Genomic DNA, 57,671 nt, shown 5'->3' with positions numbered 1-57,671 from the left:
AGGAAGGCGGCTCGCTGACCATCATCGCCACCGCGCTGATCGACACCGGCTCGAAGATGGACGAGGTGATCTACGAAGAGTTCAAGGGCACCGGCAACTCGGAAGTCCACCTCAACCGCCGTATCGCCGAGAAGCGCGTGTACCCGGCCATCGACATCAACCGCTCGGGCACCCGCCGCGAGGACCTGCTGATCGAGCCGGAGTTGCTGCAGAAGATCTGGATCCTGCGCAAGCTGCTGCACGGCATGGACGAGATCGGCGCGATGGAGTTCCTGCTCGACAAGATGAAGACCACCAAGTCGAACGACGAGTTCTTCAGTTCGATGAAGCGCTGAGCCGCCCCGCGCGGTTCCGCCACCGACGACGCCGGCTTCGCGCCGGCGTCGTCGTTTTTGCCACCCCCCCATCGCGGCTTGCGGTGATCTGCCGCTTTCCGACTACACTCGGCGCGTTTCCGACGCTTCCCGGTCCGCATGCGCAGCAAGAAGTCCCGCGCCACTTCCGTCGACATCGCCCATCGCGCCGGCGTTTCCCAGGCCACCGTATCGCGCGTCCTCCGCGGCAGCCCGCTGGTGAATCCGGAAACGCGCGAGCGCGTGCTCGAAGCAGTGCGCGAACTCAACTACAAGGTCGACCATCGCGCCTCGAGCCTGCGCACGCAGCGTTCGGGCACGCTGGCCCTGTTGCTGTTCGAGGACCCGACCCCGGACGAGTCGCACATCAACCCGTTCTTCCTGTCGATGCTCGGTTCGATCACGCGCGCCTGCGCGCGCCACCGCCATGACCTGCTGGTGTCGTTCCAGCAGCTCTCCGACGACTGGCACGCCGATTACGAAGACAGCATGAAGGCCGACGGCCTGATCCTGCTCGGCTACGGCGACTACATGGCCTATCGCAGCAAGCTCGAGCAGCTGGTCGAACACGGCACGCACTTCGTGCGCTGGGGCGCGGTGCTGCCCGACCAGCCGGGCATCTCGATCGGTTGCGACAACTTCCAGGGCGGCCAGCTCGTGGGCGAACACCTGCTGGGCCTGGGACGCAAGCGCGTCGCCTTCCTCGGCCACGCCTCCAACCACTATCCCGAATTCTTCGACCGCTATCGCGGTTGCGACGCGGCGCTGCAGAAGGGCGGCGCATCGATGCACGTCGACCTGCAGGTCGACGCCGAGAGTTCGGAGGAAGCCGGCTATGCCGCGGCGCTGGCGCTGATGGAACGCGGACGCCCGTTCGATGCACTGTTCGCCGCCAGCGACCTCATCGCGATCGGTGCGATGCGCGCCCTGGTCGAGCACGGCCGCCACGTGCCGTGGGACGTCGCGGTGGTCGGCTTCGACGACATCCCGATGGCGCGCGTCGCCAGCCCGCCGCTGACTTCGGTGATCCAGGACACCTCGCGCGCCGGCGAACTGCTGGTGGAGACGCTGCTCAAGCGGGTGCGTGCCGAACCCGTCGACAGCGTGATGCTGCCGCCGTCGCTGGTGGTCCGAAGGTCGAGCACCGTCGGTTGACCGCCGGCTCCCTCCGCGACGCGAAGGGAGCAGCCATGCCTCAATCGCGCGGGTGTGCGCCGCCGCGGGCGCGCGCCAGTGCCGCACGCAACGCCGGCTGGGTCACCGCCGCATCGAGGACGTAGACCTCGACGCCGTGCGCCGGCACGGTCGCCTGCAGCGCGCCGCCCTCGGCGACATCGACGTCGCCCCCGCCTAGTGCCGCGCGCCAACGTCCCGCCTGCAGCATGTCCGTGACCGCGAACGCCGCCGGCGTCGCGCCCTTGTTGAGCAGCACCAGGGCGATCTGGTGCGTACCGCCCTGCTGCAGCACGCGATAGAACACGGCGCGTTCGCCCTGCATCAGCACGTTGACCTGCAGTCCGCGCTGCAATGCCGGCGTGGCCGCGCGCAGGGAGCCGATGCGCTTGAGCGACTGGTAGATCGCGCTGCGCGGTGCGGCGTCGATACGTTCCTGGCCGAAGTAGTTGCGGTTGCCCATGTGCTCGGCGGTGCCACGCTCGAAGCCGGTCTCCGAACCGTAGTAGATGACCGGGATGCCGCGCGTGGTGAACAGGAAGTTGTTGGCGTCGATGAAGCCGTCATCGCTGGCGTCGAGCCGCGCCATGTCGTGGTTGTCGTAGAAGGTCATCAGCTCGTACGGGTTCTGGTACGGGCCGTCCTCCAGGTACAGGCGCTCGGCGATGCGTTCGAACCCACCACCCTTGCGTCCGAAGACTTCCGCCACGCGCTCCTTCAGCGGGAAGTCGAGCACGCTCACGCCGGCGTTGCGCGGCAGCGTGTGCGCGGCGATGGTCGCGGCGTCGTAGTCGAAGGCCTCGCCGAACATGAAGAAGCCCGGGTGCTTCGCGCGGATCCGCGTGGTGAAGGCATGCCAGTACGCATGCGGCATCCACGGGATCGTGTCGATGCGGAACGCGTCCGCGCCCTGGTCGATCCATTGCGAGTACGCGCCGACGAAGTACTCCAGCACCTGCGGGTTGTTCTCGTTGATGTCCGACAGCTGCGCCAGCCCGGGATGCGTGTTGTAGAACGCATGCAGCGGGTTGTGCGCGGGATCGAGCTTGTCCGGCGCCAGGTTCTGGTGGTCGGCGAGCAGCTTGCCGTCCTTGTCGTAGATCTCGCCGAACTTCGGCTGGTCCGCCGGCATCGTGTAGGACGGCGAGCCGTGGTTGCAGACGATGTCGAGCACCGTCTTCAGGCCGTTCCGCTTCAGGCCCCTGGTGAGGCCGGCGAAATCGAGGTTGGCGCTGGGCAGGTGTTCGTCGAGCTTGTAGAAATTCACCCCCCAGTAGCCATGGAAACCGGTCTTGCCGCGATCGGTGAACATGCTGCCCCATGCCACCGGATCGCCGCCGGTAAAGGCCTCGTCAGGTTGGTCCACGATCGGCGTTACCCACACCGCTCCAAAACCCATGCCGCGGATGTAGTCGGCGTTGTCGAGCAGGCCTTTGAAGTCGCCGCCGAGGTAGCCGATGTTGTCGCTGTGCCCCGCCGGTGCGCCGGGCACCGGACGGTCGAACGTGTGGTTGGGACCTGCCGCCTGCTCGCGCTGGTCGTTGGCGGGATCGCCATTGACGAAGCGGTCGGTGAGGACGAAGTACACCGCGTTGGCCGCCAATGGTTCGGCGGTGCCGATGTAGTCGTTCGCGCTCGCCGCCTGGTTCGCCCGCGGCTTCGGCGCATCCATGGCGGGCGACGGCGCAGCGGCTTCACGCGCGCATCCGGCCAGCAGCAGGGCGCAGGCCACCGTGAGCAGGCGACGTTCCATGTGCGGATTCCTCACGGATTGGCCGCCGCGACGGCCGCATTGGGCGCGGGCTCGCGCACGCGCAGCACGCACAACCCGGCCACCAGCAGACTGATGCCGCCGATCACCAGCGCGTAGATCGGCTGGCTGCCGAAGAACACCTTCAGCAGCACGCCGAGCAGGCTCGCCGCGACCAGCTGCGGGATGACGATGAAGAAATTGAAGATGCCCATGTACACGCCCATCTTCTGCGCCGGCACGCTGTCGGACAGCAACGCATACGGCAACGACAGGATCGAGGCCCAGGCAAAGCCGACGCCGACCATCGACAGCAGCAGCCACTGCGGATCGCGGATGACCGCGAACGACAGCAGGCCCAGGCCGCCGAGCGTGGCGTTGATCAGGTGGCTGATGCGCAGGCCCCAGCGCTTCACCATCCACGGAATCAGTACCGCCGCCAGCGCGGCGAAGCCGTTGTAGGCGGCAAACAGCACGCCGACCCAGTTCGCGCCTTCGTTGTACGCGGCCGTGGTCGTGTCGGTGCTGCCGTAATGCACGCTTGTCACCGCGCCGGTGGTGTAGATCCACATCGCGAACAGCGCGAACCAGGAGAAGAACTGGACGACGGCGAGCTGCCGCATCGTCGGCGGCATGTCGTAGAGGTCGTCCATGATGTGGCTGAAGGCGCCTTCGCCCTGCCGCAGCGAACGCAGCAGCAAGGCGACTCCGTAGGCCGTGAGCAGGCCGGCGAAGATGTACAGCTGCCGGTCCCAACCGCCCAGCGCCACGGCGATGACGCCGATGCTGCCGGCCAGGAGCCAGGCCAGGGCATTGCGGCGCACGCGTGCGGCATCGCGCGGCCGGCGCGCCAGCGGTGGCGCCTCGTCCCACGCGTGCAGTTTCTCGGGCGGATATTCGCGGGTGCGCAGCACCGTCCAGGCGATCGCGAGCAGCAGCACGGCGCCGCCGGCATAGAAGGCATAACGCACGGTATCGGGCACTTCGCCCGGGCCTGCGGTATTCGACACGCCGTACTTCGCCAGCAACCACGGCAGCAGGCTCGCCACCACCGCGCCCACGCCGATGAAGAAGCTCTGCATCGCATAGCCGCTGGCGCGCTGCCGTACCGGCAACTGGTCGCCGACGAAGGCGCGGAACGGCTCCATCGAGATGTTGATCGACGCGTCCAGCATCCACAGCAGGCCCGCCGCCATCCACAACGCCGACACGTTCGGGAACAGCAGCAGCGCGATCGACGCGAGCACCGCGCCAACCATGAAATACGGTCGCCGGCGTCCCAGTCCCGTCCACGTCCGGTCGGACAGATAGCCCACGATCGGCTGCACGATCAGTCCGGTCAGTGGCGCGGCGATCCACAGGCCCGGCAGGGTGTCCATGTCGGCGCCGAGCGTCTGGAAGATGCGGCTGACGTTCGCGTTCTGCAGCGCAAACCCGAACTGGATGCCGAGGAAGCCGAAACACATGTTCCAGATCTGCCAGAACGACAACTGCGGCTTCCCGTGGGCGATGCCCCCACCCTGCTGCGCGGCGCTTTGCTTCATCTGGTTTCCTTGAACTTTGGAAGGCACGCATCGTAGTCAGTGCCCGCACTGCACAATGAAATGTAATCGTATTCAAGCGTCACCGTGACCATGCGCCCGCTCGCCGGGTACCGCGGCGTGGAATAGTCGCGGCTGTGACGGAATTGGGGCCGAGGGCCGATGGCGACGAACCGCTGGTGGCGTGGCGCGGTGATCTACCAGATCTACCCGCGCAGCTTCCTGGACACCAACGGTGACGGCGTCGGCGACCTGCCCGGGATCGTCGACAGGCTCGACCATGTCGCCAGCCTCGGCGTGGACGCGATCTGGATCTCGCCTTTCTTCAAGTCGCCGATGGCCGACTTCGGCTACGACATCGCCGACTACCGCGATGTCGACCCGCTGTTCGGCACCCTGGCCGACTTCGAACGCCTGCTGGCGAAGGCGCACGCGCTGGGCCTGCGAGTGATGATCGACCAGGTGCTCAGCCACACGTCGATGGAACATGAGTGGTTCAGGCAGAGCCGCGAAAGCCGCGACAACGCGCGTGCCGACTGGTACGTGTGGGCGGACGCGAAGCCCGACGGCACGCCGCCCAACAACTGGCTGTCGCTGTTCGGTGGGATGGCGTGGACGTGGGAACCGCGGCGCGGCCAGTACTACCTGCACAACTTCCTGTCCTCGCAGCCCGACCTGAACTTCCATAACCCGTACGTGCGCGCCGCCACGCTCGACAACGTGCGCTTCTGGCTCGACAAGGGCGTCGACGGCCTGCGCCTGGACGCGATCAACTTCTGCTTCCACGACGCGCAGCTGCGCGACAACCCGCCCAAGCCGGCGGAACTGCGCACCGGGCGCGGCTTCAGCCCCGACAACCCGTACGCGTTCCAGTACCACCACCACAACAACACGCAGCCGGAAAACCTGCAGTTCCTCGGCGAGCTGCGCGCGCTGCTGGACCGCTATCCCGACGCGACCACGCTAGGCGAGATCTCCTCGGAGGACTCGCTGGCGACGATGACCGAGTACTGCAACGACCAGCGCCTGCACATGGGCTACAGCTTCGAGCTGCTGACCGACGACTTCAGCGTCGCCTACATCCGCGGCACGGTCGAACGGCTCGAAGCGACGATGACGGAAGGCTGGCCGTGCTGGGCGATCTCCAACCACGACGTGCGGCGCGCGGTGACGCGCTGGGGCGGCGCCGGCGCCAGCGGGACGTTCGCCGCCCAACTGGTGGCGATGGTGTGCTCGCTGCGCGGCTCGGTGTGCCTGTACCAGGGCGAGGAACTCGGCCTGCCCGAGGCCGACGTGCCGTACGAGGCGCTGCAGGATCCCTACGGCAAGACCTTCTGGCCCAACTTCAAGGGCCGCGACGGCTGCCGCACGCCGATGCCGTGGGACGACACGGCACAGGCCGGCTTCAGCGACGGCAAGCCGTGGCTGCCGATTCCCGCCGACCACATCGCGCGCAACGTTTCCGCACAGGATGCCGATCCGCACTCGGTGCTCAACGCTGCACGCGCCTTCCTGCGTTGGCGCCGGACGCAACCGGCGCTGCGCGAGGGCGCGATCCATTTCCTCGATACATCCGAGCCCGTGCTGGCCTTCGTGCGCGAATGCGAGTCGCAGCGGCTGCTGGTGGCCTTCAACCTGTCGGGCACCGCGATCGACGTGCCGTTGCCGCTCGACGTGCCCGTGCAGGCGATCACCGCGCCAGGCGTCGCCAACGGCCGTGTCGACGGCGGCGTGCTGCAGCTACCCGCGCATGGCGCGTTCTACGCCACGCTCGATTGAGAAGGCCCGCCCGCGGCCCCCTTTCCTGTCATCGGGAAAGGGCGCGTGGCTACCTGATCGCCATGGCCTCATGCCGGGATTGGTGTCGCTCCTGCTGCTTGGCCTGGCCGCATCCGGCCGGGCCGACGCGCGCGCACCAGCGCACGCCGATTGCGACGCGGCCGCATATGCGAAGGTGCTGGCACCGATCGCACGCAGCGAAGCCGACGCGCGCGCGTACTGGCTCGATGCGCAGTTCCTGAAGTGGCCGGGGTCGAACGGCCCGGGGAGCTATCGGATCTACCACTCCGCGCAGGCGCGGTTGCGCGCGGAACGCGGCCAGCCGGTGCGCGGCGCAGACGGCAGCATCGAGGTCGGTGTTCCCGATACCTTGCCGGCATCGTTGTTCGAGCGCTTTGGTTTCGTTGCGGACGGCGTGGAACTGGCGGTCACCCGCAAGGACCTCGCCAAGGTTCCGCAGTTCCTGACGGGTCAGATGCTGCTGGTGCAGGAAGACGAAGCCGGCCGCGTACTGGACGCGACCCATGTGCAGGCGCCGGGCGCACTCGACAGCCTGTACGCCCGCGCAGCCGGGGACACCACGCTCGGATTGTCGGCGGGTGCAGCCCGCACCGGCTTCCGGTTGTGGGCACCGACGGCGCAGGCCGTGGCGCTGTGCCTCTACGGCGACGGCACGGGCCCGGCTACCCGCACCGCGCCATTGCAGCGCGATGCCACGACGGGCATATGGTCCGCGACCATCGCGGCCGACTTGCGGACGCAGTACTACACCTACCTGGTCGACGTGTTCGTGCCGGGCCTGGGCTTGGTGCGCAACCGCGTCACCGATCCGTATTCGATCGGCCTCACCACCAATTCGAAGCGCAGCTACATCGCCGACCTCGATGATGCCGCATTGAAGCCGCCGGGTTGGGACGACGCGCCGCGCCCCGCGCCGCTGGCAGCGCAGACCGACATGTCGATCTACGAGTTGCACGTGCGGGACTTCTCCATCGGCGATGCCAGCGTTTCGCAGCAGCATCGCGGCAAGTACCTCGCCTTCACCGATACCGCCTCCAACGGCATGCGCCATTTGCGCGCGTTGCGCGAAGCCGGGCTCAGCGATATCCACCTGCTGCCGGTGTTCGACATCGCGACCATTCCCGAGTCCGGCTGCGTCACGCCCACGGTGCCCGCGGCGGCGCCGGACAGCGAGGCGCAGCAGGCGGCGGCGATGGCGCAGGCCGCGCGCGACTGCTTCAACTGGGGCTACGACCCGTACCACTACAGCGTGCCCGAGGGCAGCTACGCGAGTGATGCCGGCGACGCCGCGGTGCGCATCCGCGAGTTCCGCGCGATGGTGATGGCGTTGCATGCGGCGGGGCTGCGCGTGGGCATGGACGTGGTCTACAACCACACCACCGTGGCGGGGCAGCAGGAGCGTTCGGTACTCGATCGCATCGTGCCCGGCTACTACCAGCGCCTGGATGCCGACGGCAAGGTGGAGCGCTCGACCTGCTGCGCCAACACCGCCACCGAGCATCTGATGATGGCCAGGCTGATGGCCGATTCTGTGGCGCTGTGGGCCCGGCAGTACCGCATCGACTCGTTCCGTTTCGACCTGATGGGCCACCAGCCGCGCGCGGCGATGGAACAGGTGCAGCAACGCGCCGATGCCGCCGCCGGCCGCCACATCAACCTGATCGGCGAAGGCTGGAACTTCGGCGAGATCGCCGACGGCAAGCGCTTCGTCCAAGCCTCGCAGTTGTCGCTGCAGGACTCGGGCATCGGCACCTTCAGCGACCGCGCCCGCGATGCGCTGCGCGGTGGCGGTTGCTGCGACAGCGGCACCGAGGTCGTCACCACGCAGGGCTATCTCAATGGCCTGTTCTACGCGCCCAACGCGCTGAGCGCCGGCCTACACACGCGCGCGGACCTGCTGCGCGCCGCCGATCTCGCCCGCGTCGGCCTCGCCGGCACGCTGCGCGACTACCGCCTGCAAACCGCCGACGGCCACGAGCAGCCGCTGCGCGAGATCGACTACAAGGGCCAGCCCGCCGGCTACGCGGCGCAGCCCGCGGAAGTGGTCAATTACGTGGAGAACCACGACAACCAGACCCTGTTCGACATCGACGCGATGAAACTGCCGCGCGATACGTCCCCGGCGGATCGGGCCCGCGTGCAGCTGCTCGGCGCGGCCTTCGTCGCCTTCAGCCAGGGCGTGGCGTACTTCCATGCCGGCATGGACGTGCTGCGTTCCAAGTCGCTGGACCGCAACAGCTTCGATTCGGGCGACTGGTTCAACCGGCTCGACTGGAGCTACCGCGACAACTTCTTCGGTAGTGGCTTGCCCCCAGCCAGCGACAACGGCAAGGACTGGGACCTGCTGCGGCCGCTGCTGGCCGAAGCGGCCATCAAGCCGACGCCCGGCGACATCGCGTTCATGCGCGACGGCTTCCGAGACCTGCTGCGCATCCGCGCCAGCTCGACCCTGTTCCGCCTGCGCACCGCCGCCGAGGTCCAGCAGCGGCTGCGCTTCCGCAACACCGGCCGCGACCAGAATCCGCTGGTGATCGCGGCGCACCTGGACGGCGGTGACTACGACGGCGCGAACTTCCGCGATGTTTTGTACCTCATCAACGTGTCACCGCAGGCACAGGCCCTTGTGCTGCCGGAAGAAGCCGGCAAGCGCTACGTACTGCATCCGGTGCAGCGCGCCGCCAGTGCAGCCGACGGGCGCGCTGCGGAAGCGCGCTTCGATGCGCCCCAGGGCCGCTTCGTGGTGCCGCCGCGGACGGCCGTGGTGTTCGTGGTCGAGTGAAGCGTTTCAACCCCGATAAATCTGCAAAGGAATTCCGATGCGTGTTGTGTTGCCCGCTCTCCTGCTGATGGCGCTGGTCGTTCCGGCCCATTCCGAAACCGTCGCCACGGTCGCATCGCCCGACGGCGCGTTGAAGGTGGAATTGGACCTCAACGGCGAAGGCCGGCTCGCCTATCGCGTGGCGCGCAAGGGTACGCCGCTGATCAGCGACTCCCGGCTCGGCTTCCTCCTGCGCAACGGTCGCGAACTGCTGCGCAACCTCAAGCTCGAACAGCAATCGGCACGCGCCTTCGACGAGACCTGGGAGCAGCCGTGGGGCGAACGCCGTTTCGTCCGCAACCACTACAACGAACTGCGCGCCAGCTTCGTCGAGAGCGATCGCGACCACCGCCACTTCGACGTGGTGTTCCGTGTGTTCGACGACGGCGTCGGCTTCCGCTATGAGCTGCCCAAACAGCCGGCGCTGGACGAGGTCCAGATCCAGGACGAGCTGACCGAGTTCGCCATCGCGCAGCCGGCGACCGCGTGGTGGCTGCCCGCGTTCGAATGGAACCGCGAGGAATACCTGTACAACCGCACGCCGCTGGCGGAAGTGGGCGTGGCGCAGACCCCGATCACCCTGCGCACCGCCGACGGCACCCACCTCACCGTGCACGAGGCCGCGCTGGTGGACTACGCCGGCATGAACCTGGCGAAGGGCGAAGGCGGCCGGCTGCGCGCGATGCTGACGCCCGGAACCGACGGGGCCAAGGTCGTGCGCCACACGCCGTTCGCGACGCCATGGCGCACCATCCAGATCGCCGACCGCGCCGGCGGGCTGGTCGAGTCGAACCTGATCCTCAACCTCAACGAACCCAACAAGCTCGGCGACGTCAGCTGGTTCAAGCCGTCCAAGTACGTCGGTGTGTGGTGGTCGCTACACCTGGATGAGCAGACCTGGGGTACCGGACCCAGGCACGGCGCCACCACCCAGAACACGAAGCGCTACATCGACTTCGCCGCCAGATACGGTTTCCGCGGCGTGCTGGTGGAAGGCTGGAACGTGGGCTGGGACGGCGACTGGTTCGCCAACGGCTGGAACTTCGACTTCAGCAAACCGACGCCGGATTACGACATCGCAGCGCTCGCGGCGTATGCGAAGGCGAAAGGCGTGCACCTGATCGGCCACCACGAGACCGCCTGCGCGGTCAGTCATTACGAGCGGCAGATGGGCGCGGCGTTCGCGCTGTTCCAGCGCCTGGGCATCGACGCGGTGAAGACCGGGTACGTCTGCGACGCCGGCCAGATCGAGCGGCAGGACGCCGACGGCGGCCCGGTGGTGCGCGAATGGCACGAGGGCCAGTGGATGAGCAACCACCACCTGCGCGTGGTGCAGGAGGCGGCGAAGCACCACATCGCCATCGACACGCACGAGCCGATCAAGGACACCGGCCTGCGCCGCACGTATCCGAACTGGGTCTCGCGCGAAGGCGCGCGCGGCCAGGAATTCAACGCCTGGGGCACTCCGCCCAATCCGCCCGAGCACGAGCCCAACCTGATCTTCACCCGAATGCTCGCCGGCCCGATGGATTTCACTCCGGGCGTGCTCAGCCTCAAGGGCCGCAATGGCCAGGCGATCCAGAACACCATGGCGCGCCAGCTCGCCGACTACGTGGTGCTGTACAGCCCGATCCACATGGCTGCGGACCTGCCCGAGCACTACGAACAGCACATGGACGCGTTCCAGTTCATCCGCGACGTGCCCGTGGACTGGCAGGAGACGCACGTGCTCAACGGCGAAGTCGGCGACTGCGCGACCATCGTGCGCAAGGATCGCAACAGCGCCGACTGGTACTTGGGCAGCGTGACCGACGAGAACGCGCGCACGCTGCAGGTGTCGCTGGACTTCCTCGATGCAGGGCGCACCTACGTCGCGCAGATCTACCGCGATGGCGACGGCGCGGACTGGAAGACCAACCCCTTCGCCTTCGTGCGCGAGACGCGCAAGGTCACGCGCGGCGACACGCTGACGCTGAAGCTCGGCGCGGGCGGTGGCGCGGCGATCCGTTTCCTGCCCGGGAAGAAGTGACGGCGCGAGCGATGTTCAACCCTGACCTGTACTGCTTCACTTGTCGAAGGAAACCCGCGTGAACCCTGCCCGCGTCGGCTCCGCCGTTCTTCTCCTTGCCGCATTGCTGGGCGGCGGCTGTGCCCATGTCGCGCCGGCGGCCACGGTGGCGCCAGAAGACATCGCGCAACGCTCGAAGGTCGACACGTTGCAGCTTGATGCCCCGGGCGTCGCGCCTGCGCCATTGCGCGTGCGCGTGTACCTGCCGCCGGATTACGACCCCCACGCCGCGATCGGTTATCCCGTGCTCTACGCGAACGACGGCCAGGACATGGAAGCGGTCGGCCTGCAGGCCACGCTCGCCGCGCTGTATGCGCAGAAGGAGATCCGTCCGCTCATCGTCGTTGCCATCGACATGCCGCCCGACCGCATGGGCGCCTACGGCCTGTCCGACCGCGCGCAGGCGCGCAGCCTGCCCGCGGTGACGAAGTACGGACCGGTGGGCACGCAGGCGCACGCGTACTCGGAATGGCTGGCGAAGACGGTGGTGCCGACGATCGACGCACGCTACCGCACGCGCACCACCCCGGACGCGCGCGCGGTACTGGGCTGGTCGCTGGGCGCGCTCAATGCGTTCAACCTGGGCTGGCAGTATCCGGAGCTGTTCGCGCGCGTGGGCGCTTTTTCGCCCTCGTTCTGGCTCTCGGCCGAGCGTGGCGACGCCCAGGCCGTACAGCGCACGCGGGTGGCGCAGCAGATGGTCGCAAGCAGCGCACCTCATTGGGGACTGCAGCAGTATTTCGCCGTCGGCACCAACGAGGAAACCGACGACCGCGATGGCGACGGCATCAACGACGCGCTCGACGACACCCGCGACCTGATCGACGGCTGGCGCGTCGGCGACGAGGTGAAAGCCAAGGGCCTGCGCCAGCTCGGCCATAGCGTGAACCTCGACTACACCGCGCATCCCGCGCGCAGCGAGGTCGCCCTCGCCGTGCTCGACGGCGGCCAGCACAACCAGGCGTCGTGGGCCAGGATGCTGCCCGGCTTCCTGCGCTGGGCCTACGCGGTGCGGGCGCCAGGCATCACGGCCACCGGCACGGTCGAGGGTTACCAGGACTTCCCGTCCGCGCATGTCGCCGCCCGCATTGTCGACGTGTGGCTGCCACCGGGTTACGCCGCGCATCCGCACAAGCGCTATCCGGTGCTGTACATGCACGACGGCCAGAACCTGTTCGATCCCGCGTTTTCGTTCTACTCGCACACCGACTGGGGCGTGGACGAGGCGATGACGAAGCTGATCGCCGAGGGCCGCGTGCGCGAGGCGATAGTCATAGGCGTCTGGAGCACGCCGCTGCGCCTGCAGGAGTACATGCCGCGCAAGCCGGTGACCGGCACGTCACTCGCCATCGGCGTCGAAGGCATGGGCGACCTGCCCGCTTCCAGCATCGTGTCCGACCAGTACCTCGACTTCGTCGTCCACGAGCTCAAGCCTTTCATCGATGCCACTTACCGCACGCGCCGTGGCCGCGACGACACCTTCGTCATGGGCTCGAGCATGGGCGGCCTCATCTCGCTGTATGCCGCCGCGGAATATCCGGACGTATTCGGCGGCGTCGGCGCGGTGTCGACGCACTGGCCGATCGGCAACGGCGTGATGATCGACTGGCTGGGCACCCACCTGCCCGATCCGCGCACGCACCGGCTGTATTTCGACCACGGCACCGCCACGCTCGACGCGCAGTACGCGCCCTTCCAGCAACGCGTCGACGCGATCGTGCGCACGCACGGCTATGTCGAAGGCCGCAACTTCAGCACGCGCGTGTTCGAAGGCGCGGAGCACTCCGAGCGGGCATGGAGCGCCCGCGTCGAGGTGCCTCTGGAATTCCTGCTCGGCAAGTGAATGATCCCCGGGCAGGCGTGCCTGCCCGGGCGATGGCACACCTTCAGTCGCGCATCGCTTCCAGTTCCATGCCCTTGGTCTCGCGCACGGCGCGGAGCACGAACACCAGCGACAGCACCGCGAAGGTGGCGTACAGGCCGTAGGCGAAGGTCAGGCCGATTTCGGCCAGCGAGGGGAAAGTCGCAGTGATCAGGAAGTTGGCCAGCCACTGCGCCGATGCGGCCACCGCCAGCGCGATCGCGCGGATGCGGTTGGGGAACATCTCGCCCAGCAGCACCCACACCATCGGTCCCCAGCTCAGGCCGAAGAACACGACGTAGGCGTTCGCCGCGACCAGGGCAGTCATGCCCCACGCGCCCGGCAGGATCAACTGCGCGCCGGTACCTGTCGCGTGGGCGAAGCACACGGCCATCAGTGCGAGGGTCAGCGCCATGCCGGCCGAGCCGACCACCAGCAACGGCTTGCGCCCGAGCCTGTCGACCAGCGCGATCGCGACCAGCGTGACTAGCACGTTGACGATCGAGGTGGCGACGGTGATGGAGAACGAATCCGCTTCGCTGAAGCCCACCGAGTGCCACAGCGTCGAGGAGTAATAGAAGATGACGTTGATGCCGACGAATTGCTGGAACACCGACAGCAGGATGCCGATCCACACCACCGGCAGCAGGCCGGCGCGCGGACCGCGCAGGTCGCGCAGCGTTGGCCGGTATTCCCGGCGCAGGCTGTGCTCGATGTCATGGAGCTTGCTGTCCAGGCTGGCCGGATCGCGCAAGCCGAGCACCTGCTGCAGCACGCCGCGCGCTTCGGCCAGGCGGCCCTTCGCCACCAGGTGGCGCGGCGATTCGGGCACGCCGAACACCAGCGCCCCGTAGACCAGCGCGGGCACCAGCGCCACCAGGAACATCCAGCGCCAGGCCTCCAGCCCGAACCACAGCGGCTGTGACGCGCCACCCGCGGCGCCCGCCAGCCACGCATCGCTGAGCAGCGAGGCGAAGATGCCCAGCACGATCGCCAGCTGCTGCAGCGAACCGAGACGGCCGCGAACGTGCGCCGGCGAGACCTCGGCGATGTAGGTCGGCGCTATCACTGAGGCGACCCCCACGCCGATGCCGCCCACGACGCGCCACAGGATCAGGTCCCACACGCCGAAGGCGAAGCCGGCGCCCACCGCGCTGATCGCCAGCAGCGCCGCGGCCACGCGCATGGTCTGCACGCGACCATGGCGGTCGGCCAGCGGGCCCGCATACCAGGCGCCCAGCGCCGAGCCGAGCAACGCGCAGGAAACCGCAAACCCCGTGGCCGCCGCGCTCAGGCCGAAGCTCCCGCGGATCGCGTCCACCGCGCCGTTGATCACCGCGGTGTCGTAACCAAAGAGGAAGCCGCCCAGCGCCGCCGCCGCCGAAATCAGCAGGACGCGGAGCGTCGCGTGCTGTTCCTGACCACCCACCATCGTCTCGATGCTGCTCATCACCCCTCCCAAGGTTCCGTGCCAGCTGCCGCGAAGCGCGGCCATCCGGCGATCATGCGCACGCGCATCGCGGCGCGTCCGACTGAATACGTATGCAGCGGTTGGCGGCGACGAAGTGTGATCGGGTTCCGGATCTGCCACTACGATGGCGCCCGCGCCCTGCCCAGCAATCCGCCGACACGGTCGTCGCCCCGGTGGAAGGACTGCCTGCAACCGCAGCGCCGCCGCGTCAGGCTCTTTCCGCGCGGCCAGATGAATACGTATGCAAGGGAAATTGTGCGGCTGCGCCCCGGACTACCATCGGTCTGCGTTCGGGGCAACCACTTGGGGCCGTACGTAAGACTCGTGGACCCGTGGTGACACGTGTACCGCAGACGACTAATTAGAAAGTTTCATTCCGGAGGGGGAGTGATGGTGCAGTTCAAGAGAAATCTGCTGAGCGTCGCATTGGCGTCGGCCACGATGATGCTCGCTGCTGGCGCGCAAGCGCAGGCACAGCAACCGCAGGAACAGAAGCAGGACGAAGCGACCACGCTCGACACGGTCACCGTGACCGGCATCCGCGTGGGCATCGAGAGCGCGATCTCGAAGAAGAAGGAGTCCACCTCGATCGTGGAATCGGTTTCGGCGGAGGACATCGGCAAACTGCCCGACGTCAGCATCGCCGAATCCCTCGCCCGCCTGCCTGGCCTGGCCGCGCAGCGCGTTGCCGGCCGCGCCCAGGTCATCAGCGTACGCGGCCTGTCGCCCGACTTCGCCACCACGCTCCTCAACGGCCGCGAACTGGTTAGCACCGGCGACAACCGCAGCGTGGAATTCGACCAGTATCCGTCGGAACTCATGAGCGGCGTCACGGTGTACAAGACGCCGGATGCCGGGCTGGTGGGCCAGGGCCTTTCCGGCACCATCGACATGCAGACGGTGCGGCCGCTGAGCTTCGAAGACCGCGTCATCGCGGTCAGCGCGCGTGGCCAGCACAACTCGCTCGACGCGGCGGCCAACGCCTCGGCCTATGGCAACCGCGTCAATGTCAGCTACATCGACCAGTTCGCCGACCGGACCATTGGCCTGTCCCTGGGCTACTCGCATTCCGAGCTGCCGATCCAGGAGCAGCAGGTAGGCCTGTACGAACCCTGGCAGGCGATCGGGGTCGGCTGGCGTCCCGGCGTACCTGCGGGCACCTTCTACTCGGACGGTGCCAAGGCCCTGCGCCGCACCGGCGACGTGAAGCGCGACGCCGTGATGGCGACGCTGCAGTTCCGTCCGTCGAACGACTGGACCAGCACCCTGGACCTGTTCCACACCGAAGCCGAGCAGGAGGACACCGCCAACCAGTTCGAAGTGCACATCGGCGGCTACAACGGCGGCTACTCGCCGGGCCTGAACGTCACCAACGTGACGATCAACGACAACAACACCTTCACCGGCGGTGTCGCCAACAACGTGTACCCGCTGGTCCGCGGCATGTACAACAAGCGCGAAGACAAGATCGACGCGTTCGGCTGGAACAACGAGTTCAATGTCGGCCCGGCCAAGGTCAATGCCGACATCAGCTACTCCAAGGCCAATCGCGACGAGATCAACCTGGAGAACAACACGCAGTTACTGCCCGCGCCGCAGCTCGACTCGGTGGCGCTGTCCTTCCGCAGCAACGGTTTCTCGCAGCTGGTGCCCGGACGGGATTACTCCAATCCGAATGCGCTGTTCCTGTCCAACACGATCTATGGCTCCGGGTATGGCAAGGTGCCGAAGGTCGAGGACAAGCTTTGGAGCTACCGGCTTGACGCCTCGCTGCCTTCGCCCCTGGACTGGTTCTCCGATATCGACGTCGGCCTGAACTACGCCGACCGCGAGAAGTACAAGCAGCAGCCCGAAGGCAACATCACCCTCGGCCCACAGGGCATCACCACCATCGCGCCGGACCTGCAATACGGACTGGTGGATCTCGGCTTCGCTGGCGTCGGCATGGTCCCGTCGTGGAACGTGCCGGGCGCGGTCGACCGTTACATGGTCTTCGCGCCCAACTCGGACGCCTCCTATCTCGTGTCCAAGGCGTGGAAGGTCTACGAAGGCATCACCACGGGTTACGCGAAGGCCAATATCGACACCGAATGGGGTTCGGTCCCGGTACGCGGCAATGTCGGCGTGCAGGTCCAGTACACCGACCAGTCCTCGAAGGCGAACTACTGGGACGCCACCCAGCCGGCCGGCAGCAACGTGCGTCCGTTCGAAGACGGCAAGACCTACACCGACGTGCTGCCGAGCCTGAACCTGGCGTTCTCGTTCTCGCACGACCAGACCCTGCGCGTCGCCCTCGCCCGCCAGCTGGCGCGTGCCCGCATCGACCAGATGCGCGCCTCGCTCGAGTTCGGCGTCAACACCGCCACGGGGGAACCCGGCGGCAGCGGCGGCAACCCCCAGCTCGACCCGTGGAAGGCCAACGCGTTCGACATCTCCTACGAGAAGTATTTCGGCACCAAGGCCTACCTGGCCGCCGCGTACTTCTACAAGGACCTGCGCACCTACATCTTCACGCAGACGGTAGACAACTACGACTGGTCGGCATTCGTGGCGGACTATGTGCCGCCGCCCGGCACGGCGCCGGCGAAGAACATCGGCAGGTTCACCGCGCCCCAGAACGGCAAGGGCGGCATGCTGCAGGGCCTGGAGTTGACCGCATCGCTGCCGCTGGATCTGTTCTGGCAGCCGCTGGAAGGCTTCGGTATCGTGGCCAGCGCCAGCTTCAACGACAGCAACATCAAGATCCGCGACCCGGACAACGCCTCCAGCGTCGGCAGCGGCGACATCAGCCTGCCCGGCCTGTCGGACGAGGTCTACAACCTGACCGCCTACTACGAGCACAAGGGTTTCGAGGCGCGCATCAGTGGGCGCAAGCGTTCCGACTTCATCGGTGAGATCGGCAACTTCGCCGGCAACCGGACGCTGCGCTACGTGGTGGGCGAGGAAATCGTCGACGCGCAGATCAGCTACACGTTCGGCGATGACGCCATCAAGGGCCTGAGCGTGCTGCTGCAGCTGAGCAACCTGACCGACGATTCCTACCAGACCTACGCCGGCACGAAGGATCGCCCGCTTGAGAACATCAAGTGGGGCAAGACCTGGCTGTTCGGCGTGAACTACAAGTTCTAACCAACCAGATCCACGGGCCTCCGCTGGACCTTGGGCCCTTGCCTGCGTTGACCGCCGGCAAGGGCCTTTTTATTTTTGGTGACTGAGCGGTCATCGCCGCGTTCGCCCACGAAAGAACGCGATACCCGCCACGCATCGCACGTGGCGGCGGTGGCATGCAAAGCCCCGCCATGGCGGGGCTTTTCTTTTTTTAGGGTGTCTAACGCCGCCGCTCAGGGCCGACGCAACGCCGCCGCTTCGCGTGCGAGGTTGGCAACACGCTGCCAGTCGCCCGCAGCCAAGGCGTCCGCGGGCACCATCCACGAACCACCCACGGTGATCACGTTGGGCAGCGCCAGGTACGCCGGCGCCTTGGCAGCGTCGATGCCGCCGGTCGGGCAGAACCTGGCTTGCGCGAATGGCCCGGCGAAGGATTTCAGCGCCGCGATGCCGCCGCTGGATTCGGCGGGGAAGAACTTGAAGCGCTGGTAGCCAAGCTCCAGTCCGTGCATCAGTTCGCTGGCGGTGGCGATGCCGGGCAGCAGCGGGATGCGCGCATCGCTGGCCGCGGCGTACAGGGCGTCGGTGGCGCCGGGCGAGATCGCGAACAGCGCACCGGCGGCTTCGACGGCGGAAAGATCGCGCGCACTCAGCACGGTGCCGGCGCCGACGCTCGCTCCGGGCACCTGCTCGCGGATCGCACGGATCGCACCGATCGCGGCGTCAGTGCGCAGTGTCACTTCCAGCACGGGCAGGCCGCCGTCGACGAGCGCGCGGGCGAGCGGCACTGCATCCTCGACGCGCGCGATGCTGAGCACTGGCACGACCGGCGCGCGTGCCAGCACCTGGTCGATGCGCTGGGCATGCAGCTCCATGGGGGTGTTCATCGCGGCGCCTCCGCCTGCAGGGCCGCGCGCGCGGCGACGGCCGCGCCGAGCAGGCCGGGATTGGGGTGGGTGATGACGCGGATCGTCACCGATTCGAGATACGGGGCGAAGCGGCCCTTGGCGAGGAAGCGTTCGCGGAACGCGCTGCTGCGCAGGAAGGGAATGAAGCGCGGCACCATGCCGCCAGCGATCATCACCGTGCGCGCGCCATGGATCAGCGCGGTGTCGCCGCAGACGCTGCCGAGCACCGCGCAGAACCGCGCCAGCGCCCGGCGTGCGACCACGTCGTGACCCTCGAGCGCGGCCTTGACGATCTCGGCAGGCTCGCGCATCTCGAAACCGCGCAGCGCCACGTCATGCGGCGCATTGCCGTTGCTGCGCAGGACCGCATCGATATGCGACAGGCCCGCGCCACACAGCACGCGCTCGGTCGAGGTGCGGCCGAAACGCGCGGTGAGCCAGCGCGCGATCGTCTGCTCCTCGTCGCCGAGCGGGGCGAAGCTGACGTGGCCGCCTTCGGTTTCCACCACGTCCCAACCGCGTTGCGCGTCGCCGATCAGCAACGCGACGCCGAGGCCGGTGCCCGGGCCGATCACACTTACCGGCCCACGCAGCGGCGCGTCGTCGCGGCCGTGCAGGGTGACGTATTCCGTCGACTGCAACGCCGGGATCGCCCACGACACTGCGCCAAAATCGTTGATCACGGACAGTTGTTGCAGGCCCAACGCCTGCTTCAGTTCGCTGCGGGTGAACGACCAGGCCCGGTTGGTCAGGCGGATCTCCTCCCCGTGCACGGGCGACGCCACGGCGATCGCCGCACTGCGCGGGTGTGCTCCGACCTCGGCGAGGTAGTGTTCGGCCGCGTGCTGCAGGCTGGCGAATTCGGCGTTGATCAGCGAGCGCGGCTCGATGATCTCGGCCTTGGGTGAGGCCGGATCGGTCAGGGCGAAGCGTGCATTGGTGCCGCCGACGTCGGCGATCAGCGCGAGCGGGCGGGAAGCGTCGTTCATGGCGCCTCCGCCACGAACAGGCTGCACGCACCCTGTTCCGCCGTGCCGACCTGCGTGCGCATCAGTGCGAACAGTTCGCGCCCGAGACCGGTGCGGTTGCCCTGCAGCGATGCGAGTTCCGGCGTGCGCGTGTTCCACTCGGCCGCGTCGACCAGCGCATCCATCGTGCCCGCTTCGGCGTCGATGCGCAGCATGTCGCCGTCGCGGATGCGCGCGATAGCACCGGCATCGGCGGCTTCCGGCGAGACGTGAATCGCCGCGAGCACCTTGCCCGATGCGCCCGACATGCGCCCGTCGGTCAGCAGCGCGATGCGTTGGCCGCGATCCTGCAGCACCGCCAGCGGCGGCGTGAGCTTGTGCAGTTCCGGCATGCCGTTGGCGCGCGGCCCCTGGCCACGGATCACGGCGACGAAATCGCCTTCGAGCCGGCCATGCTTGAACGCATCGAGCAATGCGTCCTGGGTGTCGAACACTTTCGCCCGCGCGGTGATGACGCGGAACTCCGGCGCCACCGCGGAAATCTTGGCGATGGCGCGGCCGAGGTTGCCCTGCAGGCGCCGCAGGCCACCCTCGCTGTCGAACGGCTCCGCCGCCGGCCGCACCACCGTGGCGTCGCGCGATTGAGGCGGCGGATCGCGCCAGCGCAGCTGGCTGCCGTCGAGCCAGGGTTCGAGCATCTGCTGGCGCAGGTCGCCGCCGTGCACGCAGCGCAGGTCGCCGTGCATCAGGCCGGCATCGAGCAGCTCGCGGATGACGAAGCCCATGCCGCCGGCGGCGTGGAAGTGGTTCACGTCGGCGCTGCCGTTGGGATACACGCGTGCCAGCAACGGGGTGACGCGCGAGAGTTCGTCGAGATCGTCCCAGTCGATGATCAGGCCCGCCGCACGCGCCATCGCCACCAGGTGCAGGGCATGGTTGGTAGAGCCGCCGGTCGCGGCGAGGCCGACCATCGCATTCGCGATCGCCTTCTCGTCGATGGTGCGCGCGAGCGGGCGATAGTTATCGGAGACGCCCTTATCGGAGCCGCCATCATCGGGGACGCCGGCCTCGCGCAGCGCGGTGATGCGCAGGGCCTGCTCGGTCGCCGCCACGGTCAGCGCATCGCGCAACGGCGTGTGCGGATTGACGAAGGCGCTGCCGGGCATGTGCAGGCCCATCACCTCCATCAGCATCTGGTTGGAATTGGCGGTGCCGTAGAAGGTGCAGGTGCCGGGCGAATGGTAGGACGCTGACTCGGCTTCGAGCAGTTCCTCGCGCGTCGCCTTGCCTTCAGCGTAGCGCTGGCGCACCGCCGCCTTTTCCTTGTTCGGCAGGCCCGACGGCATCGGCCCGCCGGGCACGAAGATCACCGGCAGGTGGCCGAAGCTCAACGCGCCGATCAGCAGGCCCGGCACGATCTTGTCGCAGATGCCCAGGCACAGCACCGCGTCGAACATGTCGTGCGAGAGCGATACGGCGGTGGCGAGCGCGATGGTGTCGCGCGAGAACAGCGACAGCTCCATGCCGGTGCGGCCTTGGGTCACGCCGTCGCACATCGCAGGCACGCCGCCGGCGACCTGCGCGCTGCCGCCGGCATTGCGCGCCGCCATGCGGATCAGGCTCGGATACGGTTCGTACGGCTGGTGCGCCGACAGCATGTCGTTGTAAGCGGTGACGATGCCGATGTTGCCGCCGCGCGCGCCGCGCAACCGGGGTTTGTCTTCGCCCGCGGCGGCGAAGCCGTGGGCGAGATTGCCGCAGCCCAGGCGCGCGCGCGCGGGCGCGGACTCGCGCGCGGCGTCCATGCGCGCCAGGTAGTCCGTGCGGGTTGCGTGGCTGCGCTCGGCGATGCGGCGGGTGACGCGTTCGAGAACGGGATGCAGCGACATCATTCGCTCCAATGGATGAGCACGGTCACGGGCGCATGCAGGATCGCAGCGACCGGATGCCGCAGCGGGTCGTGCGTCGCCTGCGCCTCGCGCAGCACGGCGTGCTTGCCCTCGCCGGTGACGGCCAGGTGGATGCTACGCGCGTGCAGCAGGCGCGCGGCCGACAGGGTGATGCGTGGGAATGGCGCTTCCGCCGGCAACGGTCGTGGATCGATCCGGCACGCATCGACCGGCTTGGCCATGTCGAGCGCTTCCGCCAGCCGTTCCGCGCCGGGGAACAGCGACGCCGTATGCGCATCGTTGCCCATGCCCAGCACGACCGCATCGAAGGCGCCGGCGTGCTGCGAAAGCAGCGTGCGTGCCTGCGCGAGCGAACGCTCCGGATCGCCGTCGTCGACGGTCAGCGAAGCGAAGCGCGCGCCCTCGGCCGGCGCGAACGCAGCACACATCTCGCGCAGGTTGCAGGCGGGGTGGTCGTGCGGAACGCAGCGCTCGTCGGTGGGCATGAGGACGACCTTGTGCCAGTCCAGCGCGCACGCCGCGAGCGCGCGGTAAGCGGGTAACGGCGTGCGTCCGCCAGCGAGCGCAAGCATCGCGTGGCCGCGCGCGGCGATCGCTTCGCGCACGATGTCCTCCAGCCGCGCCGCGAGCGACGCGGCCAGCGCGTCGGCATCGACGTACAGATGTTCGATCCAGGCCATCACCGCACTCCGCGCGCGCCAGCGTTCATTCGCGCCAGCTGTGACCGTGGCGCTCGGCCATCGCCACCGCGGCGGCCGGGCCCCATGTGCCCGCAGGGTACGGCCGGGGCGTGACGTCGGCGTGGCGCCAGCCGTCGAAGATGGCGTCGATCCATTCCCATGCCGCTTCAGTCTCGTCCCGGCGCACGAACAGCGTGCTGTTGCCCTCGAGCGCGTCCAGGTACAGCCGCTCGTAGGCGGGACGGCGCGGGAAGGTGGCGAATTCCTCGTGCATGTCGAGGTCGAGCGCGACCTGCGACAGCCGCAACCCGGAACGGTCCAGGCCTGGCGTCTTGCTCATCAGCTTGAGTTCGATGCGCTCGTCGGGTTGCAGGCGGATGGTCAGCGCGTTGGGCTCGACCTGCGCGCCGGAGAAGATCGAGTGCGGCACCGCGCGGAACTGCAGGTGGATCTCGGTGCTGCGACGGGGCATGCGCTTGCCCGTGCGCAGGTAGAACGGCACGCCCGACCAGCGCCAGTTGTCGACGTGCGCGCGCAGGGCGACGAAAGTCTCGGTGCGGCTGGGGCGACCGAGTTCCTCGAGGTAGCCCGGCGCGACTTTCCCATCGACCGCGCCGGCGGTGTACTGGCCGGCGACGGTCTCGGTCAGCACCTCGTTGCGGCTGATCGGACGCAGCGAGCGCAGCACCTTGATCTTCTCGTTGCGCACCGCGGACGGCTCGAAGCGCGCCGGTGGTTCCATCGCGGTCAGGCACAGCAGCTGCAGCATGTGGTTCTGCAGCATGTCGCGCATCGCGCCGGAATGGTCGTAGTAGTCGCCGCGGCCTTCCACGCCGACGGTCTCGGCCACCGTGATCTGCACCTGCTGGATGTGGCGCGCGTTCCACAAGGGTTCGAACAGGGCGTTGCCGAAGCGCAGCGCGAGCAGGTTCTGCACGCCCTCCTTGCCCAGGTAGTGGTCGACGCGGAACACGCGTTCCTCGTCGAAGACGCGGGTGACGCCATCGTTGATCGCTCTCGCGCTGGCGAGGTCGTGGCCGATCGGCTTCTCCAGCATCACGCGTGTGCCGGGCCCGGCGAGGCCACTGCGCCCGAGCGCCTCGCAGATCGGCGCGTAGAAGCGCGGCGCGGTGCTGAGGTGGTAGACGACATCGCCGCTGGCCGTGGCGCGCAGTTCGTGGATGCGTTGGCCCAGCGCCTGCAGCGAGGCGTCATTGGAGACGTCGGYGGCGTGGTAGTCGATGCGTTCCAGCAGCGCCTGCAAGGCGCCCTCGTGGCACTCGCCCGCTGGCGTGTTGCGACGGACCGCATCGGCGACCAGTGCACGAAAGGCCGTCGTGTCGATATCGCTGCGGCCGGTGCCGAGGATGCGCAGCGCCTGCGGGCACAGCACGTCTTCCTGCAATCCGTACAGCGAGGGGAACAGCATCCGCTGCGCCAGATCGCCGGTGGCGCCGAAGATGACCAGCAGGGAAGCGGGGCTGCGCATCGCGGGACTCGATGAAAGCATCACGACAGCCTAATACTGCGGTCGTCCACGGCGCGGGTGCAAACGATTACAGGGCGCCGCGACGATCTTCACGCCGCGACACCGTCAAACGCGCCGCCGCGCGCGGGAAGGCCTTGCTCCCGCGCCCCGACTCAGCCCGCCAACGCGTCCTGGATCTCTTCCAGCCGGTGCCCGCGGGTCTCGATTCCGCTGCGCAGCAGCAGCACGCCCGAGACCGCCATTGGCACCGCGATCAGCAATGCGGACCACGCAAAGTGGCTGAAGAAACCGAGCACGCCCAGGCCCGCGCCGAGGATGCCGCCGAACTTGGAGCTCGCCGCGATCACGCCCGAGCCGGTGCCGCGCAGATGCACGGGGTAGATCTCGGCCGCATACGGAATCAGCATCGCGATGACACCGCTGATGCTGATCAGCAGCGAGGCGGTGGCGACGATGGTCAGCGTCTCCGAGCGGATCTGCAGCATCCCCATCGCGAAGAAAGCGAGCAGCGACAGCGTGGTCAGGGCGATGAACACCACCAGCGACTTGAAGCTGCTCCAGCGGTGGTACAGCCAGATCACCACCGCGATCCCCGGCAGCGCGTAGAGCGCCGATTTCGCCAGCAGGCGGCTCGCGGCCTTCGGATCGACACCGAGTTCGGTGAGATTAACCGGCAGCCACAGCAGGAAGCCGAAGTTCGCCAGGCCCCACGCAAGCCCGCACACCAGCAGCCCCCAGGTGATCGGTGCATGGCGTCCGCGCAGCAATTGGCGCATGCCGGTGACCGGATGCTGGTCGTCGATCCTCGGCGCACCGGGGTGCTGGGCGTCATCGATTTCGAGCGCATCGGCGGCCTGGCCGGAGAACTTGCGCAGCACCGCGCGCGCCTGGTGGGCGAGGCCCGCGTTGGAGAGGAAGCGCGGCGACTCCGGAATGAAGCGGTAGAGCACCAGGATGATCGCGCCAGTCGGCAGTCCGAGCAGCCACAGCACGCGCCAGCTGAACATCGGTTCCAATGTCGCCGCCGCGCCCGCCGCGAGCAGGTAGCCCGCGGAGGTACCGATGCCGCCCAGCGCGACCAGCAGCCAGCCGCGATGCGCGGCGGGAACGGTTTCGGCCATCAGGGTGAAGGTGATCGGCAGTAGGCCGCCGGCGGATGCGCCCATCAGGAAGCACATCGCCAGGTTCCAGCCGAACGAGGGCATCGCGCCGCAGATCGCGGTGCCCATGAACATCAGGGCGCCGAGCAGGATCGCGGCGCGGCGACCGAAGCCGTCGGCGACGCGACCCCACAGCACCGAACCGACCGTGGTGCCGGTGAGCGCCACCAGCGCGAGCAGGCTCGCGGTCGGCTTGGTGATCGCGTATTCCGCGCTCATGCCCGGCATGACGAAGCCGAGCGTCGCCGGCTTCATCACATCCACCGCCAGCGCGACAACGAGCACGCCGACGAGCTTCCAGTGTTCGATGTTGAGCGGCACGCCGTCGGCGATATGGAAGTGCAGGTGCCGCGCGTCGCCATGCAGCGCCTGCTGCATCAACGCCAGCCGCGGCATCAGGCCGTAGGCGGCGAAACCCAGGCCCACCGGGATGGCGGCCATGCCGGCCAGCATCCAGTTGTCCATCGGCATGCCCACCATCTGCCAGTGCGTGTACTGCCCCATCAGGAACATCGGTGCATGCGAGAACACGCCGGCGATGATCAGCGTGCAGCCGAACCAGAAGGCGATGGGATGATGGAACGACAAACCGCTGGACTGCATTGTGTTTCCCGTGGTAACGGATGGTGGATGGGTACGCCGATGATGCACCGCTCGCGCGTTGCCGCGGAGCGGCCGTAATCGATCAGCTCTCGGACAGCTGGGTCAGCAGTTTCAGGCCAGATCCCGCGAGATAGGCCCCGCCCGGCGCCAGCGTGTCGGGGCTGAACGCCGCGCCTTCCTTGTCTTCTTTCCAGGGGTTGGCTTGGCGCGGACCGGGAACGTAGGCTTCCCAGCGACCGTAAGCCGCCTTCGCGCTACGCGGATCATCGAAAGAGAACATCACTGGCACGCGCAGCACCCAGAAGTCGGATCGCGCATCGTCGCCTTCGGTGGGCGGGGCGAAGGTCCAGCGTTTGGCCTGCCACACCGAGGCGTCCTCGAACATGCGGCGCCATCGCGCCATCGTCGTCTCATCCGCGACCGCCTTCAGATTCACCTGTTCGACAAACACGTCGCTGACCTTGCCATCGCGCCCTGCGCGGACCAGGAGGTAGACGGTGCCGGACACGCCATTTCGCGCCGCGCTGTCCGGATATCTCGGCGGCTCCATGCTGACCGGGCGCGGGCGCTCTTCCGGCTTGCCCGTCCTGTCGCCAAAGCCGGCGCTGCGGATGGTGATCGTGAAGCTGTCCTTGTCGACCTTCTTGGCCACGACCCGGATGTTCATGTCGGTCGCTACGTTCGCCGCCTTGCCATCGATCAGCACGGGCTCGAACCTCCACGTCGGCACCGCTGTGCCGATGAGGCTCACTACGCCCTCGGGCAGCTTGTCCTTTTCGTCCAGCGAGAAACCGGCCACCTTGCCGCTGGTGTCGACCTGGATCTTGCCGGTGACCAGCATGCTGGCTTCGATCTGCTTGCGCACCGCTCCGGGGCCGGCGGCGAAGGCCGCGGCGCTGGCGAGCAATGACATTGCGACGAATACCGCTCCTGCGCCAATGCGGATCTTCATTGCTTCTCCTTGTCCCTGTTAAGTGGCAACCGGCGCAGCATAACCTCGTCGCGGCGGCATAATCGCGGCAACGGAGGTGTCCCCCATGCACGGCGGCCTTGAACTAGCACTGGTATTCCTGCTTGCCGCGGTGATCGCGGTGCCGGTGTTCCGGCGTTTCGGCCTGGGTGCGGTGCTGGGCTACCTCGTCGCGGGCGTGGTGCTGGGCCCCCACGGCATCCGCGTCATCCGCGACGCCGATCCGGTGCTGACCGCGTCGGAGATTGGCGTGGTGATGATGCTGTTCGTGATCGGGCTGGAATTGTCGCCCTCGCGCCTGCGGGTGATGCGCAAGCCGGTCTTCGCCGCGGGCGGCGCGCAGGTGCTGTCGACCGGGATCGTGCTCGCCGCGGCCGCCATGGGGCTCGCGACACTGCTGGGCGATGCGACGCTCGCCAGCATCTTCGACTGGAAGGTGGCGCTGGTCGCCGGTGCCGGCCTCGCCCTGTCGTCCACCGCGGTGGGCCTGCAGCTGCTGTCCGAGCGCAAGGCACTGGCCAGCGAACATGGCCGCCTCGCCTTCGCGATCCTGCTGTTCCAGGATCTCGCCGCAATCCCGCTGCTTGCGGCGATTCCGTTGCTGGGCCATGCGCATGCGCAGACCAGCGAGCCGATCGGAATCGCCATCCTCAAGGCGGTGGCGGCGATCGCCGCGGTGGTGATCGGCGGTCGCATCGTGCTGCGGCATTTCCTGCGCTTCGTCGCGCGTACGCGGACGCCGGAGGTGTTCACCGGCGCGACGCTGCTGACGGTCCTCAGCGCGGCCTGGGTGATGGAGCTGGCGGGATTGTCGGCGGGCCTGGGCGCGTTCCTCGCCGGCGTGCTGCTCGCCGATTCGGAATACCGGCACGAGCTCGAATCGCAGATCGACCCCTTCAAGGGCCTGCTGCTGGGCTTGTTCTTCATGGCCGTGGGCATGAGCATCGACCTGCGTCGCGTGCTGCAGGAGCCGCTGCTGATCGCCACGGTCGTCATGGGCTTCATGGCGATCAAGTTCGCGCTGCTGTTCGCCGTGGGCCTGCGTCCGGGCGGACTGACCAAACGCGGCGCGCTGCAACTCGCGGCGGTACTCGCGCTGGGCGGTGAATTCGCCTTCGTGGTCTTTGGCGAAGCGAAGAAGGCCGGCCTGTTCGACGATGTCCTGCGCGATCGCCTGGTCGCCGCGGTCGGCGTGTCGATGGCACTGACCCCGTTGCTGGTGGAGGCGCTATCGCGCGCGCTGGCCGCGCATCCGGTGGCGCGCAGGAAGCGCGCATTCGACAAGATTCCAGATGACCACCCACAGGTGTTGATCGCCGGCTTCGGCCGCTTCGGCCAGATCGTCGCGCGCCTGCTCGCGGCGCATCGCACGCCATTCCTCGTGATCGAGGACGATATCGACCAGGTCGATTTCTCGCGCCGCTTTGGCAACCAGATCTATTACGGCGATCCGACCAAGCCCGAGTTGCTGCGCTCGGCAGGCGCGGCGGGCGTGAAGGTGTTCGTGGTCGCGATCGCCAACCAGGAGCGCAACATGCGCACCGTGGAAGTCATCCGCCGCCTGTATCCCGATGCGATCGTGCACGCGCGCGCCCGCGATCGCCGCCACGCGTGGGAGCTGATGGACCTGGGCGCGAAACCGATGCGCGAGACCTTCCATTCCAGCCTCCTCCTCGGCGAGCAGGTACTGGTGGAGCTGGGCATCGCGCCGGAAATCGCGAGCCAGCACGCGCAGCGTTTCCGCGAGCACGACCAACGCGTGTTGCAGGCGCAGTACTACGTGCGCGACGACGAGGACGCCCTGAAGCAGTCGGTGCAGGAAGCCAGGCGCGAGCTCGAGGAGCTGCTCAGCGCCGACATGGGCGAAGGCGTGCTCGGCGAGATCGCCAGCGAGGAAGAAGAAGACTAGGACCGCGCGGCGAGCCGGTTACCGGCTTCGCCGCGTGCCCATCACGGCTCGCGCAGGAACCGCGCCATCGACACGTCCGAACCCGGGGACGGCACCGGCGCCAGTTCCGCGGCGATGTCGACGAAGCCGCGCATCACCGCGATCTCGCGTGGGGTGCGGTTGAGCGTGTCGCGCAACGCGGGATCCGCACCCGCGCGCAGCAGCTTCTGCACCACGCGCATCAAGCCGTGCAGCGCGGCCAGGTGCAACGGACCGAAACCGCGCGGGTCCTGCACGTCGAGCTGGGCGTCGTGGTCGAGGAGCTGGTCGAGGCCGGCCATCAGCACGTCCTCGTCGGCGGCCGAGCCCGGTTCCGCGCGCGCCCCCAGCACCAGCAGCAACGGCGTCGCCCCGGCGGCGGGCAGGTCGGCTTCGGCGCCGGCGAGCAGCAGGGTGTCGAGCAGTGCGACCAGGCGCGCGCGCTCGCGCGCGGTGAAGCCGAACATCGCCGCGCAATGCAGCGCGGTGCGGCCCTGGGCATCGGTGGCATGCACGTCGGCACCGGCCGCCAGCAGGCGCGCGGCCATGTCGGGCAGGCCGAGCGCGCACGCGACCATCAACACGGTGAGGTCGCCGGGCAGGCGCTGTTCCAGGGAGACGCCGGCGGCGATCAGGCGGTCGACCACTTCGGCATGGCGCATGCTCACCGCGGCGGACAGGGGCGTGGCCCCGGAATGCGCGGCGAGTTGCGGATCGGCGCCGCGCGCCAGCAGCAGGTCGACCACGGCACGATGGCCGCCACCGGCCGCGCGCAGCAACGCGCTGCAACCCTGGCTGTCTGCGGCATCGACCGGCAGGCCGAGGTCGAGCAGGCGGCGCACCGCATCGGCGTCCCCCACGATCGCCGCGGCCGGTACGTCCTGCGCGCGCAGCGGCCGCTTCGGCAGCGGCCAGCCGCGCCAGTCGAGCCAGTCGGCGAGATCGCGGCGTCCGGACGACAGCGCGACACCCAGCGGCGTCTGTCCGTCGGCGGCGAGCAGGTCGGGCGCGGCACCCTGCGCCACAAGTTTCCTCAGCATCGCCTCGCGGCCGAGCGCGGCGGCGAGGTGCAGCGCGCTCATGCCGTGGCTGTCGCGGCCGTCGAGGCTGACGCCGATGGCGAGCAGGCGATCGACCAGGCGCGACCAGCCCAGGCGCACGGCCAGGGCCAGCGGCGGATCGCCGGCGGGCGATGCCGCGAACGGATCGGCACCGCGCTCGAGCAGGTCAAGGGCGAAATATTCGAGGCCGCGCGCGGCCTGTTCGCTGGCCGAGCACGCGGCAAGGAAGCGCGCGAGGCCACCGCCACCGGCCGGCGAAACGCCGCGGCGCACCAGCGCCTGCAGCGCCGGCAGCGCCGCGGGACCGCGAGTGAGCAGCGCGAACAGCGGCGTGTCGCCCTGCCCATCGCGCACGCCCGGATCCGCGCCCCAGTGCAGCAGGCGCTCGACCTGTTCCGCGCTGGGTGCGGGCGCCTCGTCATGCAGCAGTGCGCCGAGTTCGCTGGCGCTGAGCAGTTGCGCCAGGCCGGTGAGTTCGGCGCCACGGCGTTCGTGCAGGCCCTCGCGCAGCAGCGCGGCGGGGGCACGGTCGGGTAGGGGCGCGTCCGGCGTTTCCGCGGCGTCGCTGACCGCTGATGGCAACGGGTAGGCGCGGTCGAGCGCGGCGACCAGCGCCCAACGGCCGGCTTCGGCGGCGCGGTCGATCGCACGCTTGTCGTCGAAGTCGCGCGCGTCGGCATCCAGGCCGAGCGCAAGCAGGCGTTCGATCAGGGCCGGCGTGGCGTTCTCCGACATCGCCGCGAGCATCAGCGCACCGCGGCCATGCGCATCGACGGCAGCGGCTTCGCTCATGCCGCCCCCGCTCCTGGACGAGTCGCGCAGCTGCGCGAGCAGGCGGTCAAGCACGGCGACGCGGCCGCCCCGCGCTGCTTCGAGCAGCGGCGTGCGGGCGAGGCGGTCGGCGGCGGCGGCATCGGCACCGGCGGCGAGCAGGACCTCGACGATCTCGGCGTGGCCGGCGAAGGCCGCTTCGTGAAGGGCGCTGCGGCCCTGCGCGTCGCGCGCGTCGACCTTGGCCTTCTGCTTGAGCAGCAGCTGCACGCCCGCGGCGTCGTCTTCCTCGGTGCCGGCGGCGGCGAGCAGCGCCGGCTGGCCACCGGCTGGCTCGGGCTTCGCGCCGCGCTCGAGCAGGAATTTCGCCAGGCGCCAGTTGCCCGCGGCGCAGGCGACGCCGAGTGGCGACAGGCCCTCGGCATTGAGCGCGTCGACTTCCGCCGCGGCATCGCGCAGCAGCGCGGCGACGCCGGGATCGGAGCTGCGCGCGGCGTGGTGCAGGGCGGTGTTGCCGTCGTGGTCGACGGCGCGCGGATCGGCGCCGTTGGCGAGCAGCGTCATCACCGCATCGGGACGGCCGTGCCAGCTGTCGCGGGTGGCGGCGAGCAGCGGCGTCATGCCGGCATGGGTGGCGTTGAGGTCGACGCCGTGCGCGATCAGTGTGCGCAGCAGGCGCAGGTCGGGCAGTACCGCCGCGAGTACGGCGAGGTTGCGCTGGTCGCGGTCCTCGTGCGGCGGCGGCGCATGCACGTTGGCACCCGCATCAATCAGTTGCAGCGCCTGTTCGACGCGGCCGGCGCGGGCGGCGGCATAGAGTTCGGTTTCCAGCGGCAGCGCGCCGAGCGGCAGTTCGGCGGCGGTCTCGTTGTCGGTTTCGATGACAGCGTCGCCCTCGGGCAACGCATCGGCGGGCGCCGTGCGCTGCAGCAGCCAGTGCAGCAGCGGCGAAGCGACGACCAGCCCGGCGCCCAGGCCCCAGCGCGCGCTGGCGCCGAGCAGGCCCGGCCACGCCAGCACCAGGATCGCGCCGAGCAGCGCCACCACGATCCCGGCCACGCCCAGGCCGCGCCACGCACCGGCGTCGAGTTCGCCCAGCTCACCCCAATGCTGCGCCAGCGTGCCGCCTTCGGTTTCCATGCCGTGCCACAGCGGCCATAGGCGCCACGCGCCCAGCAGCAACACCCCGGCCATCAGGCTCAGGCCGAGCGCCGACAACAGCGAACCGCCTTCGATCAGGGCCGACAGGGGCCAGGTGACGACGGCCGCCGCCAGCGCGAATGCCCCGCCCCACAGCAGCGCAAGCCAGCCGCTTTCGCCCAGCAGCGCGCGCGGCGTGGCGAAGCGACGGCCGCGGAACTGGGCGACAGCCAGCGCGAAGGCGGGCTGCGCCAGCAATGCGGCAATGGCGGCGATGCCACCGAACCCGGCCACCGCCGCCAGGGCGACAGCGCCCGCCAGCGTCGCCCATGGCAGCCACCGCGGGGCGACGCGGCGCGTGTCCGCCGGCATGGCCGCTGGCGTGTCTGGCGTCGCCGCGATGGCGTCAGGCATCGGTGCCCCAGTCCTCCGTCATCGGGTCTTCGACCGTCGGCGGGTATTGCAGGTGGAAGCCGCGCACGGCGAGGTTCTCGCGCACCACGGCCGCATCCCCGCGGGCGAGCTTGCGCTCCGGCGTGAGCGCCAGTTCCAGCACGAACTGCAGGTTGCCCAGCTGCGACCGCAGCGGTGCGGGCAGGCGCTCGAAATCGTCGCGGGCGCCGAGGTAGACGTAGGTGTCGGCTTTGCGGAGGCTTTTGTAAACGTAGGCTTGCATGCGCTTGGGGGGACGGCTCGCCGCGTGACAACGCACACAGCATAACCGCCCCGTCGCTGCGCGACACGCGTGTTCAGGCTTTTTTTGCGGGGTTTTCGCGCCCCGCGCCAGCGGCCTTCAGTGGTAGCCGGCGTCCGCCGCGACCTTGCCCTTGAACACGCTGTACGACCACCACGTGTACCCGAGGATCGCCGGCAGCAGCACGATCAGGCCGACACCGACGAAACCCTGCGACGACGACGGCGACGCCGCATCCCAGATCGTCAGCGACGGCGGCACGATGTTCGGCCAGATCCCCAGCACCAGCCCGGCAAAGCCGAGTACGAAGAAGCTGAGCGTCAGCAGGAACGGCGCTGTGTCGCGCCCCTGCTTCATCGTCGCCTGCCACAGCGCGAAGGCGTTGATGAGCGCGAGCACCGGCACCGGCGCCAGCCACCAGAAATTCCCGTTTTCGAACCAGCGCGCCATGATCCGCGAGTCGAGGAACGGCAGCCACGCGCTCACCAGCCCCATGAAGGCGACGACCACCAGCACCAGCGGACGCGTCAGCGTGCGCGCGATCAGCTGCATGCGGCCCTCGGTCTTGAGGATCAGCCAGGTGGATCCCAACAGCGCGTAGCCGAACACCACCGCCACGCCGGTGAGCATCGAGAACGGGCTGAACCAGCCAAACGCACCGCCCATGTACTTGCCGCCCTGCAGCGGCATGCCCTCGACCAGCGCGCCGAGGATCACGCCCTGCGCGAACGCGGCGAACATCGAGCCCAGCGCGAACGCCGCGCCCCATGCTGGCTTCGTCCGCTGCGCCTTGAAGCGGAATTCGAAGGCGACGCCGCGGAACACCAGCGCGATCAGCATCAGCAGCACCGGCAGGTACAGCGCCGACAGCACCACCGCGTACGCCTTGGGGAAGGCCGCGAGCAGGCCCGTGCCACCTAGCACCAGCCAGGTCTCGTTGCCGTCCCAGATCGGCGCGGCGGTATTCATCATGTGGTCGAGCTGGTGCTCGTCCTCCGCGAATGGGGCGAGGATGCCGAGTCCGAGCACGAAGCCGTCGAGCAGCACGTACATCAGTACGCCGAAGCCGATCACGCCGAACCACAGCACGGGTAGCCAGTACGCCATCACGCGCCCTCCCCTTCGGCACCGCCCACCGACAGCGGCCGCGCCGGCGTCTTGTCGCCGCCTTCGGTCCGCGGCGCCGGCTCGTGCGGCTGCGGGCCCTTGCGGATGAGCTTGAGCAGGTACCAGATACCGGCCCCGAACACGGTGAAGTAGACCGCGGCAAAAACGATCAGCGACGTCAGCACGCTGCCGGTGGCGAGCGTCGGCGTCACCGCGTCCGCGGTGCGCAGCAGACCGTAGACCACGTACGGCTGGCGGCCGATCTCGACCACCCACCAGCCGGCGAGGATCGCGGCGAAACCGGCCAGCGTCATCGCGCGCCAGCCGTTCAACACCCACGCCGATTCGAACAGCCGGCGCCGCCGCCACATCCACAGCGAGGCCAGCACGAGCAGCAGCATTGTCGTGCCGAGACCGACCATCGCCCGGAAGGCGAAGAACACCGGCGCCACCGGCGGGCGCTCGTCGGCGGGCACCGATTTCAGCGGCTGGATTTCGCCGTCGAGTGAATGGGTCAGGATGAGGCTGCCAAGTTTCGGCACCGCGACCTCGTAGTCGTTGCGCTCGGCCTTCTGGTTGGGCAGCGCGAACAGTACCAGCGGCACGCCGGCACCCTTTTCACCCTGTTCCCAATGGCCTTCCATCGCCGCGAGCTTGATCGGCTGGTGTTCGCCGACGTTGAGGCCATGCTGGTCGCCGACGAAGACCTGCAGCGGCACCGCGATCGCCGCGAATACCACGGCGAGCCGGAGCATGCGCTTGCCCGCTTCGACGTGCACGCCGCGGCGCAGGTAGCCCGCACTGACGCCGCCGATCACGAAGCAGGTGGTGATGAACGCCGCCAGCACCATGTGCGTGAGCCGGAATGGGAACGACGGGTTGAACACGATCGCCCACCAGCTCGCCGGCTCGAACACGCCGTCGGCGGTGAGCGTGTAGCCCTGCGGGGTCTGCATCCAGCTGTTGGCGGAGATGATCCAGAACGTCGAGATCAAGGTGCCCAGCGCGACCATGCAGGTGGCGAAGAAATGCAGCTTGTCGGATACGCGCCTGGCACCGAACAGCATCACGCCGAGGAACGTCGCTTCGAGGAAGAACGCGGTCAGCACCTCGTACGACAGCAGCGGCCCGAGGATGTTGCCGGCCTTCTCGCTCAGCACCGCCCAGTTGGTGCCGAACTGGAAGCTCATGACGATGCCGCTGACCACGCCCATGCCGAACGACACGGCGAAGATCTTCAGCCAGAAGAAGTAGAGGTCGCGCCACAGGGCATCGCGCGTGCGCAGCCAGCGGAATTCGAGGAACGCCAGCCAGCTGGCGAGGCCGATGGTGAAGGCCGGGAACAGGATGTGGCAGGAAATGACGAATCCGAACTGGATCCGCGACAGCAACAGCGGCGAGAACAGTGCATCCACGCAGCGACTCCGCGACGCGCGGGGGTGCGTCGCGGCGCGTATTGTGCGCCGCGCCATTGGCCGCGAACAGGATCAGTTCCGGCTGGCCGGACCGGTGCAGCCGCCGCGGGGCCTGCGGGGCTTGCAGGCCCTGCCGCCGGCGCGCCCAGGGCATGACCGACGGCCCGATTGCGCAAAGCGCCGGACTGTTACCCTGCGGCCCGGTTTCCCTACAGTCCGCTGCCCGATGCGTCTTGCCGTCCTGCCCTTCGCCTTGCTCCTCCTGCTGCCCGCCGCGGTCGCGGCCCAGCCCAACCCGCCGCTCACGCTCGAGCAGGTCATGGCCGATCCGGACTGGATCGGGCCGCCGGTCGAGCAGGCCTGGTGGTCGTGGGACGGCAAGCAGGTGCAATACCAGGTCAAGCGCGAGGGCGCGACGATCAAGGACACCTGGCGCCAGCCCGTCGCCGGCGGTCCGGCGCAGAGGGTCGATGGCGCCGCGCGCGCCGAACTCGATGCGGCGAACCCGGCCTTCGACGCGGCGCGCACGCGCATGGCCTTCGTCCGCAATGGCGACGTGTTCGTGCGCGACCTGCGCAGCGGTGCGCTGACGCAGGTGACGCGCACCGATGCGTCCGAAGCGCTGCCGCAGTGGAGCCGCGATGGCAACCTCGTATTCCGCGTCGGCAACGACTGGTACCGGTGGCGCGCCGGCGCCGGGGTGAGCCAGGCCGCGATCGTCAAGGCCGAAAAGGATCCCGCCGCCGCGCCCAAGCCCGACGACCTGCGCGATCGCCAGTTGCACATGATCCGCACGCTGCAGGACGACAAGGCGCGGCGCGACGCCGCGCGCGTGCAGGACGAACAGTGGCGGCGCGACGACGCCACGCGGGCGCCGCTGCCGGCCTATCTGAGCAATGACGTCGCCATCGTCGACAGCCTGCTGTCGCCGGATGCACGCTGGCTGCTGGTCGTCACCACCGCCAAGGACGCGGATGCGGGACAGGCCGGCAAGATGCCCAAGTACGTGACCGAGTCGGGTTACGAGGAATTCGAGGAAGTGCGTACCCGCGTCGGCCGCAATGCGTCGCTGCCGCAGCGACTGTGGCTGGTGGATGTGGCCGGGGCCAAGGTCAGCGAACTCAAGTTCGACGCCCTCCCTGGCATCAAGGACGACCCGCTGGCGGCGCTGCGCAAGGCGGCCAAGCAGGACGCGCTCAAGGGCAACCGCGCCGTGCAGGTGCTCACCAGTGGCGACAACAGCGGCGCGCCGCCGATCCGTTGGAGCGACGACGGCCGCAGCGTAGCGGTGATGGTGCGCGCGATCGACAACAAGGACCGCTGGATCGCCAGCGTCGATCTCGCCACCGCCAAACTGCAGCCGCGCCACCGCCTCACCGATCCGGCCTGGATCAACTGGGGCTTCAACGATTTCGGCTGGACCCCTGACGGGCAGCTCTGGCTGCTGTCGGAACAGAGCGGCTATTCGCACATCTACCTCAGCGACGGCGGCACGCCGCGCGCGCTGACCGCGGGCAAGTGGGAAGCTTCGGCGCCGCAATTGTCGCCGGACGGCAGCACCTTCTATTTCCTGTGCAACCGCAAGTGGCCTGGCGATTACGAGGTGTGCGCCGCCGACCGCAAGGGCGGTGCCGTGCGCGAGCTGACCGACCTCGGCGGCGTCGAGGACTTCGCACTGTCGCCCGATGGCACCCAGGTGCTCGTGCGCCATTCGCGCGCCTACATGCCGGCGCAGGTATCGGTGGTCGCGGCGAATGGCGGTGAAGCCCGACAGCTCACCGACACGCGCAAGGACGCCTTCAAGTCGCGCGACTGGATGCAGCCCGAATACGTGCAGGTGCCCAGCAAGCACGGCGCCGGCACGGTCTGGGGCAAGTACTACGGACCCAGGCAGCCCGAAGCCGGCAAGAAGTATCCGATCGTGATGTTCGTGCACGGCGCGGGCTACCTGCAGAACGTCGACGACCGCTGGCCGGAATATTTCCGCGAACAGATGTTCCACAACCTGCTGGTCGAACACGGCTACGTCGTGCTCGACCTCGATTACCGCGGCTCGGAAGGCTACGGCCGCGACTGGCGCACAGCGATCTACCGCAACATGGGCCATCCGGAGCTGGAGGATTACCTCGACGGCCTCGACTGGCTGATCGCGAACAAGCAGGGCGACAAGGATCGCGCCGGCATCTATGGCGGCTCTTACGGGGGCTTCATGACCTTCATGGCGCTGTTCCGCGCGCCCGGCACGTTCAAGGCCGGCGCCGCGCTGCGCCCGGTCAGCGACTGGTCGCAGTACAACCACGAATACACCAGCAACATCCTCAATACGCCCGAACTCGACCCCGAGGCCTACCGCGTCTCGTCGCCGATCGAATACGCCGACAAGCTGCAGGACCATCTGCTGATCGCGCACGGCATGATCGACGACAACGTGTTCTTCAAGGATTCGGTGATGCTGTCGCAGCGCCTGATCGAGCTGCACAAGGACAAGTGGGAAATCGCGCCATACCCGATGGAACGGCACACCTTCGCGCATCCGGATGCGTGGTACGACGAGTACCGCCGCATCTACGAACTGTTCGAGCGCACGCTGAAGTAAGCGCGCCGGCGCCGCGGCCCCAAGGCCGCGGCGCTTACGGTGCCGTGGTGGTGGCGGTGGCCGTGTCCGGCACTTCCTGCCAGCTGCTGTCCGGATCGAAGGTGGTCATCGCCTTTGCCACGCGCTCGCTGTCCGGACCGAGGTCCTTCTCGAACAGCTCGCCTTCGTGGCTGATCATGAAGCTCATGACGCCGCTGTCGCCGTACTTCGTCGGCCAGGCCACCAGGGCGAAGCCGCGGCTCATGTTGTCCCCGAGCTTGTAGTCGTAGGCGCCGCCCGGCGCCGACGGTCCCTGCGCGGCGAGGATGCGGTAGTGGTAGCCGTGCCAGTCGCCGCCCGGGGTGTCATCGCCGAACAGCGGTCCCAGCGGGCTTTCCTCCTCGCCGGGCTGGTCGGCCCAATACAGGCCGTCGTGCTTGCCGTCGCTGCTGAGGAATTTCTGCGCGTACTCGAGTACGCCGTCGCCATCGCGGTCGACCATGGCGTAGTCGTCCTGCGCGTCCTCGTAGGCGCGCGCGGCCTGCTCCGCCGCCAGCTCGTTGCGGCCGATGCGGCGAATGCGGATCTCCTGCGCGCCGGCCTTGAGATCGAAGGCCCAGCCGCCGCCCTTGCGCTTCTCCAACGGTACCGGCAGGGTCCACGCATCCTTGCCGACCGAGAGCATCTCGCGGCCACCGGCATCGGTCTTGAACTCGTGGTGCTCGCGATAGCGCGCGACGAAGGCGTCGACGTCGTCGCTGCCGACGCTGCCGACCGGCACGTAGTCGCGCCAGTCCGCGCCCAACAGGGCGGCGAGGCGGACTTCATCGGGCTTCTCCGCGCGTTGCGACGAGCCCAGGGCCCTGACCAGCGCTTCGGCTGCCGCATCCGGTGACGGATAGGCCTGCTGTGCCCAAACCGCCGGCGCCAGCAATGCCAGCACGGCGAACGAAATCAAGCGAGTGGTAGCGGTCATGCTCGATCTCCTGTTCAACGGCGCCGCCCGCCGCCGCCGCGTGAGGGACGGGACATCTGGTGGCCACCGCCGCGCGAGCCGGAACGCTGCGACGCGCCATAGCTGCTGCGGCCGCGGTTCGACGAGGCGCGCGAGACATTGGGATTGCTCGCTCCGGAGAACGCGTTGTTGCGTTGCCCTCCCTGGGAGCTGTTGAACGAGTCACGCGAGGACTGGCGCTCCTGCGCATTGCGTTGCTGGCTCAGCTGCTGCTGGCCGCGATCGAAATCGCTGACGCGCCCCTGGCCCTGGCCCATCTGCCGCGAGGCCTGGCCGGCGCGATCGCGCGCCTCCCGGTTGCTCGCCGCCGGGGCCTCGAAGCCACTCTTCGACATCGATTGGCGGGCGCGATCACGGTCGGCGTTGCGCGCCGTATCGCGGCCGCGATACGCATCGCGCGACGCGACGCCTTCGCGGCTCTTGCCGAACTGGTCGCGGCTGCGCTGGTCACGGTAAGGCACGCCGTCGCGGTTGGCGGCGTTGTGCTGCCACTTGCCGCCCTCGCCGCGGTTGGTGGTGCGATTGGTGTTGCGCTCGCGGTTGGTGTTGCGGTTGAAGTTGTTGTTGACGTCGATGTCGATGTCGCCGCCGCCCCAGTTGCAGTTGCCCCACAGCGCCCCGCCCACGACCATGCCGACGCCGAAACTGAAGAGCGCGGCGCCGGGGTAGTAGCCGTAGTAGTACGGCGGATAGGCCGGGTACGCCCAGGGGCCGTACACGCTGGAGCTGTAGCTGGGTACGTAGACGACTTCCGGGTCAGCCGATTCGATGATGATGGTCTGCGGTACCGATTCCGCCGCGACGGCGCCGGTCGCCGGTTCGGTCTTGACCACCTGCTGCTCGGTGGTCTTGAGGTTGCCGGCTGCCTGCGCCTTGTTGCGCAGGCGTTGCACGGACCCCATCACGTCATCGGGCTGGGCGAGGAAGGCGTCGCCCAGCTTCTGCACCCAGGCCGCATCCTGGCTGAGCGTCTCCAGTACCGGCGGGAAGGCGACCAGCGCTTGCACGCTCGGGTCCCAGGCCTGGTTCTCGACCTGTTTCACGGCCTCCTCGCCCTTGACGCCCTTGTGCTGTTTGGACCACTTGGCCGCGTCGGCAACATCACCCGGGTAGGTCGACGCCATCAGCACCTGCGCGAGCAGCGCGTCGGGATACAGGGCGATGGGCGCCGTCATCTGGTCGAGTTCCTCGACGCCGAATACTTTTTCGGATGCAGGCGTCGACGCGGGCGCGGCGGCGCCCTGTGCGGCCGCGTGGGGAATGGATGCCGGCGGCGCGGCGCGTGCGGCGGTCGAGGCAAAAATCAATGCAAATGCGGCGAGATACGGCCCTGGAATGCGCATTGGGAATCTCCAGTCGCAGATGGCACCGCGGCACCGGTGGGCGGATTCGCGGGCGACACTTTGCGGGCCGGACCGAATCGTCCGGCGTGATGGAAACCTTAGTGCGGGGCAGGCATGCGGGGATATTGGACTTTGATCCCACGCACGAAGGTCTGGTCCTTGCCGGTCAAGCTGTCGTTCACGATCAGCCGCCGACGCGCATGACCGCACGCGTCGATGCCGGGAGACGCAGGCTCGTGCAGCTAGGGCGCGGCGGCGGCCGCAGTGTCCGTGTCCTTCACTTCTTGCCAGCTGCTGTCGGGATCGAAGCGGGGCATCGCCTTCGCCAGCTTCTCGCTGCCGGGGCCGAGGTCCTTCTCGAAGACCTCGCCGTCGTGGCTGATCATGAAGCTCATCACGCCGCTGTCGCCGTACTTCGCCGGCCAGGCGATCAGGGCGAAGCCGCGGCTCATGTTCTTGCCCAGCAGGTAGTTGTAGGCGCCGCCCGGCGCCGATGGTCCCTGCGCGGTGAGGATGCGGTAGTGGTAGCCATGCCAGTCGCTGCCGGGCGAGGCGTCCGCGAACAGCGGACCGAGCGGGCTGATCTCACCGCTGTCGTCGTCGGCCCAGAACAGGCCGTCGTGCTGGCCGTCGGTGCTGAGGATCTTCTGCGCGTACTCGAGCACGCCATCGCCGTCGCGATCGACTTCGGCGTATTCCATCTGCGCGTCGTCATAGGCGCGCGCCGCTTCCACCGCCGCCAACTCGTCGCGGCCGATGCGACGCTCGCGGATCTCCGTGGCGCCGGCGCGGAGATCGAAACGCCAGCCGTCCTTTCCCTTGGTCAGCGGGATCGGCAGGCTCCAGTCGTTCTTGCCGACGACCAGGTTGGCGTGGCCGTCGGCAGCGGTCTTGATCGAATGCCGCTCGCGATAGCCGCTGAGGAACGCATCCACGTCGGCACGCTGGCCGCCTGCAGGCGGGATGTAGTCGCGCCAGTCCTTGCCGAGCAGGGCCGCCAGCTTGTCGGCGTCGGCATGGTCGGTCCCCAGCGCGGCAACCAGGGCATCGGCGGCGGCATCGGGGCTGGGATAGGCCTGCTGGGCCCGGACCAGCGCGGGCAACGCCAGGCCCAGCACGGCGACAAGCGGAAGGATGCGCAGTGTGGTGTTCATGAGGCCCCTCTCAACGATGACGTCCGCCGCCACCCTGGCGCTGCGGGGCTTGGCGCTGGACCTGGTGGCCGCCACCGCCGCCGCGTGAACCGGACGAACGTTGCGCGGAGGCACTGCTGGAGCGGCCGCGGTTGGCCTGGGCGCGCGACTGCGACGGATTGCGCGACCCTTCGAATGCGTTGTTCCGCGAGCCCTGGCTACTTGCCTGCTGCTGGCGCGCCGTGTTGCGCGCCTGTGTGTTGCTTTGGCCGCGCTGCTGGCGCGCCTGCGATGTCGACCGCGACTGCTGCTGTGCGCGTGCGCGGTCGCCGCCCTGGCGGCTGGCCTGGGCGGCCTGCGCGCGCTGACTGTCGCGCGCTCCTGCCTGCTGGCGGTCGCGCGTGGTCTGCGCAGCCCGCTCCCGCTGCTGGTCCCGCGCCTGCCCTTGCGGCCGCTCGCGCATGTCCCGCGACGCCGTCTGTGCACGGTCGCGCGCCTCGCGGTTGCTCCTGGCCGGCTCGATGCCGCGTTGCTGCATCGAGCTGCGCGCCTGTTCGCGCTGGCGCGCGCGGCCGGGGTCGTCGCCACGGAATGCGTCGCGGCGCCCGCTGTCCGCCAGCTGCCGGCCGTTGCGCTCGCGGTTGGCGCGATCGCGATAGGGGACGCCGTCGCGATTGGCGGCGTTGTGGCGGAAGGTGTTCTCGGTGCGGTTGATCTGGCGGTTGGTGTTGATGTTGTTGTAGCGGTCGACATCGATGTCGATATCGCCGCCGCCCCAGTCGCAATCACCCCACAGCGAGTCGGCGATCGCGATACCGGTACCGAAGGCGAGCCCGGTCATCAGCGCGCTGCCCGGGTACCAGTACGGCGTCGGCGGGTAGTACGGCGGCGGATACGACGGATAGGCCCAGGTGCCGTAGACCTGGGTGGGGTTGTAGCTGGGCACGTACACGACCTCGGGGTCGGTCGGCTCGATGACGATGGTCTGAGGCGGTGCCTGCTCGACCACGGTGCCCATGGCCGGTTCCGCGGCGGGGGCAGGTGCCGGCGCCGGCGCCGGTTCCATCGACACCTTCTGGTACTGGTTGGATTCGAGGTTGCCGGCGGCCTGGGCCTGGTGGCGCAGGCGCTGCACGGCATCCATCACGTCGCTGGGTTGGGCCAGGAATGCGTCGCCCAGGCGTTGCACCCATCCCGGGTCCTGCCCGAGGGTGGCCAGCGCCTGCGGGAAGGCCACGAGTGCCTGCACGCTCGGATCCCAGGGCTCATTGGCGACCATCTTCACCGCCGCGTCGCCTTCCTCCTTTGGATGCGCCTTCGACCAGGCGACCGCGTCGGCCACATCACCCGGATATGTCACGGCCATCAGCACCTGGGCCAGCAGCGAGTCCGGATACAACGCGAGGGGCGCCACCATCTGGTCCAGCTCCGCGCGGCTGAACACTTCCTCGGTCGGCGTTGGCGCCGCGGCAGCGGCAGGCGCAGCGGGTGTGGGCGCCGTCGCCGGTGGCGGCGGCGTCGCGGCAGGCGCCGATGTCGCCGGGGTCGAAGCGGGTTCCTTCGAACAAGCGGCCACCACCACCAACAGCGCGGCCAGCAGGACATGACGAGCCGGGATGCGCATTGGGAACTCCCATCGCAGATGGCGTCAGCAGTAGCGGGATCGAGCTCGAACAGGCTTCGATTTGCCGGCGGATCATAGTCCCCGCGTCGTTAAATCCCGATTCACATGGACATGAACGACTGCACGCCGCGCGCGCGCGTGCACGCAATCAACGCGTCCGGGCAACGACCTTGCATCGACTGAATGTCACGCGTTTCGTGGCTCCCGCCTAGAATGCGGGCCCATGACCGCCAAGCCTCCTGCCTCCACCCCGGAATTCGAACGCGTCCGCGATTACCTCACCGGGTTGCAGGACCGCATCTGCAACGCCATCGAAACCGCCGACGGCGGCGCCCGCTTCATCGAAGACCAGTGGAAGCGCGAGGAAGGCGGCGGTGGCCGCACCCGCATCCTGCGCGACGGCGCGGTGTTCGAGCAGGCCGGCATCGGATTTTCCGACGTATCGGGCACGAGGCTGCCGCCCTCCGCGAGCGCGGCGCGGCCGGAGCTCGCCGGTGCGTCATGGCGCGCGGTCGGCGTGTCGCTGGTGTTCCATCCGCGCAATCCGTTCCTTCCGACCACCCACGCCAACGTGCGCCACTTCCGCGCCGAGCGCGACGGCGAGACCGTGGCGTGGTGGTTCGGCGGCGGCTTCGACCTGACCCCGTTCTATCCCTTCGACGAGGACGTGCTGCACTGGCACCGCACCGCGCGCGACCTGTGCGAGCCCTTCGGCGGCGACGCGCGCTACGCCGCGCACAAGCGCTGGTGCGACGACTACTTCCTGCTCAAGCATCGCGGCGAGACGCGCGGCGTCGGCGGCTTGTTCTTCGACGACCTGCACACGGACTTCGACCGCGACTTCGCCTACCTGCGTGCGGTCGGCGACGGTTTCCTCGACGCCTACCTGCCGATCGTCGATCGCCGCCGCGATACGCCTTACGGCGAGCGCGAACGCCAGTTCCAGCTGTACCGGCGCGGCCGCTACGTGGAATTCAACCTGGTGTTCGATCGCGGCACGCTGTTCGGCCTGCAATCGGGCGGGCGCACCGAATCGATCCTGATGAGCCTGCCGCCGCTGGTGCGCTGGGAATACGGCTTCGCGCCCGAAGCCGGCAGCGAAGAGGCGCGCCTGGGCGATTACCTGCGGCCGCGGGACTGGATCGCCGAGCTGGGCTGAACCGTGCTCAATGCGCGCCCGGACCTTCCGGGCGATTCACTTCCCGCGGAACGATCGTGATGTGGCCGTTGGTCTCGAGTTCGGCCAGATGGATTTCATCCACCTCGGAGATGCCCGCTTCGCGCATCGCCTTGTCGAAATCCGCGCGACTGACCATTTCGCGCTTGAGCACGTTGCGGAACACGTGCCCGTCGCGCACCAGCACCACGGATTCGCCCTCGACAAACTTGCGCACCGCCGGGACACGCGCCGAGAGGAAGGCGACGCCGTAGTTCAGCGCAATAAGGCTCACCGAAAGGATCAGGGCGGCCGTCAGCGAGTTGTCGCCGCCGTTCATCCCGTTCTGCACGGCGTTGCCGATCAGGATCAGCAGCACGAGATCGAATGGCGTGAACTGCCCTACCGCACGTTTGCCCGACAGACGCACGAGCACCATCACCACGAAGTACACGGCCACGGCCCGCAGCACGAACTGATACCAGGGCAGACTCAGTTGCAAAAGGCTGGCAGCGCCGTCGCTCATACGATTCTCCCCGTTTGTCCGCGAAGGTAACGCAGAGGCGATGGAAGCACAGCCGGAGGCGGAACAGGAGCAACGCAAAGCAGACTCGCTGCGCTCGCTCCCCCTCACCCGCCCTTCGGGCACCCTCTCCCCGCAAGCGGGGAGAGGGAGAGGGAGAGGACATGCTCTCTCGCGGGAAATCTCTGGAGTAGAGCCCCCTCAGTAAGGGGGCGCGGCGACAGCCGCGGGGATTGGAAGCACATAGCGGGGCCCAAAGTTTTGCAAAGCGGAACTTTGGGCTTCTATTGCCTGCGCAAAAAGCGCAGGCAATAAAAAGCCCCGCAGGCAGGGGGGGCCGGCGGGGCTGGAGAAGCGGGGCCTGGGGAGGGGCCGTCGCTCCTGGGATCACTCCAGGGGAGGGAGAGATCAGCGACAGGCGTTGCACCTGTCGCGAGTAATAAGACCATCCTCCACATGGATAGTTCGTGAAGAGGATAGTTAACAATTTGTTGGGTTCAGGACTGATTCATTCCGCCAACTTCTGTAAACGTCGCGCAACCGGCAGCGTTCGGCGCACAGCGGTCGGCAAAACCTGCCAATGCCCGCACCCGACCCTTCTCTCACCCGGTCAGGTGCCATTTTTTGGCGGCCGTGTCCGCACCGGGACCGCGTTTGGCGGTCTTAATGGGCTTGCCCCCAATTGTCGCCAACCCCGCTGTCGACCACCAGCGGAACCCGCAACTGGGCCGCCGCCGCCATCCGCTGCGGCACCTCCGCCAGCAGCGTATCCAGGAAGGCGGCGTCGACTTCGAACACCAGTTCGTCGTGTACCTGAAGCACCATCAAGGCACGGTCACGATGCGCCGCCAGCCAGCCGTCGATGTCGACCATCGCGCGCTTGATGATGTCGGCGGCGGTGCCCTGCATCGGCGCGTTGATCGCCGCGCGCTCGGCACCCGCGCGCAGGCCCTGGTTGCGCGCGTTGATGTTGTCCAGGTACAGGCGCCGCCCGAACACGGTTTCGACGTAGCCGCGCTCACGCGCCTGTTCGCGCGTGCGCTCCATGAATTCGCGCACGCCAGGATAGCGCGAGAAGTACAGCGCGATGTAATCCTGCGCCTCACCCCGGGCGATGCCGAGGTTGCGCGCCAGGCCGAACGCGCTCATGCCGTACATGAGGCCGAAGTTGATCGCCTTGGCCGCGCGGCGTTCGTTGCCGCTCACCTCGTCCAGAGTCTTGCCGAATACTTCCGCCGCGGTGGCGCGATGGATGTCGGCGCCGGATTCGAACGCGCGCAGCAGGCCCGCGTCCTGCGACAGGTGGGCCATGATCCGCAGTTCGATCTGCGAGTAGTCGCAGGACACGATCCTGCGCCCCGCCGGCGCCACGAACGCATTGCGGATGCGGCGGCCATCGTCGGTGCGGATCGGGATGTTCTGCAGGTTGGGGTCGTTCGAGGCGAGGCGGCCGGTCGCCGCACCGGCCTGGTGGTAGCTGGTGTGCACGCGGCCGGTATCGGCATTGACCATTTCCGGCAGCTTGTCGGTGTAGGTGCTGCGCAGCTTGGCCAAGCCGCGGTAGTCGAGGATCACGCGCGGCAATTCGTGCAGCTCGGCGATGGCCTCCAGTGCTTCTTCGTTCGTCGACGGCTGGCCGCTGGGGGTCTTCACCAGGGCGGGCAACTTGAGCTCTTCGAACAGCAACTGGCCCAGTTGCTTGGGCGAATCGAGGCTGAAACTGCGGCCGGCCAGTTCGGTCGCCTTCTGCTGCGCGGCCAGCATGCGCTTGCCGAGGTCGTTGGATTGCCGGCGCAGTTCGTCGGCATCGATCAGCACGCCGTTCGCCTCGACCCGCTCGAGCACCGGCACCAGCGGCATCTCGATCTCGCGGTAGACGCGCTCCAGGGCGGGTTCTGCGGCCAGCTTCGTCGCGAGCGCACGGTGCAGGCGCAGGGTGACGTCGGCGTCCTCGCCCGCATAGCGGGTGGCGTCGTCCAGCGCGACCTGGGCGAAGGAGATCGCCTTGGCGCCCTTGCCGGCGACCTGTTCGTACGTGATGGTGTCGTAGCCGAGATAACGCCTGGCCAGCGAATCCATGTCATGGCGGGTGGCGGTGGCGTTGAGCACGAAACTCTCGAGCATCGTGTCCTCCGCATAACCGGCGACTTCGATGCCGTGGCGGCGCAATACGTGCAGGTCGTATTTGCCGTGGTGGCCGATCTTCCTTTTCGCCGGATCGGCGAACAGCGGCTTCAACGCCGCCAGCACGGTATCGCCCGGCAACTGCGCAGGCGCGCCGGGATAGGTGTGGCCCAGCGGCACGTAGGCAGCGTGTCCGGTCTCGACCGCGAGGCTGATCCCGACCAGCCGCGCACGCATCGGGTCGAGCGAATCGGTTTCGGTGTCGAAGGCGAACGCATCGGCCGCCTGCAGCTTCGCGATCCACGCCGCGAGTTGCGCGTCGGTGAGCACGCATTCGTATTCGCCCTGCGTGGCCAGCGCCGGATCGAGCGGTTCGGTGGAAGCCGGTGCAGGCGCGCGCGCATAGCCCGCCGCCGTACCGCGCACGCTGATCCTGCCGGCGTCCGCATCCGCCCCCGCCGCGCCTCCTTCCAGCTCGCGCAGGGCCTGCTTGAAGCCGTAGCGGGCGTACAGAGTGCGCAGCGCGTCGGTGGCGCGTGGCTGCAGCACCAGGTCCTGCGGCCGGTACTCGAGGGCCACGTCGGTCTTGATCGTGGTCAGTTCGCGATTGAGCGGCAGGCGCGGCAACGCGGCGCGCAGGTTGTCGCCGATCTTGCCCTTGATGGCGTCCGCGTGGGCGATGACGCCATCGAGCGTGCCGTATTCGCCCAGCCACTTGGCCGCGGTCTTGGGGCCGCATTTGTCGACGCCGGGAATGTTGTCGACGGCATCCCCCATCAGGGCGAGGAAGTCGATGATCTGCGCCGGGCGCACGCCGAACTTGTCCACCACGCTGGCTTCGGAGTCGTAGCGGCTGCCACTCATGGTGTTGACCAGGGCGATGCCCGGGCGCACCAGCTGGGCGAAGTCCTTGTCGCCGGTGGAGATCGTCACCTCGAGGCCTTCGCCCGCGCCCTGCATGGCCAGCGTGCCGATCACATCGTCGGCCTCGACGCCGCCCACGCGCAGGATGCGGAAGCCCAGCGCCTGCACGATCTCGCACATCGGCTCGACCTGCGCGCGCAGGTCGTCTGGCATGGCCTTGCGGTTGGCCTTGTACTGCGGGTAGAGGTCGTCGCGGAAGGTCGGCCCGGGCGCATCGACCACGAAGGCGATGTAATCAGGCTGTGCCTTCAGGTGTGCACGCAGCATGTTGACCACCCCGAACAGGGCGCCGGTCGGTTCGCCCGCCTCGTTGTTCAGTGGTGGCAGCGCGTGGAAGGCGCGGTAGAGGTAGCTGGAACCATCGATCAGGACGAGTCGTTTCATCCTCCGAATTCTACGCGGGCGGGCATGGCGCCACGTCGCGTCCGGATGCCCGGCGGCACATGCGGCCGCATTACACCCGGACGCGTATGCTTCGCTCATGCCCTCTTCCGGAGAACTGCCATGCGTGCGCTAGCCCCCTTGTTGCTCGTTCTGTGCCTGGGCGGCTGCGCCACGATGGATAGCGATCCCACCGCCGGACTGGAAGGCGCCGACGTCACCAGCCGCATGATCGACGGCGATCGGGTCGAGGAGTACCGCGTGCAGGGCCAGCTGCAGGTGGTCAAGGTGACGCCGAAGCGCGGCGCGCCCTATTACCTCATCGACCGCAACGGCGACGGCCGCCTCGACAGCAGCAAGGGCGAAGGCCCGGTGTCGCCGGTGATGTGGAAGCTGTTCCAGTGGGACTGAAGGCCTGGTGGGACTGAGGGCCTGGTGGGACTGAAAACACGGCGGGACTGACGCGCTTCAAAACCACCCGGAATCCCGCAAAAAACAAGGCCCGCCGAAGCGGGCCTTGTTACTGGAGCAGGTGTTGCAACCGGAGATCAGGCTGCGGCGTCCTTGAGCTTCTTCAGCGCGCGGACCTTGATCTTGACGGTGGCCGGCTTGGCGGCGAACCACTGCTCTTCCTTGGTGAACGGGTTGACGCCCTTGCGCTTCGGCTTGGCCGGCACGTTCACGACGTTGATCTTCAGCAGGCCCGGCAGGGTGAATGCACCCGCGCCCTTCTTGCTGACCGAAGCGTGCACCGCGCCTTCGAGCGCGCCCAGCACCGCACGGACGTCCTTCGCGACCACGCCGGTCGTTTCGGACAGGTGAGCGACCAGGCCGGACTTGCCCAGCACTTCCTTGATCGGCTTGACGGCAGCCGGCTTGGCAGCGGCCTTCTTCGGAGCAGCTTTCTTCTTCGCCATTTTTCTAAATCCCCCGGATGGAGAGTTGGTTTGAGGTATGCCTGGAAAAACCCCTCGGCAAGCGGAATGTAGGGCACAAAAGCCGCGACGCCAAGCGTCTTTTCGCATTTTTCGGGTTTTTTTCGCGCCGCGGCGACGGATGGCGGCGATTGGCCGCCCATCAATCCCGTTTTTCAGGCCGGCTGCAGGTTCGACGACGCCAGCTTCAACCACTTGCTGCCGGCGCTCTCGAAGTTCACCTGCACATTGGCGTAGGCGCCGCTGCCGACGAAGTCGGTGACCACGCCGTGTCCGTAGCTGGGGTGCACCACGTCCTGGCCGAGGCGGAAGGCGGGCACGTCGATGGCCGCATGGCCGAGGTCGCGCCGCGGCTGTGGCGCATACATGGGCCGCGATACCTGCACCTTCGGCCGCACCTCGTGCAGCAGCGCCGCCGGGATTTCGCGCAGGAACCGCGACGGCGTGCCGTACATGTCCATGCCGTGGATGCGCCGCGTTTCGGCGTAGCTGAGCACCAGCTTCTGCCGCGCACGGGTGATGCCTACGTACGCGAGGCGGCGTTCCTCTTCCACGCGCCCGGATTCCTCGGTCGACTTCAGGCTCGGGAACAAGCCCTCTTCGAGCCCGCCGAGGAACACCAGCGGAAACTCCAGTCCCTTCGCGCTGTGCAGCGTCATCAGCTGCACGCTGTTCTCGCCCGCCTGGGCCTGGCCCTCGCCCGCCTCGAGCGCGGCGTAGCTGAGGAAGGCCACGAGTTCGGGCATCGCCGCCGCCTCGTCCTCGTCCTCCCTGCCGCTGAAGCGCGAAGCCACGGACACCAGTTCGTCGAGGTTGTCGGTGCGCGAATCCAGCTGCCCGCGCGACTCGTTGGCGTAATGCTCGCGCAGGCCCGAACGGCCGAGCACATGGTCGATCTTGTCCGGCAGCGGACGCGCTTCGACCTCGTTGGCGAGGTCGTCGACCAGCAACAGGAACCCGGCCAGCGCGTTGCGAGAGCGCGCGGCCAGGGTGTTGTCTCTGGTGATGCGCAGCGCGGCTTCCCACAATGCGACGCCGTCGGCGCGGGCGCGCTTGCGCACCTCCTCCAGCGTGCGGTCGCCGATGCCGCGCGCGGGCGTGTTGACCGAGCGTTCGAACGCGGCGTCGTCCAGGCGCGAGGCGATCAGGCGCATGTAGGCCAGCGAATCCTTGATTTCCGCGCGCTCGAAGAAGCGCATGCCGCCGTAGACGCGGAACGGGATTTTCGGCTCTTCCTGCAGCACCTCTTCGTAGGCGCGCGACTGCGCGTTGCTGCGGTAGAGGATGGCGACATCGCCGTGGTCGCCGCCGTCGCGGACCCACTGGCGGATGCGCTCGACCACGAAGCGCGCCTCGTCCATCTCGTTGTAGGCGGCATACACGTCGATCGGATCGCCATGGCCGATGTCGGTCCACAGCTTCTTGCCGAGGCGGTCCGGGTTGTGCGCGATCACCGCGTTGGCGGCGTCCAGGATGGTGGCGCTGGAGCGGTAGTTCTGCTCCAGCCGGATCGTCTGCGCATCCGCGAAGTCGCGCAGGAAGCGCTGCATGTTCTCGACCTTGGCGCCGCGCCAGCCATAGATCGACTGATCGTCGTCGCCGACCACGAACACATGCCCGGTATCGCCGGCCAGCACGCGCACGAAGGCGTACTGGATGGCGTTGGTGTCCTGGAACTCGTCCACCAGGATCTCGCGGAAGCGATGGCGGTAATGGGCCAGCAGTGCCGGGTTGTCGCGCAGCAGCTCGTGCGCGCGCAGCAGCAGCTCGGCGAAGTCGACCAGGCCGGCGCGGTCGCAGCGCTCCTGGTACAGCGCGTAGCAGCGCTGCATCACGTCCAGCCATTCGTCGTTGCGTTCGGACTGGATGTTGTGCGGGCGCCGGCCCTCGTCCTTCTGCGCATTGATCCACCACACGATCTGCCGCGGCGGGAAGCGCGCATCGTCCAGTTCCAGCTGCTGCACCACGCGCTTGACCAGGCGCAGCTGGTCGTCGCTGTCGAGCACCTGGAAGCCTTCGGGCAGCTTGGCTTCCTGCCAGTGCAGGCGCAGCAGGCGATGGGCGATGCCGTGGAACGTGCCGATCCACATGCCGCGCGCGCCATGGCGCAGCAGGTGCTCGGCGCGCGCGCGCATCTCGCCCGAAGCCTTGTTGGTGAAGGTCACGGCGAGGATACCGTGCGCCGGCACGCCAAAGGCCTCGTTGAGCCAGGCGATGCGGTGGGTGAGCACGCGGGTCTTGCCGGAACCGGCGCCGGCGAGCACGAGATAGTGGCCCGGCGGTGCGCTGACGGCCTCGCGCTGGGCGGGGTTCAGCGCGTCGAGCAAATGCGAAACATCCATGCGGCGCATTCTAGGGCCTGTTAGCGCTTATGACCCGCGTTGCACCTGACCTGAAGGCGTGCGGAGCAAGGAAGAGCGAGGGAGCGTATGTCGATACGTGACCGAGCGATGACGCCGCGCCGCGCGTCTTCAGGCCACTGAGGGCCAATGCAACGCGGGTCATAAGCGCTAACAGGCCCTCGGCCACGCCGTGTCGCAGGCTGAGAAAGCCCGGCTTCACGCATGCGCTGGCACAGTGTGGCCGTCGTTCCCCGGAACGTGGATCCGTACATGGCTCGACCGGTTCTTACGCTGCGACCTACCATCCCGTGCCTGATCGCGCTGCTGCTGGCCTGCGCCGGGCCGGTCGCCGCCGCGGACACGACCGCCACGCGGGTGCGGATCGGCCAGGATGAACTGCGCAGTGGCGATCACGTCCTGCATCTGCAGATCGCGCCGGACATCGACCCCGACCGCGCCCGCATGCTGCGCGCCTGGCTGGCAGAAACGGCGCAGGCCACGCTGGCCGCCTACGGCCGCTTCCCGCTTCCCGATGCGACGATCCGCGTGAGCGAGGTCGACGATCGCGGCAGCAGCCCGGTGCCCTGGGGGCAGACCTCGCGGCGCAACTCCGTCGCCGTGCTCCTGTACGTGCGCAAGGGCGCCAGCCTGGCGGAATTGCGCGCGGACTGGACCGCGGTGCACGAGCTCTCGCACCTGTTCCATCCCTACCTGGGCGACGACGGCCGCTGGCTGGCGGAGGGTCTGGCGAGCTACTACCAGAATGTGTTGCGCGCTCGCAGCGGTCTGCTGGACGAAACCGAGGCCTGGCGACGGCTGGATGCCGGTTTCGGCCGCGGCCGTCGCGAGGACAGTGGGATGCGCCTGGACGAACTGTCCGGCACGCGCCACGGCACCATGCGCGTGTATTGGGCCGGCGCCGCCTATTGGCTGGAAACGGACCTGGCGCTGCGCGAACGCGGCAGCAGCCTCGATGCCGTGCTCTCGCGCTACGCCGATTGCTGCCTGAGCGGCAGCGGCGAAGTCGCGCCGGCGGACTTCGTCGCGCAGCTGGACGGGATCGCAGGCGGCGACATCTTCTCGCGGATCTACCGGCGCTACGCCGCGTCGCGGGAGTTCCCGTCGCTCGACGCGGCCTACGCGAAGCTGGGCCTCAGCGGCACCGCCGGTGAATTGCACTTTTCCGACCAGAAAGACGCCGTGCGCCTGCGCCGCGCCGTGATGGGCCGGCGCTGACGTACTCAGTGGGCGTACGCGTGCTCGCGCTTGCTGGTGGTCCCGGTCATGAGTTTGTCGGTGCAGGCGATGCCGATCGCGGACACGATGACAACCGCAAACCAGCATCCCTGCGCGCTGCGGCGCGTTTTACCCTGCCGCTGCTGGTGGGTTATCGGGGCGCGGCCCTTCAATCGCCACACCCGGCAACTCCAGCACATAGTCCGGCCCCATCAGTTGCGATGGGGTGTAGTAGCCGCCGTCAGGCGCCGGGTTGTCGAGGAAACACTGCACGATGCCCAACGATGCGCTCACCGTCAGCGCATAGCCGTTCGGCGTGACCATGCGCCGCACCTGCGCGCGGCCGCCGCCACGCACCTCGCCCCAGAAGTAGGCCTGCGTGCTGTCGCGCGTCTGCGCATCCGGTCCCTTGACGCTGCGTTCGACCCGCGCCTTGAGCCAGCGTTGTGCGAACTGCATGCGCAGCAATGGCCCGAGCAGGCGCAGGCGGCGGACACGGGCGATCGCCTTGGGCGAGGCCGTGGTGTAGACCTCGATGTCGGGAATGCCGGTACTGACGAAGGCGGTGTAGACATCGCCCCACGGAATCGTCATCGCCATGCGATCGGCGCCGTCGCGGGTGAAGGTGCGCGTCTTCCACGCCAGCGGCACGCGCTTCAGCTCACCCTTCTCGCGCACGCGGCCGCCGTTGCCGAGGCCTTCGACGCTGGTTTTCGCGGTGCCGGGACTGAAGCCGCCGCCGCCCTCGAACCCGAGCACCAGCGATGTCGCCCACGGGCAATCGCGATGCAGCTGCGCGGCGAGGCAATCGCTGGGCACGACGTCGAAGCCGACGCCCGGCGTGACCACGATGCCCGCCTCCTGCGCGCGCGCGTGCTGCGCGTGGCAGTGGGCGAAGACGTCGATCTCGCCGGTGATGTCGAGGTAATGGGTGCGCGTGGCCAGGCAGCCTTCCAGCATCGGCGCGCTGGTCGCGGAAAACGGGCCGGCGCAATGCAACACCAGGTCGATGCCGCGCAGGCCTTCCACCACGGCGCCGGGGAGGTCGAGGGTGAATTGGCGCCAGCGCAGCCCCAGCTCGTCGGCCAGCGCGCGCACGGCGGCTTCGTCGCGGCCGGCGAGGATCGGCTGCAGGCCGCGCCGGGCGGCTTCGGCGGCGATCAGGCGGCCGGTGTAGCCGTTGGCACCGTAGATCAACCATTGCATGGCGCATTACTCCCGTGGCCGCAGTTGGGAGAGACAGCGCGCGACCACTCCAGGACCGCCATCCTACCCATCCACCGGAATCGCATCGCATGCGCTGGCCGCTTTCTTTGCCGCCGTCACATTCGCCATGAGCGCGCACRCCCAAACCAGGCCCAATACAGTGGCGCCGATCAAGTGACGCTGGAAGCCATCGCCGGCGACACGCCGTACTGAGCTGGATGCCTCAGGTCCCCACCGCGCCGAGGCATGCCGCCCAATACGCAGCGGCATGCCTCATCCCCCAACCACCCCTGGATCATGAGAACAGCGGGATAGGCGCGCCGCCTGGCATCGACGCCCAGAGCACTCCGGCGATCAGCACAACGCCCAGGACCCACCGCTCTGCTGGTTCGACGTGATCTTTGCGATGGCGTACTGGGATGCCGGCGGTCATTGGCGCTTCTCCTGCTGCGGAACCAATGAAACGCCTCAACGCCGCGACGATCTGGGATTCGCATCACGCGCCGCTGGAAATCAGACTTTTCCCTAGGTCTAACTGCTTGCAGAGCGCCCCCAACCCGGCCTTCCCCCGCGCGCGGGGGAAGGAGCAAGCCACAAGCGTGCGAAGGAAAGATTGCTCCCTCCTCCGCTTGGGGAAGGAGCAAGCCGCAAACGCGCGAAGGAAAGATTGCCTCCTCCTCCGCATGCGGGGGAAGGAGCAAGCCACAAGCGTGCGAAGGAAAGATTGCTCCCTCCTCCGCTTGGGGAAGGAGCAGGCCGCAAGCGCGCGAAGGAAAGATTGCCCCCTCCTCCGCTTGCGGGGGAGGGTTGGGGCGGGGGTGTGTTGCGGTGGAGATCGGCCGCCAACGAACGTCGCTTCAGCTCTTCGAAGATCACGTTGCGCGGAACGTCCGCCGCGGGCGCGTGCTGCAAGGCCAAAGAAACCCTCGTGCGCGTCGGCAAGTCGCGTGACAGCAATGGGGCGTGCTCGGCGGGCCTGCGGACGGGGCAGTGCAGGCCGCTACGGAGAAACGTGATCGCGGTGGCAACCAAGCCTCCCGCCGGCACCGGACCTCATGACCTTCGGCGCATGGCGGCCTTCGACCCACAGGCCCATGCTGCGGCGTCTTCCATCGGGGTGTCCCATGACCAAGCCGCTCGTTCTCGCGCCGCTCTTCTTCGCTGTCTCCCTGGCGCTCGCGCCGTCCGTCGTGCTGGCGCAGAAGGCGCCGGCGGCGAAGGCCGCACCGGCCAAGCCGACCGCCAAATCCGCACCGGCCTGGGTAGCCAGGAGCAACGAATACACCCAGATCCTGATCCTCGCGCAGGCGCCGTTCCAGCCGGAGCAGGTGTCGTTCTTCGGCGTGCCGGGCTTCGACGACCAGGTATTCGATTTCGGTCCTGGCTATGCCAAGCGCTTCCGCGACGCCACGGCCAAGGCCGAGGCCGAACTCGTCGCGAAGTCGGCGAAGGAAACCGACGCCAACGTGAAGCAGGACATCGCCATCCTGCTGCAGGCCGCCGACGACCAGATCAAGGCGAGCGAGGTCAACGAGCGCCTGACGCGGCCGTGGCTCGACGCCGGCCAGACCATCTTCTCGGGCATCCAGTCGCTGCTTTCCGATCAGACCCCGCAGGACCGTCGCGCCAAGGCCGTGCAGCGCCTGCAGCGTTATGTCGGCCTGGTGCCCGGCACCACGCCGCTGACCACGCTGGCGCAGCAGCGCTACGACGAGCGCAACGACAAGGGCCTGGTGCAGCCGACCCAGATCGAAGTGCAGCAGTCGCTCGACAATGTGAAGACCTACCAGCAGGGCATCCGCGACCTCTTCGCCAAGTACAAGCTCGACGGCGAAGCGGCTGCCGCACTGGACGCGTTGGACAAGCAGCTCACCGAATACGCGGCGTGGTCGAAGTCGACCGTGCTGCCGGCCGCACGCACCACCTACAAGCTGCCCGATGAACTCTATGCCCTGCAGCTGAAGGGCTTCGGCATCGACATCGATCCGCGCATCCTGATCGAACGCGCGCAGCTGGAATTCATGGAAACCCGCAACGCCATGCAGCAGCTGGCGCCGCTGGTGGCCAAGGCGAAGGGCCTGAAGTCGACCGATTACATCGGCGTCATCAACGAGCTCAAGCACCCGCAGTTCAAGGACGACCAGGTCGAACCGCATTACCGCAACGTGGTGATGCCGGAACTCGACCGCCTGATCGCCGCGAACAAAGTGGTGTCGCTGCCGCAGCGCCCGATGCAGATGCGCCTGGGCTCGGCGGCGGAGAACGCCGCGCAGCCCGCACCGCACTTCCTGCCCGCGCCGCTGGTGGGCAACACCGGCCAGCAGGGCACGTTCGTGCTGCCGCTGGGCAATCCCAACGCGGGCGCGGACGGTCCGTACGACGACTTCAACTACCCGGCCGGCGCGTGGACGCTGACCGCGCATGAAGGCCGCCCCGGCCACGAGCTGCAGTTCACCGCGATGGTCGAGCGCGGCGTGTCGCTGGCGCGCACGATGTATGCGTTCAACTCGGTCAACGTCGAAGGCTGGGCGCTGTACGCCGAAGCCGAGATGGTTCCGTATGAGCCGCTCGAAGGCCAGCTGATCGCGCTGCAGTTCCGCCTGCTGCGCGCGGCGCGCGCGATGCTCGACCCGATGATCAACCTCGGCCTCACCGACCGCGACACCGTGGTCCGCGTGTTGACCGAAGAAGCCGGCTACTCGAAGGCGATGGCGCGCCAGGAAGTCGACCGCTACTCGGTGCAGTCGCCGGGCCAGGCCGGCAGCTACTTCTACGGCTACTCGCGGATCATGCAGCTGCGCGCGGAGACCGAAGTGGCGCTGGGCGACAAGTTCGACCGCAAGGCCTTCAACGACTTCCTGCTCGACCAGGGCCTGCTGCCGCCGGCGTTGCTGGCGAAGGCGGTGCGCGAGGAATTCGTTCCCGCGCAGAAGGCGAAGGCAGTACGTGAGGAGTCAGTGCCGGCGCAGAAGGCGAAGTAACGCATCACGGCACCACACGACGGGATGGCGGCCATGCGTCGCCATCCCGTTTTTTCTGGTGATCCACGCGCTTGCTCAGGTCACCCGCTCCAACATCCGCCGATGGCGGATCAACCGCGCCCAGCGCGTGCCGAGATCCGCCCAGCACACGTACGCCGCTTCGCCCGCCAGCCGCCACAGCGTGCGCGGCCCCATGCGCAACTTCGGTTCGGCGGCGCACAGTTCCAAGTCGAAGCCCAGCTGGCGCGCGAACAGCGCACATCGCGCCAGGTGGTAGCGATTGCTGAGCAGGGTGACGCGCGTGCGCATGCCGTCGCCCAGCAGCTGGCGCGCGTTGCGCAGGTTCTGCAGCGTGTCGCGCGAACGCGACTCCAGCTGCAGCGGAATATCACGGGCGAAGCCGCGCGCGTGCAGGCCATTGCGGGCCACTTCGGCCTCGCTGGCTTCGCCCTGCGCACCGCCACCCAGGAGCACCAGGCTGCGTCGCGGCATCTGTTGCCATAGCGATACCGCGCGATCCAGGCGCGCGGCGAAGTCGCGGTCGATGCGGCCGCCGGGCGCATCCTTGCCGAACAGCAGCACGCACTCGCCGCCCACGGGTTCGCACGGCGCGCGCCGGGCCACCCGCACGACATGGACGAGATAGCCGACGTACACCAGGCCCGCGCTCAGCACGCACGCCGACAGGGCCACCGCGCCGGCATGCAGCACGTCGCGGTCGATCGCGAGGGAGATTCGATGGGAGGTGCGGCTGCTCATGGCGGGTGCGGTGCTGGTCGGGACGGCGTTCGCGCGTCCTGCCACAGGATAAATCCACGCACCCGTTCGCGGTGGCTCCGACGAGCCGCTGGCTATACTCCCGCGCCTGTCATTGAGGAGTTTCGCGTGTCGCCGATGTCGTCGCATGTCCGCCCGCCGCCGATGGCGCCGCTGGCGATCCGCGCGTACACCGCCACCACGGCGCTGGGCCGTGGCCGCGACGCCCAGCTCCAGGCCCTGCGGGAACGCCGCGGCGGCCTGCGCCGCAACGACCTGCCCGTGCTGGCGCCGGGACACACCGCGCTGGACTGCTGGATCGGCCGCGTCGAGGGCCTGGAAACCGCCGCGCTGCCACCTGAATGGGCTGAATGGGAATGCCGCAACAACCGCCTCGCCTGGCTGGCGCTGCGGCAGGACGGCATGCGCGAGGCCGTCGCGGCCGCCGCCGCGCGCCACGGTGCCGAACGCGTGGCGGTGGTGATCGGGACGTCCACCGCCAGCATCGGCGCCACCGAGGAAGGCTACGCCCGGCTCGAGCACGGCGCCCTGCCCGCGGACCTGCGGTTGCCGATGGTGCACATGCCGCACTCGCCCGGGGCCTTCGTGCAGGCCATGACCGGGCTGAGCGGTCCGTGCGTCACCGTGGCGACCGCGTGCTCGTCCAGCGC

General features: G+C 68.3%; 39 protein-coding genes (2 of these 39 cut by a window edge). 14 read left to right on the top strand and 25 right to left on the bottom strand.

Going from position 1 to position 57,671, the window contains the following annotated elements; translation table 11 throughout:
• Together rho and ACXJJ9_RS05635 are read left to right on the top strand one after the other, a co-directional pair.
• Window positions 1-335 carry the 3' portion of a transcription termination factor Rho gene (gene rho / locus ACXJJ9_RS05640; protein ID WP_457096251.1) on the top strand. 1,318 nt of this gene lie to the left of the window's left edge, so only the last 335 of its 1,653 coding nucleotides appear in the window; its start codon lies off the left edge, out of view; the stop codon is at window positions 333-335.
• 138 nt (window positions 336-473) lie between these two features.
• On the top strand, window positions 474-1,508 hold the full coding sequence (locus ACXJJ9_RS05635; RefSeq protein WP_457096250.1) for a LacI family DNA-binding transcriptional regulator: 1,035 nt from the start codon (window positions 474-476) through the stop codon (window positions 1,506-1,508).
• A gap of 40 nt (window positions 1,509-1,548) precedes the next feature.
• On the opposite strand, the gene ACXJJ9_RS05630 is transcribed toward ACXJJ9_RS05635, so the two are convergent.
• Both ACXJJ9_RS05630 and ACXJJ9_RS05625 read right to left on the bottom strand, forming a co-directional pair.
• Window positions 1,549-3,198 (bottom strand): alpha-amylase family glycosyl hydrolase, encoded by a 1,650-nt coding sequence (locus tag ACXJJ9_RS05630; RefSeq protein WP_457096585.1) that lies wholly within the window; start codon window positions 3,196-3,198, stop codon window positions 1,549-1,551.
• Between the two features lie 92 nt (window positions 3,199-3,290).
• Window positions 3,291-4,820: an MFS transporter gene (locus ACXJJ9_RS05625; RefSeq protein ID WP_457096249.1), complete on the bottom strand. Its 1,530-nt coding sequence runs from the start codon at window positions 4,818-4,820 to the stop codon at window positions 3,291-3,293.
• Window positions 4,821-4,979: 159 nt separating this feature from the next.
• Here ACXJJ9_RS05625 and ACXJJ9_RS05620 point away from each other — a divergent pair, with 159 nt between their 5' ends.
• The 4 genes from ACXJJ9_RS05620 to ACXJJ9_RS05605 all read left to right on the top strand — a co-directional run bounded on the left by ACXJJ9_RS05620 (window position 4,980) and on the right by ACXJJ9_RS05605 (window position 13,346).
• A complete protein-coding gene (locus ACXJJ9_RS05620) occupies window positions 4,980-6,596 on the top strand; it encodes an alpha-glucosidase family protein (protein ID WP_457096248.1) in 1,617 nt (538 codons plus the stop codon).
• 70 nt (window positions 6,597-6,666) lie between these two features.
• Window positions 6,667-9,396: a pullulanase-type alpha-1,6-glucosidase gene (gene pulA / locus ACXJJ9_RS05615; protein WP_457096247.1), complete on the top strand. Its 2,730-nt coding sequence runs from the start codon at window positions 6,667-6,669 to the stop codon at window positions 9,394-9,396.
• 37 nt (window positions 9,397-9,433) lie between these two features.
• A complete protein-coding gene (locus ACXJJ9_RS05610) occupies window positions 9,434-11,464 on the top strand; it encodes a glycoside hydrolase family 97 protein (protein WP_457096246.1) in 2,031 nt (676 codons plus the stop codon).
• Window positions 11,465-11,522: 58 nt separating this feature from the next.
• On the top strand, window positions 11,523-13,346 hold the full coding sequence (locus ACXJJ9_RS05605; protein WP_457096245.1) for an alpha/beta hydrolase-fold protein: 1,824 nt from the start codon (window positions 11,523-11,525) through the stop codon (window positions 13,344-13,346).
• 43 nt (window positions 13,347-13,389) lie between these two features.
• Here ACXJJ9_RS05605 and ACXJJ9_RS05600 read toward each other — a convergent pair whose 3' ends face one another.
• Window positions 13,390-14,814: a sugar porter family MFS transporter gene (locus tag ACXJJ9_RS05600; RefSeq protein WP_457096244.1), complete on the bottom strand. Its 1,425-nt coding sequence runs from the start codon at window positions 14,812-14,814 to the stop codon at window positions 13,390-13,392.
• Window positions 14,815-15,225: 411 nt separating this feature from the next.
• Between ACXJJ9_RS05600 and ACXJJ9_RS05595 the strand changes: the two genes are divergently transcribed.
• The gene (locus ACXJJ9_RS05595; RefSeq protein WP_457096243.1) at window positions 15,226-17,964 is read left to right on the top strand and encodes a TonB-dependent receptor; all 2,739 of its coding nucleotides are present in this window, start codon (window positions 15,226-15,228) and stop codon (window positions 17,962-17,964) included.
• Between the two features lie 212 nt (window positions 17,965-18,176).
• Here ACXJJ9_RS05595 and ACXJJ9_RS05590 read toward each other — a convergent pair whose 3' ends face one another.
• The 7 genes from ACXJJ9_RS05590 to ACXJJ9_RS05560 all read right to left on the bottom strand — a co-directional run bounded on the left by ACXJJ9_RS05590 (window position 18,177) and on the right by ACXJJ9_RS05560 (window position 26,613).
• A complete protein-coding gene (locus ACXJJ9_RS05590; RefSeq protein WP_457096242.1) occupies window positions 18,177-18,830 on the bottom strand; it encodes a bifunctional 4-hydroxy-2-oxoglutarate aldolase/2-dehydro-3-deoxy-phosphogluconate aldolase in 654 nt (217 codons plus the stop codon).
• Entirely contained in the window at window positions 18,827-19,840 is a 1,014-nt protein-coding gene (gene glk / locus ACXJJ9_RS05585) for a glucokinase (RefSeq protein ID WP_457096241.1), read from the bottom strand. Before glk ends, ACXJJ9_RS05590 begins: the two co-directional genes overlap by 4 nt.
• Window positions 19,837-21,708, bottom strand: a complete 1,872-nt coding sequence (gene edd / locus ACXJJ9_RS05580) for a phosphogluconate dehydratase (protein WP_457096240.1) — start codon at window positions 21,706-21,708, stop codon at window positions 19,837-19,839. The genes glk and edd overlap by 4 nt, the downstream gene beginning before the upstream one ends.
• On the bottom strand, window positions 21,708-22,409 hold the full coding sequence (gene pgl / locus ACXJJ9_RS05575) for a 6-phosphogluconolactonase (protein ID WP_457096239.1): 702 nt from the start codon (window positions 22,407-22,409) through the stop codon (window positions 21,708-21,710). Before pgl ends, edd begins: the two co-directional genes overlap by 1 nt.
• A gap of 25 nt (window positions 22,410-22,434) precedes the next feature.
• Window positions 22,435-23,898 (bottom strand): glucose-6-phosphate dehydrogenase, encoded by a 1,464-nt coding sequence (gene zwf, locus ACXJJ9_RS05570; protein WP_457096238.1) that lies wholly within the window; start codon window positions 23,896-23,898, stop codon window positions 22,435-22,437.
• Between the two features lie 152 nt (window positions 23,899-24,050).
• Window positions 24,051-25,661 carry an MFS transporter gene (locus ACXJJ9_RS05565; RefSeq protein ID WP_457096237.1) on the bottom strand — a complete coding sequence of 537 codons (1,611 nt, stop codon included), beginning with the start codon at window positions 25,659-25,661 and terminating at the stop codon, window positions 24,051-24,053.
• Between the two features lie 82 nt (window positions 25,662-25,743).
• Window positions 25,744-26,613 carry an energy transducer TonB gene (locus tag ACXJJ9_RS05560; protein WP_457096236.1) on the bottom strand — a complete coding sequence of 290 codons (870 nt, stop codon included), beginning with the start codon at window positions 26,611-26,613 and terminating at the stop codon, window positions 25,744-25,746.
• 85 nt (window positions 26,614-26,698) lie between these two features.
• On the opposite strand from ACXJJ9_RS05560, the gene ACXJJ9_RS05555 reads away from it, so the two are divergent.
• A complete protein-coding gene (locus ACXJJ9_RS05555; RefSeq protein ID WP_457096235.1) occupies window positions 26,699-28,540 on the top strand; it encodes a monovalent cation:proton antiporter-2 (CPA2) family protein in 1,842 nt (613 codons plus the stop codon).
• A gap of 41 nt (window positions 28,541-28,581) precedes the next feature.
• Here the strand turns inward: ACXJJ9_RS05555 and ACXJJ9_RS05550 are convergent, their stop codons facing one another.
• The 4 genes from ACXJJ9_RS05550 to ACXJJ9_RS05535 all read right to left on the bottom strand — a co-directional run bounded on the left by ACXJJ9_RS05550 (window position 28,582) and on the right by ACXJJ9_RS05535 (window position 34,746).
• Window positions 28,582-31,902, bottom strand: a complete 3,321-nt coding sequence (locus tag ACXJJ9_RS05550) for an ankyrin repeat domain-containing protein (protein WP_457096584.1) — start codon at window positions 31,900-31,902, stop codon at window positions 28,582-28,584.
• A gap of 34 nt (window positions 31,903-31,936) precedes the next feature.
• On the bottom strand, window positions 31,937-32,206 hold the full coding sequence (locus tag ACXJJ9_RS05545) for a YcgL domain-containing protein (protein WP_310054507.1): 270 nt from the start codon (window positions 32,204-32,206) through the stop codon (window positions 31,937-31,939).
• 117 nt (window positions 32,207-32,323) lie between these two features.
• A complete protein-coding gene (gene cydB, locus ACXJJ9_RS05540; protein WP_457096234.1) occupies window positions 32,324-33,331 on the bottom strand; it encodes a cytochrome d ubiquinol oxidase subunit II in 1,008 nt (335 codons plus the stop codon).
• On the bottom strand, window positions 33,331-34,746 hold the full coding sequence (locus tag ACXJJ9_RS05535; protein ID WP_457096233.1) for a cytochrome ubiquinol oxidase subunit I: 1,416 nt from the start codon (window positions 34,744-34,746) through the stop codon (window positions 33,331-33,333). Before ACXJJ9_RS05535 ends, cydB begins: the two co-directional genes overlap by 1 nt.
• Before the next feature lie 226 nt (window positions 34,747-34,972).
• On the opposite strand from ACXJJ9_RS05535, the gene ACXJJ9_RS05530 reads away from it, so the two are divergent.
• Window positions 34,973-37,342 (top strand): prolyl oligopeptidase family serine peptidase, encoded by a 2,370-nt coding sequence (locus ACXJJ9_RS05530; RefSeq protein WP_457096232.1) that lies wholly within the window; start codon window positions 34,973-34,975, stop codon window positions 37,340-37,342.
• 34 nt (window positions 37,343-37,376) lie between these two features.
• Here the strand turns inward: ACXJJ9_RS05530 and ACXJJ9_RS05525 are convergent, their stop codons facing one another.
• From ACXJJ9_RS05525 to ACXJJ9_RS05510, 4 genes are all read right to left on the bottom strand, one after another.
• The gene (locus ACXJJ9_RS05525; protein WP_457096231.1) at window positions 37,377-38,297 is read right to left on the bottom strand and encodes a DUF2950 domain-containing protein; all 921 of its coding nucleotides are present in this window, start codon (window positions 38,295-38,297) and stop codon (window positions 37,377-37,379) included.
• 14 nt (window positions 38,298-38,311) lie between these two features.
• The gene (locus tag ACXJJ9_RS05520) at window positions 38,312-39,679 is read right to left on the bottom strand and encodes a DUF3300 domain-containing protein (protein ID WP_457096230.1); all 1,368 of its coding nucleotides are present in this window, start codon (window positions 39,677-39,679) and stop codon (window positions 38,312-38,314) included.
• 242 nt (window positions 39,680-39,921) lie between these two features.
• The gene (locus ACXJJ9_RS05515) at window positions 39,922-40,833 is read right to left on the bottom strand and encodes a DUF2950 domain-containing protein (protein WP_457096229.1); all 912 of its coding nucleotides are present in this window, start codon (window positions 40,831-40,833) and stop codon (window positions 39,922-39,924) included.
• Window positions 40,834-40,843: 10 nt separating this feature from the next.
• Entirely contained in the window at window positions 40,844-42,436 is a 1,593-nt protein-coding gene (locus ACXJJ9_RS05510) for a DUF3300 domain-containing protein (RefSeq protein WP_457096228.1), read from the bottom strand.
• 223 nt (window positions 42,437-42,659) lie between these two features.
• On the opposite strand from ACXJJ9_RS05510, the gene hemF reads away from it, so the two are divergent.
• Window positions 42,660-43,595 (top strand): oxygen-dependent coproporphyrinogen oxidase, encoded by a 936-nt coding sequence (hemF, locus tag ACXJJ9_RS05505; RefSeq protein WP_457096227.1) that lies wholly within the window; start codon window positions 42,660-42,662, stop codon window positions 43,593-43,595.
• A gap of 7 nt (window positions 43,596-43,602) precedes the next feature.
• On the opposite strand, the gene ACXJJ9_RS05500 is transcribed toward hemF, so the two are convergent.
• Both ACXJJ9_RS05500 and polA read right to left on the bottom strand, forming a co-directional pair.
• Window positions 43,603-44,118, bottom strand: a complete 516-nt coding sequence (locus ACXJJ9_RS05500) for a DUF421 domain-containing protein (protein ID WP_457096226.1) — start codon at window positions 44,116-44,118, stop codon at window positions 43,603-43,605.
• 660 nt (window positions 44,119-44,778) lie between these two features.
• Window positions 44,779-47,547, bottom strand: coding sequence for a DNA polymerase I (gene polA / locus ACXJJ9_RS05495; protein ID WP_457096225.1), 2,769 nt, complete (start codon window positions 47,545-47,547; stop codon window positions 44,779-44,781).
• A 120-nt stretch (window positions 47,548-47,667) separates the two neighbouring features.
• On the opposite strand from polA, the gene ACXJJ9_RS05490 reads away from it, so the two are divergent.
• The gene (locus ACXJJ9_RS05490) at window positions 47,668-47,955 is read left to right on the top strand and encodes a DUF2782 domain-containing protein (RefSeq protein ID WP_310054523.1); all 288 of its coding nucleotides are present in this window, start codon (window positions 47,668-47,670) and stop codon (window positions 47,953-47,955) included.
• 137 nt (window positions 47,956-48,092) lie between these two features.
• Here ACXJJ9_RS05490 and ACXJJ9_RS05485 read toward each other — a convergent pair whose 3' ends face one another.
• Together ACXJJ9_RS05485 and uvrD are read right to left on the bottom strand one after the other, a co-directional pair.
• Window positions 48,093-48,461, bottom strand: coding sequence for an HU family DNA-binding protein (locus tag ACXJJ9_RS05485; RefSeq protein ID WP_310054525.1), 369 nt, complete (start codon window positions 48,459-48,461; stop codon window positions 48,093-48,095).
• A gap of 173 nt (window positions 48,462-48,634) precedes the next feature.
• The gene (gene uvrD / locus ACXJJ9_RS05480) at window positions 48,635-50,821 is read right to left on the bottom strand and encodes a DNA helicase II (RefSeq protein WP_457096224.1); all 2,187 of its coding nucleotides are present in this window, start codon (window positions 50,819-50,821) and stop codon (window positions 48,635-48,637) included.
• Window positions 50,822-51,091: 270 nt separating this feature from the next.
• Between uvrD and ACXJJ9_RS05475 the strand changes: the two genes are divergently transcribed.
• Entirely contained in the window at window positions 51,092-52,057 is a 966-nt protein-coding gene (locus ACXJJ9_RS05475) for a M61 family metallopeptidase (protein WP_457096223.1), read from the top strand.
• Between the two features lie 129 nt (window positions 52,058-52,186).
• On the opposite strand, the gene ACXJJ9_RS05470 is transcribed toward ACXJJ9_RS05475, so the two are convergent.
• Both ACXJJ9_RS05470 and ACXJJ9_RS05465 read right to left on the bottom strand, forming a co-directional pair.
• Window positions 52,187-53,263 (bottom strand): saccharopine dehydrogenase family protein, encoded by a 1,077-nt coding sequence (locus ACXJJ9_RS05470; RefSeq protein WP_457096222.1) that lies wholly within the window; start codon window positions 53,261-53,263, stop codon window positions 52,187-52,189.
• A gap of 295 nt (window positions 53,264-53,558) precedes the next feature.
• Window positions 53,559-53,696, bottom strand: coding sequence for a hypothetical protein (locus ACXJJ9_RS05465; RefSeq protein WP_457096221.1), 138 nt, complete (start codon window positions 53,694-53,696; stop codon window positions 53,559-53,561).
• 691 nt (window positions 53,697-54,387) lie between these two features.
• Between ACXJJ9_RS05465 and ACXJJ9_RS05460 the strand changes: the two genes are divergently transcribed.
• On the top strand, window positions 54,388-56,244 hold the full coding sequence (locus ACXJJ9_RS05460; RefSeq protein WP_457096220.1) for a DUF885 domain-containing protein: 1,857 nt from the start codon (window positions 54,388-54,390) through the stop codon (window positions 56,242-56,244).
• Window positions 56,245-56,319: 75 nt separating this feature from the next.
• Here ACXJJ9_RS05460 and ACXJJ9_RS05455 read toward each other — a convergent pair whose 3' ends face one another.
• Entirely contained in the window at window positions 56,320-57,003 is a 684-nt protein-coding gene (locus ACXJJ9_RS05455) for a YdcF family protein (RefSeq protein ID WP_457096219.1), read from the bottom strand.
• 162 nt (window positions 57,004-57,165) lie between these two features.
• Here ACXJJ9_RS05455 and ACXJJ9_RS05450 point away from each other — a divergent pair, with 162 nt between their 5' ends.
• A protein-coding gene (locus tag ACXJJ9_RS05450) for a beta-ketoacyl-[acyl-carrier-protein] synthase family protein (protein WP_457096583.1) crosses the window boundary here: on the top strand, window positions 57,166-57,671 show its beginning. Its footprint extends 694 nt past the window's final position; 506 of the gene's 1,200 nt are visible here — the first part of the coding sequence; the start codon lies at window positions 57,166-57,168; the stop codon falls past the right edge of the window.

It is taken from the genome of Lysobacter sp. P5_B9 (assembly GCF_054049835.1).
The sequence above is the reverse complement of the archived record's forward strand: the minus strand, read 5'-3'. Positions and strand labels throughout refer to the sequence as shown.

Bases quoted from the DNA above. Each gene is read 5' to 3' on its own strand.
- ACXJJ9_RS05635 (WP_457096250.1), top strand. From the start codon at position 474: ATGCGCAGCAAGAAGTCCCGCGCCACTTCCGTCGACATCGCCCATCGC.
- ACXJJ9_RS05630 (WP_457096585.1), bottom strand. From the start codon at position 3,198: ATGGATGCGCCGAAGCCGCGGGCGAACCAGGCGGCGAGCGCGAACGAC.
- ACXJJ9_RS05625 (WP_457096249.1), bottom strand. From the start codon at position 4,820: ATGAAGCAAAGCGCCGCGCAGCAGGGTGGGGGCATCGCCCACGGGAAG.
- ACXJJ9_RS05620 (WP_457096248.1), top strand. From the start codon at position 4,980: ATGGCGACGAACCGCTGGTGGCGTGGCGCGGTGATCTACCAGATCTAC.
- pulA (WP_457096247.1), top strand. From the start codon at position 6,667: ATGCCGGGATTGGTGTCGCTCCTGCTGCTTGGCCTGGCCGCATCCGGC.
- ACXJJ9_RS05610 (WP_457096246.1), top strand. From the start codon at position 9,434: ATGCGTGTTGTGTTGCCCGCTCTCCTGCTGATGGCGCTGGTCGTTCCG.
- ACXJJ9_RS05600 (WP_457096244.1), bottom strand. From the start codon at position 14,814: ATGAGCAGCATCGAGACGATGGTGGGTGGTCAGGAACAGCACGCGACG.
- ACXJJ9_RS05595 (WP_457096243.1), top strand. From the start codon at position 15,226: ATGGTGCAGTTCAAGAGAAATCTGCTGAGCGTCGCATTGGCGTCGGCC.
- ACXJJ9_RS05590 (WP_457096242.1), bottom strand. From the start codon at position 18,830: ATGAACACCCCCATGGAGCTGCATGCCCAGCGCATCGACCAGGTGCTG.
- glk (WP_457096241.1), bottom strand. From the start codon at position 19,840: ATGAACGACGCTTCCCGCCCGCTCGCGCTGATCGCCGACGTCGGCGGC.
- edd (WP_457096240.1), bottom strand. From the start codon at position 21,708: ATGTCGCTGCATCCCGTTCTCGAACGCGTCACCCGCCGCATCGCCGAG.
- pgl (WP_457096239.1), bottom strand. From the start codon at position 22,409: ATGGCCTGGATCGAACATCTGTACGTCGATGCCGACGCGCTGGCCGCG.
- ACXJJ9_RS05565 (WP_457096237.1), bottom strand. From the start codon at position 25,661: ATGCAGTCCAGCGGTTTGTCGTTCCATCATCCCATCGCCTTCTGGTTC.
- ACXJJ9_RS05560 (WP_457096236.1), bottom strand. From the start codon at position 26,613: ATGAAGATCCGCATTGGCGCAGGAGCGGTATTCGTCGCAATGTCATTG.
- ACXJJ9_RS05555 (WP_457096235.1), top strand. From the start codon at position 26,699: ATGCACGGCGGCCTTGAACTAGCACTGGTATTCCTGCTTGCCGCGGTG.
- ACXJJ9_RS05550 (WP_457096584.1), bottom strand. From the start codon at position 31,902: ATGCCGGCGGACACGCGCCGCGTCGCCCCGCGGTGGCTGCCATGGGCG.
- ACXJJ9_RS05545 (WP_310054507.1), bottom strand. From the start codon at position 32,206: ATGCAAGCCTACGTTTACAAAAGCCTCCGCAAAGCCGACACCTACGTC.
- cydB (WP_457096234.1), bottom strand. From the start codon at position 33,331: ATGGCGTACTGGCTACCCGTGCTGTGGTTCGGCGTGATCGGCTTCGGC.
- ACXJJ9_RS05530 (WP_457096232.1), top strand. From the start codon at position 34,973: ATGCGTCTTGCCGTCCTGCCCTTCGCCTTGCTCCTCCTGCTGCCCGCC.
- ACXJJ9_RS05525 (WP_457096231.1), bottom strand. From the start codon at position 38,297: ATGACCGCTACCACTCGCTTGATTTCGTTCGCCGTGCTGGCATTGCTG.
- ACXJJ9_RS05520 (WP_457096230.1), bottom strand. From the start codon at position 39,679: ATGCGCATTCCAGGGCCGTATCTCGCCGCATTTGCATTGATTTTTGCC.
- ACXJJ9_RS05515 (WP_457096229.1), bottom strand. From the start codon at position 40,833: ATGAACACCACACTGCGCATCCTTCCGCTTGTCGCCGTGCTGGGCCTG.
- ACXJJ9_RS05510 (WP_457096228.1), bottom strand. From the start codon at position 42,436: ATGCGCATCCCGGCTCGTCATGTCCTGCTGGCCGCGCTGTTGGTGGTG.
- hemF (WP_457096227.1), top strand. From the start codon at position 42,660: ATGACCGCCAAGCCTCCTGCCTCCACCCCGGAATTCGAACGCGTCCGC.
- ACXJJ9_RS05500 (WP_457096226.1), bottom strand. From the start codon at position 44,118: ATGAGCGACGGCGCTGCCAGCCTTTTGCAACTGAGTCTGCCCTGGTAT.
- polA (WP_457096225.1), bottom strand. From the start codon at position 47,547: ATGAAACGACTCGTCCTGATCGATGGTTCCAGCTACCTCTACCGCGCC.
- ACXJJ9_RS05490 (WP_310054523.1), top strand. From the start codon at position 47,668: ATGCGTGCGCTAGCCCCCTTGTTGCTCGTTCTGTGCCTGGGCGGCTGC.
- ACXJJ9_RS05485 (WP_310054525.1), bottom strand. From the start codon at position 48,461: ATGGCGAAGAAGAAAGCTGCTCCGAAGAAGGCCGCTGCCAAGCCGGCT.
- uvrD (WP_457096224.1), bottom strand. From the start codon at position 50,821: ATGGATGTTTCGCATTTGCTCGACGCGCTGAACCCCGCCCAGCGCGAG.
- ACXJJ9_RS05475 (WP_457096223.1), top strand. From the start codon at position 51,092: ATGGCTCGACCGGTTCTTACGCTGCGACCTACCATCCCGTGCCTGATC.
- ACXJJ9_RS05470 (WP_457096222.1), bottom strand. From the start codon at position 53,263: ATGCAATGGTTGATCTACGGTGCCAACGGCTACACCGGCCGCCTGATC.
- ACXJJ9_RS05465 (WP_457096221.1), bottom strand. From the start codon at position 53,696: ATGACCGCCGGCATCCCAGTACGCCATCGCAAAGATCACGTCGAACCA.
- ACXJJ9_RS05460 (WP_457096220.1), top strand. From the start codon at position 54,388: ATGACCAAGCCGCTCGTTCTCGCGCCGCTCTTCTTCGCTGTCTCCCTG.
- ACXJJ9_RS05455 (WP_457096219.1), bottom strand. From the start codon at position 57,003: ATGAGCAGCCGCACCTCCCATCGAATCTCCCTCGCGATCGACCGCGAC.